Source organism: Flavobacterium sp. CHNK8, from assembly GCF_019774515.1.
Classification (GTDB): Bacteria; Bacteroidota; Bacteroidia; order Flavobacteriales; family Flavobacteriaceae; genus Flavobacterium; species Flavobacterium tiangeerense.
This window is the reverse complement of the sequence record NZ_CP081492.1, coordinates 576,713-634,383: the sequence shown is the minus strand read 5'-3', so window position 1 is coordinate 634,383 and position 57,671 is coordinate 576,713. Positions and strand designations below refer to the sequence as shown.

General features: G+C 35.7%; 47 protein-coding genes and 2 riboswitches (1 of these 49 cut by a window edge). Of the genes, 8 read left to right on the top strand and 39 right to left on the bottom strand.

The genetic code is table 11. From position 1 onward, the window contains the following. The 13 genes from queA to K5V07_RS02555 all read right to left on the bottom strand — a co-directional run. Window positions 1-26 carry the start of a tRNA preQ1(34) S-adenosylmethionine ribosyltransferase-isomerase QueA gene (gene queA / locus K5V07_RS02615; RefSeq protein WP_144891626.1) on the bottom strand. The gene continues 1,024 nt to the left of window position 1, outside the view, so 26 of the gene's 1,050 nt are visible here — the first part of the coding sequence; its start codon is at window positions 24-26; its stop codon lies off the left edge, out of view. Between the two features lie 141 nt (window positions 27-167). Continuing rightward, window positions 168-1,409 carry a 3-phosphoshikimate 1-carboxyvinyltransferase gene (locus K5V07_RS02610; protein ID WP_221916279.1) on the bottom strand — a complete coding sequence of 414 codons (1,242 nt, stop codon included), beginning with the start codon at window positions 1,407-1,409 and terminating at the stop codon, window positions 168-170. A 100-nt stretch (window positions 1,410-1,509) separates the two neighbouring features. After that, window positions 1,510-1,836, bottom strand: coding sequence for a nucleotide pyrophosphohydrolase (locus K5V07_RS02605; protein ID WP_221916278.1), 327 nt, complete (start codon window positions 1,834-1,836; stop codon window positions 1,510-1,512). A 3-nt stretch (window positions 1,837-1,839) separates the two neighbouring features. Next, a complete protein-coding gene (locus K5V07_RS02600) occupies window positions 1,840-3,828 on the bottom strand; it encodes a DUF3857 domain-containing protein (RefSeq protein WP_221916277.1) in 1,989 nt (662 codons plus the stop codon). Beyond that, complete coding sequence (locus K5V07_RS02595; RefSeq protein ID WP_221916275.1) at window positions 3,829-5,841, bottom strand: DUF3857 domain-containing protein; 2,013 nt, start codon at window positions 5,839-5,841, stop codon at window positions 3,829-3,831. 6 nt (window positions 5,842-5,847) lie between these two features. Then, complete coding sequence (locus K5V07_RS02590; protein ID WP_221916274.1) at window positions 5,848-7,755, bottom strand: DUF3857 domain-containing protein; 1,908 nt, start codon at window positions 7,753-7,755, stop codon at window positions 5,848-5,850. 134 nt (window positions 7,756-7,889) lie between these two features. Then, window positions 7,890-8,342: a D-aminoacyl-tRNA deacylase gene (dtd, locus tag K5V07_RS02585; protein WP_221916272.1), complete on the bottom strand. Its 453-nt coding sequence runs from the start codon at window positions 8,340-8,342 to the stop codon at window positions 7,890-7,892. A gap of 81 nt (window positions 8,343-8,423) precedes the next feature. Then, complete coding sequence (gene rsgA, locus K5V07_RS02580) at window positions 8,424-9,401, bottom strand: ribosome small subunit-dependent GTPase A (protein WP_221916270.1); 978 nt, start codon at window positions 9,399-9,401, stop codon at window positions 8,424-8,426. Between the two features lie 139 nt (window positions 9,402-9,540). Next, window positions 9,541-10,623 carry a bifunctional 3-deoxy-7-phosphoheptulonate synthase/chorismate mutase type II gene (locus tag K5V07_RS02575; RefSeq protein ID WP_221916269.1) on the bottom strand — a complete coding sequence of 361 codons (1,083 nt, stop codon included), beginning with the start codon at window positions 10,621-10,623 and terminating at the stop codon, window positions 9,541-9,543. A 76-nt stretch (window positions 10,624-10,699) separates the two neighbouring features. After that, window positions 10,700-11,557: a prephenate dehydrogenase gene (locus K5V07_RS02570; RefSeq protein WP_221916268.1), complete on the bottom strand. Its 858-nt coding sequence runs from the start codon at window positions 11,555-11,557 to the stop codon at window positions 10,700-10,702. A 188-nt stretch (window positions 11,558-11,745) separates the two neighbouring features. After that, window positions 11,746-12,891: an aminotransferase class I/II-fold pyridoxal phosphate-dependent enzyme gene (locus K5V07_RS02565; protein WP_221916267.1), complete on the bottom strand. Its 1,146-nt coding sequence runs from the start codon at window positions 12,889-12,891 to the stop codon at window positions 11,746-11,748. Between the two features lie 43 nt (window positions 12,892-12,934). Beyond that, a complete protein-coding gene (locus K5V07_RS02560) occupies window positions 12,935-13,762 on the bottom strand; it encodes a prephenate dehydratase (protein ID WP_221916265.1) in 828 nt (275 codons plus the stop codon). A 389-nt stretch (window positions 13,763-14,151) separates the two neighbouring features. Further along, window positions 14,152-15,399: a dicarboxylate/amino acid:cation symporter gene (locus tag K5V07_RS02555; protein ID WP_221916263.1), complete on the bottom strand. Its 1,248-nt coding sequence runs from the start codon at window positions 15,397-15,399 to the stop codon at window positions 14,152-14,154. Window positions 15,400-15,587: 188 nt separating this feature from the next. Between K5V07_RS02555 and gldA the strand changes: the two genes are divergently transcribed. Continuing rightward, entirely contained in the window at window positions 15,588-16,484 is an 897-nt protein-coding gene (gene gldA / locus K5V07_RS02550) for a gliding motility-associated ABC transporter ATP-binding subunit GldA (protein WP_166136147.1), read from the top strand. Between the two features lie 124 nt (window positions 16,485-16,608). Here the strand turns inward: gldA and metF are convergent, their stop codons facing one another. The 19 genes from metF to K5V07_RS02455 all read right to left on the bottom strand — a co-directional run bounded on the left by metF (window position 16,609) and on the right by K5V07_RS02455 (window position 38,354). Further along, on the bottom strand, window positions 16,609-17,565 hold the full coding sequence (metF, locus tag K5V07_RS02545) for a methylenetetrahydrofolate reductase [NAD(P)H] (RefSeq protein ID WP_221916262.1): 957 nt from the start codon (window positions 17,563-17,565) through the stop codon (window positions 16,609-16,611). 80 nt (window positions 17,566-17,645) lie between these two features. Beyond that, window positions 17,646-20,321 (bottom strand): methionine synthase, encoded by a 2,676-nt coding sequence (gene metH / locus K5V07_RS02540; RefSeq protein WP_221916259.1) that lies wholly within the window; start codon window positions 20,319-20,321, stop codon window positions 17,646-17,648. A gap of 419 nt (window positions 20,322-20,740) precedes the next feature. After that, window positions 20,741-21,181, bottom strand: coding sequence for a hypothetical protein (locus K5V07_RS02535; protein WP_221916257.1), 441 nt, complete (start codon window positions 21,179-21,181; stop codon window positions 20,741-20,743). A gap of 27 nt (window positions 21,182-21,208) precedes the next feature. Beyond that, window positions 21,209-22,210, bottom strand: a complete 1,002-nt coding sequence (locus K5V07_RS02530; protein WP_221916256.1) for a homocysteine S-methyltransferase family protein — start codon at window positions 22,208-22,210, stop codon at window positions 21,209-21,211. A gap of 249 nt (window positions 22,211-22,459) precedes the next feature. Further along, window positions 22,460-22,572: riboswitch (SAM riboswitch) on the bottom strand. Between the two features lie 173 nt (window positions 22,573-22,745). Next, window positions 22,746-23,798 (bottom strand): NAD(P)/FAD-dependent oxidoreductase, encoded by a 1,053-nt coding sequence (locus K5V07_RS02525; RefSeq protein ID WP_210790813.1) that lies wholly within the window; start codon window positions 23,796-23,798, stop codon window positions 22,746-22,748. A 230-nt stretch (window positions 23,799-24,028) separates the two neighbouring features. Then, window positions 24,029-24,607, bottom strand: coding sequence for a bifunctional precorrin-2 dehydrogenase/sirohydrochlorin ferrochelatase (locus K5V07_RS02520; RefSeq protein WP_144891592.1), 579 nt, complete (start codon window positions 24,605-24,607; stop codon window positions 24,029-24,031). A gap of 2 nt (window positions 24,608-24,609) precedes the next feature. After that, window positions 24,610-25,383, bottom strand: coding sequence for a uroporphyrinogen-III C-methyltransferase (gene cobA, locus K5V07_RS02515; RefSeq protein WP_144891590.1), 774 nt, complete (start codon window positions 25,381-25,383; stop codon window positions 24,610-24,612). Continuing rightward, window positions 25,376-27,466 carry a nitrite reductase gene (locus K5V07_RS02510; RefSeq protein ID WP_221916255.1) on the bottom strand — a complete coding sequence of 697 codons (2,091 nt, stop codon included), beginning with the start codon at window positions 27,464-27,466 and terminating at the stop codon, window positions 25,376-25,378. Before K5V07_RS02510 ends, cobA begins: the two co-directional genes overlap by 8 nt. A 95-nt stretch (window positions 27,467-27,561) precedes the next feature. Next, entirely contained in the window at window positions 27,562-28,806 is a 1,245-nt protein-coding gene (locus K5V07_RS02505; RefSeq protein WP_221916253.1) for a sulfate adenylyltransferase subunit 1, read from the bottom strand. 97 nt (window positions 28,807-28,903) lie between these two features. After that, complete coding sequence (gene cysD, locus K5V07_RS02500; RefSeq protein WP_086453338.1) at window positions 28,904-29,803, bottom strand: sulfate adenylyltransferase subunit CysD; 900 nt, start codon at window positions 29,801-29,803, stop codon at window positions 28,904-28,906. Window positions 29,804-29,884: 81 nt separating this feature from the next. Beyond that, window positions 29,885-30,589, bottom strand: a complete 705-nt coding sequence (locus K5V07_RS02495) for a phosphoadenylyl-sulfate reductase (RefSeq protein WP_255577987.1) — start codon at window positions 30,587-30,589, stop codon at window positions 29,885-29,887. Window positions 30,590-30,600: 11 nt separating this feature from the next. Beyond that, complete coding sequence (locus K5V07_RS02490) at window positions 30,601-31,503, bottom strand: sulfite exporter TauE/SafE family protein (protein WP_166136111.1); 903 nt, start codon at window positions 31,501-31,503, stop codon at window positions 30,601-30,603. Between the two features lie 114 nt (window positions 31,504-31,617). Continuing rightward, entirely contained in the window at window positions 31,618-32,028 is a 411-nt protein-coding gene (locus tag K5V07_RS02485) for an Rrf2 family transcriptional regulator (protein ID WP_144891578.1), read from the bottom strand. 101 nt (window positions 32,029-32,129) lie between these two features. Further along, a complete protein-coding gene (locus K5V07_RS02480; RefSeq protein ID WP_221916251.1) occupies window positions 32,130-33,302 on the bottom strand; it encodes a PLP-dependent aspartate aminotransferase family protein in 1,173 nt (390 codons plus the stop codon). Between the two features lie 83 nt (window positions 33,303-33,385). After that, complete coding sequence (locus tag K5V07_RS02475; protein ID WP_221916249.1) at window positions 33,386-33,835, bottom strand: OsmC family protein; 450 nt, start codon at window positions 33,833-33,835, stop codon at window positions 33,386-33,388. A gap of 83 nt (window positions 33,836-33,918) precedes the next feature. Next, entirely contained in the window at window positions 33,919-34,275 is a 357-nt protein-coding gene (locus tag K5V07_RS02470; RefSeq protein ID WP_221916248.1) for a hypothetical protein, read from the bottom strand. 58 nt (window positions 34,276-34,333) lie between these two features. Then, window positions 34,334-36,748 carry a bifunctional aspartate kinase/homoserine dehydrogenase I gene (thrA, locus tag K5V07_RS02465; protein ID WP_221916245.1) on the bottom strand — a complete coding sequence of 805 codons (2,415 nt, stop codon included), beginning with the start codon at window positions 36,746-36,748 and terminating at the stop codon, window positions 34,334-34,336. Between the two features lie 19 nt (window positions 36,749-36,767). After that, window positions 36,768-37,730, bottom strand: coding sequence for an alpha/beta fold hydrolase (locus K5V07_RS02460; protein ID WP_255577480.1), 963 nt, complete (start codon window positions 37,728-37,730; stop codon window positions 36,768-36,770). A 77-nt stretch (window positions 37,731-37,807) separates the two neighbouring features. Then, window positions 37,808-37,915, bottom strand: a riboswitch (SAM riboswitch). A 226-nt stretch (window positions 37,916-38,141) separates the two neighbouring features. Further along, a complete protein-coding gene (locus K5V07_RS02455; RefSeq protein ID WP_221916242.1) occupies window positions 38,142-38,354 on the bottom strand; it encodes a hypothetical protein in 213 nt (70 codons plus the stop codon). 807 nt (window positions 38,355-39,161) lie between these two features. On the opposite strand from K5V07_RS02455, the gene metK reads away from it, so the two are divergent. Then, complete coding sequence (metK, locus tag K5V07_RS02450) at window positions 39,162-40,412, top strand: methionine adenosyltransferase (protein ID WP_221916241.1); 1,251 nt, start codon at window positions 39,162-39,164, stop codon at window positions 40,410-40,412. A gap of 76 nt (window positions 40,413-40,488) precedes the next feature. Here the strand turns inward: metK and K5V07_RS02445 are convergent, their stop codons facing one another. Next, window positions 40,489-43,239, bottom strand: a complete 2,751-nt coding sequence (locus K5V07_RS02445; RefSeq protein ID WP_221916239.1) for a carboxypeptidase regulatory-like domain-containing protein — start codon at window positions 43,237-43,239, stop codon at window positions 40,489-40,491. Window positions 43,240-43,270: 31 nt separating this feature from the next. Beyond that, window positions 43,271-44,167 (bottom strand): GLPGLI family protein, encoded by an 897-nt coding sequence (locus K5V07_RS02440; RefSeq protein ID WP_221916238.1) that lies wholly within the window; start codon window positions 44,165-44,167, stop codon window positions 43,271-43,273. Window positions 44,168-44,280: 113 nt separating this feature from the next. Here K5V07_RS02440 and K5V07_RS02435 point away from each other — a divergent pair, with 113 nt between their 5' ends. Together K5V07_RS02435 and K5V07_RS02430 are read left to right on the top strand one after the other, a co-directional pair. After that, a complete protein-coding gene (locus tag K5V07_RS02435; RefSeq protein WP_221916237.1) occupies window positions 44,281-45,072 on the top strand; it encodes a hypothetical protein in 792 nt (263 codons plus the stop codon). Next, window positions 45,072-45,686 carry a deoxynucleoside kinase gene (locus tag K5V07_RS02430; RefSeq protein WP_086453323.1) on the top strand — a complete coding sequence of 205 codons (615 nt, stop codon included), beginning with the start codon at window positions 45,072-45,074 and terminating at the stop codon, window positions 45,684-45,686. The genes K5V07_RS02435 and K5V07_RS02430 overlap by 1 nt, the downstream gene beginning before the upstream one ends. An 86-nt stretch (window positions 45,687-45,772) precedes the next feature. Here K5V07_RS02430 and K5V07_RS02425 read toward each other — a convergent pair whose 3' ends face one another. The 5 genes from K5V07_RS02425 to K5V07_RS02405 all read right to left on the bottom strand — a co-directional run bounded on the left by K5V07_RS02425 (window position 45,773) and on the right by K5V07_RS02405 (window position 53,382). Next, entirely contained in the window at window positions 45,773-48,328 is a 2,556-nt protein-coding gene (locus K5V07_RS02425; RefSeq protein WP_221916236.1) for a sodium-translocating pyrophosphatase, read from the bottom strand. 111 nt (window positions 48,329-48,439) lie between these two features. Continuing rightward, complete coding sequence (locus K5V07_RS02420; protein ID WP_144891548.1) at window positions 48,440-48,970, bottom strand: inorganic diphosphatase; 531 nt, start codon at window positions 48,968-48,970, stop codon at window positions 48,440-48,442. A 106-nt stretch (window positions 48,971-49,076) separates the two neighbouring features. Then, window positions 49,077-49,679, bottom strand: a complete 603-nt coding sequence (locus K5V07_RS02415) for a DNA-3-methyladenine glycosylase (protein ID WP_221916235.1) — start codon at window positions 49,677-49,679, stop codon at window positions 49,077-49,079. Window positions 49,680-49,817: 138 nt separating this feature from the next. Continuing rightward, a complete protein-coding gene (locus K5V07_RS02410) occupies window positions 49,818-52,304 on the bottom strand; it encodes a DUF5686 and carboxypeptidase-like regulatory domain-containing protein (protein ID WP_221916233.1) in 2,487 nt (828 codons plus the stop codon). Between the two features lie 100 nt (window positions 52,305-52,404). Then, window positions 52,405-53,382, bottom strand: coding sequence for a pyruvate dehydrogenase complex E1 component subunit beta (locus K5V07_RS02405; protein ID WP_144891543.1), 978 nt, complete (start codon window positions 53,380-53,382; stop codon window positions 52,405-52,407). A gap of 291 nt (window positions 53,383-53,673) precedes the next feature. Here K5V07_RS02405 and K5V07_RS02400 point away from each other — a divergent pair, with 291 nt between their 5' ends. The 4 genes from K5V07_RS02400 (at window position 53,674) to K5V07_RS02385 (ending at window position 57,666) form a co-directional block, all read left to right on the top strand. Further along, a complete protein-coding gene (locus K5V07_RS02400; RefSeq protein ID WP_221916230.1) occupies window positions 53,674-54,420 on the top strand; it encodes an electron transfer flavoprotein subunit beta/FixA family protein in 747 nt (248 codons plus the stop codon). A gap of 101 nt (window positions 54,421-54,521) precedes the next feature. Further along, window positions 54,522-55,487 carry an electron transfer flavoprotein subunit alpha/FixB family protein gene (locus K5V07_RS02395; protein ID WP_221916228.1) on the top strand — a complete coding sequence of 322 codons (966 nt, stop codon included), beginning with the start codon at window positions 54,522-54,524 and terminating at the stop codon, window positions 55,485-55,487. Between the two features lie 149 nt (window positions 55,488-55,636). Further along, complete coding sequence (locus K5V07_RS02390; RefSeq protein WP_144891536.1) at window positions 55,637-56,260, top strand: bifunctional nuclease family protein; 624 nt, start codon at window positions 55,637-55,639, stop codon at window positions 56,258-56,260. 122 nt (window positions 56,261-56,382) lie between these two features. After that, window positions 56,383-57,666 (top strand): amidohydrolase family protein, encoded by a 1,284-nt coding sequence (locus tag K5V07_RS02385; RefSeq protein WP_144891534.1) that lies wholly within the window; start codon window positions 56,383-56,385, stop codon window positions 57,664-57,666. The last annotated feature ends 5 nt before the right edge of the window (window positions 57,667-57,671 follow it).

The window sequence follows — 57,671 nt, the reverse complement described above, 5'->3', positions numbered from 1 at the left end:
TCGAATTGAAAATGTGATAATTTCATTTGAAAAAGTTATATGTTATGATTTATGAAGTACCTATTTAAATGATACTGGATATAAATCGTGTGCAAATATACGATTGTGAGAGAGGCGTTGTCAAGTGTTTTAGGGTTTATTTTTAAAAGTCGTTGTTTAGCGGGCACTTAGAGCGCTATTTCATCTTGACACTGCAACCCAATGGTTCTTAAATCATCCCAAAAATCAGGATATGATTTTGAAACTACTTCGGCATTTTCAATAATTATGGGAACTTTTATGGCAAGCGGTGCAAATGCCATTGCCATGCGGTGATCATTATAAGTGGCTATAGATACATTTGGGATACAATCCTTGGTCGATATAAGCGTTAAACTATCGTGTGTCACTGAAATAGTTGCTCCTAATTTTGTTAATTCAATTCGCAGTGCTTCTAGCCTATCTGTTTCTTTAATTTTTAAAGTATGAAGTCCTGTAAGGTGACAGCCAATTCCTAAACCAAGGCAAGTAACCACAATGGTTTGAGCTATGTCAGGTGTGTTGTTTAATTCAAAACTGATTTGTTCCGGCAGCTTAAAATCAGATTGCTTGCTCAAGGTCATCTGGTCCCCGATAAAATGAGTAACAACCCCAAGTTCTTTGTAAATTTCGACCAAAGCGGAATCGCCCTGAAGACTATCTTGTTTGTAACTTTTTAAGGTTATTGAAGCTTTACTAGAAAGTGCTACTAGACTGAAAAAATACGAAGCCGAACTCCAATCAGACTCCACTGTCATAGACTTTGCAACTACTTCTTTCTTAGGATAAACCGTAATTACATTGCCTTCGAACTTTGTTTTGACTTCTAAATCATATAATAATGCTAATGTCATTTTGATGTAGGGAACGGAGGTAATTTCACCTACCAATGTAATTTCGATTCCGTTCTCTAGTTTTGGCGCCACCAATAACAAAGCAGAAATATACTGACTACTTACATTAGCCGGGATAGACACTTTTGAGGCGGTTATTTTTTGACCACTAATTTTGATGGGCGGATAACCTACTTCTTTCTCGTATGCTATTACGGCTCCTAATTGTTGTAGCGCTTCGACCAAAACTTGTATCGGACGTTCCGTCATGCGTTGAGAACCTGTCAGTATTACCTCATGACCTTCATGCACTGCATAATAAGCAGTCAAGAAACGCATAGCCGTTCCTGCATGATGAATATCAACTATTTCTGCATTGCCTTTCAAGGCTTTTTGCATGACCTCGCTATCATCAGAATTAGAGGTGTTGTTGAGCGTAATAGTAGGAAACAAAGCCTGTAACAATAGCAGGCGATTGGTTTCACTTTTGGAACCTGTTATGTTTAATTGTGCATCGTCAATCGTAAAAGGTGAATTTGCAGTTACTTTTAAATTCATTTTTGTAATTATGAGTTGTGAATTAGGAATTATGAGTGGTATAATTCGAGTTCGCAATTTACCACTCCACATTTATAATTCATAATTAAAGCAACACAAATTATTTCAGTTTCTCGTTGTTTTTGTGACGGTCTTTATCTCTAACGGATTTTAAATCCATCTTTTTATCGAAAGCAGTTTGTAAGTCAATCCCCGTTTGATTGGCTAAACACAAGACTACAAAAACCACATCTGCTAATTCTTCGCCAAGATCTTTATTTTTATCACTTTCTTTTTCAGACTGTTCACCGTACCGGCGGGCAATAATACGGGCTACTTCACCTACTTCCTCGGTAAGTTGAGCCATATTAGTTAATTCGTTAAAGTAACGAACACCATGTTCTTTGATCCAGGTGTCTACTTCGAGTTGTGCGTTTTTTATGTTCATTGTTTATATTTTTTTGAGAACGATTTTTTGTTTTTGAATTTCGATAGTTCTTTGATAAAAGTTTTTTAAATCTTCATAAAAATCCTCCGCCAATAAAACTGTATTCAATTCTTTTGTAACTATTAATTGTATCTTATTTTGTTGCGCTAAAGCGTTAATCGAGAAAACGACGATATTATCATCAAGAACGATTTTTACAGGCTTTGGTAAGGATTCTACTTCATAGCCTTCTGGAACTTCTATGTTTACAATATATTTTTCTTGTAATGGGTAGCCAAAAAATAATGGCATTTGCCTCTTTTCTTGTTTGAATGGATTTTTATCGGTGGTGAAAAACAATAATGGATCAACATAAATTTTACCAGCTATCTTTTCACAATGATTATCGGCACTGAAAGAAAAAATTTCTGTAACAGGTTTCGATAAATCCCCAACCTTATTTTCAATAGTATAATCCTTGATTTGTATACTACCTAGATTATTTTCTAAAAATTCAACATAGTTATCCTTATTACTATTGGCATATTGCTCTCTAAATCTAAATGCCTCATGCATGGATCTTTGCACTATAATTTTACCTGTAATTGTACCTGTATCAGTAATCGTAGACACTACAGAATAATTTAATTTTGATACTGTGGTTGGATCCAAACTAATTTCTTGCGAAGATCCGTCTTCCCTTATGAGCCTTCCTATCCTATTTAATGCTTTTAGCGGTAGTACATTTTGCGAAGTGTACTTGTTTGTTGCATCTAAAAGAATATATTTTCCATCAATTTCTGCACTTGCAATAATATAATTAAACACTATACGATTAGGAAAAATGGGTATACCATTATCAACAGTACTTATTAAAACAGGATTAGCATTTAAACCCGCCAATTTCATCATGGCAATTAGTATAAAATTTATTTCGGCAACATTTCCTGTCTGATCCAAATAAGCTTTTTTTACACCTTTATCCGTGAAGTATCCATTTTCATTATTCCAATTCATTTTACTTTGAACAAATTTAAAAATGATTGCAAGTTTTTCTTCCTCTCCTACTACATTAGCGATTATTCTTTGTACATCTTGTAATACATATTGTCTTTCATTGAGTTCGGGTCCAAAAGACTTATTTTCAAAAATATTTCTTGATACTCCTTCCCATGTAACCGTATACTCTTTTACGGGTTCATCAGGATAGCGGGTACGTTCTAGCTCATTTTGAATGGCAGAAGTATAATTTTTTATATTATCAACATAATCTTCATCCTTAATAGCAGGAATATTTTTGGTCAAGTAAGTACTATTGATTTGTTTATACTTCATATTACTTCTTTGCCCATATACATTATCAAAAGATTGTGACCCGCTATCTAATTTGGAGTCGGAATCTATTTTAGTAGTACCTATTTGAAGTGTTTTGTAAATAAAAAATTCTGGCACTTCAGTATGATATTCTGAATAATTTAATGGTATACTGTATTGATTTTCATATACTGGAAATTTTACAATATTCTCTGATTTAATGGTGTATTTGAATTCTATTACGGAACCAACTTTCACATTTGGCAATGAAATAGAAGCAATGCTCCAATAGGAGTTTACATTTTTCTTAAAGCTTCCCTCACTATTTAGCTTTGTATTAACAATTTTACCGTTTTCAAGATTATAAGTACATGCATTAGAAAACCTAACCGACTCATCGTGTAAATCTTCATACCCTACATAATAAGGCACTTGAAAGTTTGCCCAACTTAACCCTTCTTTTTTATAAACTTTAATTCTAAAAAAGTATTCATGGTTGAGTACAAAACCATCTTTTATGTTGTATTTAAAAAAAGTCCTTCCTTTTTTGGTTAAAATAGCGGCATTTGCTGTAGAATCTAGCGGATGAAACTTCTCTAAAAGCTGGTCAACCGTAACATTTCCCGGCTCTGAGTTTTGAGCATTCATTGTAGAAAAAAACAATACAACCATACCTGCAAAAAAAAGATTAAACTTCATTTACTGTGCCTTTTTAAAAACGATTTTTTCATTTTGCTTTTCAATCATTCGCTGGTAAAAGCCCTTAAGAGCTTCATAATAATCCGTGGTGACAATAGGAGTGTTTATTTGAAATGACACAGCCATCTGAATAGCAATATCTGATTTATTAATCAAAAATTTAAACTGACCTAAATTATCCTCCATATTGAGTACTATTGGGACAGGCATCGTATCTACAATATATCCTTCTGGAATATCAATCGTTATATTATATTTTTCTACTATTGGGAAACCATAGTCAATAGGATAATCTCTAGTTTCCTGTTTGAAAGGATTTTGTTCTAATGTAAAAAAGAGCATTGGGTTGATGTAAATTGACCCATTAATAACTTCGCTAAAATTTCCGCCTGTAAAAGTAATGTTTTCTATTACCGGTGCATTCAGATTTTTATCTATAACTCTTTCATATTCAGAAACTTCTATTTTTTTATTATCATTTTCATATTTCTCCAAATAAACCTCTTCTTTAATGCTCTCCGCACTATTTCTAAAAATCATAGCATTATAATCCGTTCTTTTACGGCTTAATTTTCCTGAAACTGTACCTGTTGATGCAAAAGTGTATTTCATACTTACAGCATCAGTTGATGGTTTTTTTGGCATTAAATCAACTTCAGTTGAACTTCCATCTTTGCGAATCAATCTTCCTTCCCAATTCAAAACACGCAAAGGCAATATATTTGGTGAAGAAAATGGTTCTGTAGCATCTAATAATATCAATCCATCTGCTACTTCTATGGCAGCAATAACATAATTAAATGCTGACCTATTTGGAAAAAAAGAGACGCCATTTGAGCGGGTACTTACTAGTACTGGATTGGCATTTAAGTTAGCATAACGCAACATTGCCGTGAGCATCAAATTGATTTCGGCAACATTTCCGGTTTTATCTTTATATGCTTTTTTTACTCCATCGTTACAAGAATAACCATAATACCCATTCCATTTTACTGATTTTTTAACATGGTTGTACACCGCAACTATCTTTTCTTCGGCCGTGTTAAGTCCATTAATAACACTTTTTAAATCCTCTTCAAAATATCCCGTTTTATTTAGTTCAGGTCCAAAATCATCATAATCATATATTGTTTTAGTAACAGAAGCCCAATCAGTTGATAATGTTTTGAATGGCTGATTAGGAAATTTCACCACTGATAATTCATGGGTTACGCTAGTGGTATAATTTGAAATATTGTTTACATAAGCTTCCTGTTTCATAGCAGGAAGATTTTCTGTTACGTAAGTAGTTCTATTTTCTATGAATTCTAATTTTTCTTGAGTAGTAGATTGAATTGCATTTCCTGCGATAGTAGACGGTCTATAAGAATAGCTTAATGATTTACTCGTGTTTTCTTTTGATATTTTTGGAAAAATAAATCCTTTTAAATTCGGATTATATACAAAATACTCAGGGATAAGAGTTCTAAACTCTGAATAATTCACTGGGATACTGGATTGAAAACTCCACTCTGTTAGCTCGTTAAAACGAGTGGAACTTAAAGTATACTTGTATTCTATTATAGAACCAACTTTTACATTAGGCAATGTGATTTTTTTTTGATTCCAGTATTTATTAACTTTTTCATCAAATTGCCCATCACTTTTAAGTTTTGTTTTTTCAACTTTACCGTCTACCAAATTATAAGTAACAACATCCGAGAAATTCAAAACATCCTTAGAGTTTGACCCAACATAATACCCAACTGCTTTATTGGCCCATTCATACCCTTCCTTTTTATATATTTTAATTCGAGTTGTAACCTCTGTTATCATTTTAAACCCATCATTTTGGGTATATTCAAAATCAACTTTACCTTTTTCGAAAAGTATCGCTGCAGCAGCAGTAGAATCTTTAGGATGTTGCTTCTCTAGAAGTTCCTCAATAGAAACTTTACCTAATTTAAATTCTTGAGCACTAACAATACTTAGTGAAAATACTAAAAATAAAATTGAAAATGTTTTAAAATTCATAATGGTTTAATTGGGAGTTAAAATTATTTTGGCGTTGTCATTTCTTGAAATCTGTTCAATGAACAAACGATATTCATCATACTCTTTATTAGTATACAAACCTTTTTTGATCCATAAAGCGCGTTTATAACTAACCGAATTAGCATCATTCTTAATAAATTGTGTTTTGTATTCACCAAACTTTGAATTGATTTCAAAATCAACAGGTAAATTTTCTATTTTAAAATCAGTTGGCAATTTGATTTCAATTTCGTCTACATCATAATATCCTCTTTGAATTTCAAAAGGATTTTTTCGGTTACGAATCCTTTTTACATTACCTGATGTGGGATTGAAAGCATTAACCACAAAAATTATTTTTTCAGCCACCTTGCTTCCATAATTGGCTACATTTAGTTTCACATACTCCTCAAAACGCACACTTTCTTTATCATTAATAAAACTCACTTTTTCAACTTTAAGCGAATTCAGTGCGCTCCAATACTTTTTATAATGAGCATCTCTATCATCAGGCTGCATGGTTTTTAAGTTAGCCTTTTGATGGTACTGTGAACCTGTAGAATTAATATTTAAATCGCCAGATAAACCTCCATTAGTATCTATACTGTAACTTCCTTTAGAAATCTGACTGTTGTCCTTATCTTGATATTTTTTAGTATGAATGATGTGACCACCATCTGGTTTCATAACTACTACGTCTCTATCATCGGTAAAATTAGCTTGAAAACCAAAAGGATCTGTTTGACTTGTACATTCAAGAAATATATTTTCAGGGCCGTTAGGAATACACAAAATTGCATGATTGCCTTGAATAGAGAAAAAATCTGCTTCAATGTCTCGAATATTACTATCTCCATAAAGTTCAGTATAGTAAGACGGCACTCCAACTACGTCAAGTAAAGCCCTTGTGTAATTTGACAGAGCTTTGCAATCTCCGTATCCTAAACGGTCTACATCATTGGCAGGCATTGGTTTAAACCCACCTATTCCCACTTGAACACTTACATATCTTGATTTTTCTTGAACAAATTTATACACTATTTTTGCCTTTTTAATAGGATCTGTTTCGCTACCTACCAGTGTTTTAATCTTTGCCTTGCTATCGTCATTGAGAATCTCAGTTCCTTTCAAAATATTTTCAGAGAACCATTTCCCATATTCATTCCAGTTTTTTGCAGTTCCATCAACACCTTCTAAGTTAAAATTTTCTAATCCCATCATCACTTTCGGGAATATTTTTGAAATAGGTGTGTAGTCTTCATATTTTTGAGCTAAAACATTCTCAACAGAATAGGTTAACTGTGTGTCAGTATCTTTCTCTTTAATGATCTTGAATTTTTCGAAATTAAATTCTTTCTTTTTAAACCCAAGACCGGCAGGGAACGTTACGTTAAGAATGCTTTTCTCAACACTTACATAAAAATCAGTCAATACTAACCATGACGGAATAAAAGCAGTATTTGATGTCTCTGTTTCACTTTCATAGACTATTGTAAATGGGTATTGAGTAGGCGTATAGTCAATGGTTAGATACCTCCCGTCAGAAAAAAGAGTACCGCCTCCTGATGCGCTTTGATCTTTAAAATCTTTACGTTTTATTTTTTTTATTTCATTTCCAAAAGCATCATAAACAACTGCCTCAATAGCTTTAACCGTTTTTCTTTTATCATAACTTTCAATTGCATTTATTGAGTTCAGTCCATTTTGATTCAAAACTGTAACAACTCTTTTTTCTTTCACAGTCATGCTTTTTTGTGAAGAAATAGTAATGTCTATTTGATTTAAGCGAATCACGGCATTAGCATTTTCTTTTAAGCTATCTGAAATAATGAGGGACACATACTCTCTTTTTTGAGCTGAAACTTGAAATGTTAATGTAATAAATAAAAGACAAACAAATGTTGATATTTTCATTGTAATGAATAAATATTGGGGAAGTGATAAGATGCAATAAACAAGAGACCTTTACAAAAAAAGTCTGCTATTGGTTTTGAAAATAATATTCGTGGTGCTCAAAAATATATTAAATCTAACAAGCAGCAAAGTAATTACTCTTTATTTTTACTGTCTATGATAATAGTTACAGGTCCATCATTTAGTAATTGCACTTTCATATCGGCACCAAAAACTCCGGTTTGTACTTTTTTGCCGAGATCTTGTTCTATTTGGGAGACAAATTGTTCATACAGAGGAACTGCTATTTCTGGCTTTGATGCTTTAATATAAGATGGGCGATTGCCTTTTTTAGTTAAGGCTTGAAGAGTAAATTGAGAGACCACAATAATGTCACCACTGATATCTTTAACAGAAAGATTCATGACGTCATTTTCATCTCCAAAAATACGAAGATTCACAATTTTGGAACTCAGCCAGCTGCTATCTTCATTCGTATCCGCATCCTCGATACCAACCAGCACCAACAATCCTTTTTGAATATTAGCTACAATTTGATTGTCAATTGTGACTGAAGCTTGAGAAACTCTTTGGATTACTACTTTCATTAATCAGTCATAAAGTTACAAAGTCTTAAAGTCGAAAGTAAAAAAATCTATATCTTTCGTTAATTATGACTTTTAAAAATATTACTCTCTAGTTTTATCGCTTATAATTCGATCTTCGTTATGAATGTCAGTTCGGTAATGTTCATCGTCACCTTCTAAAATTTTAAGGTAACTGTTGTAGCGTGACCAAGCAATTTCATCTCGATCTAATGCTTCTTTTATGGCGCACTTAGGCTCTTCTTTATGCAAACAATTATTGAACTTGCATTGCTCTTTCAATTTAAAAAACTCGGGGAAATAACCACTAATTTCAGCCGGCTCCATATCTACCATCCCAAATCCTTTGATTCCGGGCGTATCTATAATGCTGGCGCCAAAAGATAAATCATACATTTCAGCAAAAGTTGTGGTATGCTGTCCTTGTTTACTGGCGTCTGAAATGGTTTTTGTTTTCAAATGCAAAGCAGGCTCCATAGCGTTTACCAATGTAGATTTTCCCACACCTGAATGCCCAGAGAACATGCTTACTTTTCCTATCATCAAGGCTTTTAATTCCTCAATTCCTTTCATTTCGGTTGAGGATGCGCGCAAACAAGTATATCCTATTTGCTGATACACATGCTGCATGTACAATTGTTCGTCTAAGGTCGCTTCGTCAAAAGTGTCGATTTTATTAAACACCAAAACCGTTTCTATTCCGTACGCCTCCGCAGTTACAAGAAATCGATCAATAAAGTTAAATGTTGTTGGCGGATTGTTCACAGTGATCAATAAAAAAACACGATCAATATTTGATGCGATAATATGCATTTGATGCGATAAATTAACCGACTTGCGTACGATGTAATTTTTTCTGTCATGAATATTAAAAATAGTGCCCGTAACCGCATCTGAAGTTTCCTCGAGTTCATAATCTACCACATCGCCTACTGCAATGGGATTGGTACTTTTTATTCCCTTAATCCGAAATTTCCCTTTCATACGGCATTCTATAAAATCTCCTTGTTCAGATTTTACGGTGTACCAACTTCCTGTAGATTTATAAACGATTCCTGTCATAGGGCAAAGGTAAAATTTTGTTTCAAGTTTAAAGTTTAAAGTTTAGAGTTTTTTTGTAGCATACTAAAACAAAAATCCCAAAACGAATGGCTTTGGGATTTTATTACATTATTGCTTACCAATTAAATATTGTCTTTCGTTAAGCATTCAACACCTTATCTTGATGGCTGATACTTTCTTGGTGAATAGCCTTGAATAATTTCAAAACAAACTCTTCTGAAAGTCCTTTGGTTTCTCCATCCAAAATCATTTTACCTAAAATTTCATTCCAACGGTTGTTTTGGAGGACTGCAACGTTAGCCGCTTTTTTAACCAAACCAATTTCATCAGCTACTTTCATACGTTTGCCTAAAAGCTCTAGCAAAGTCGCATCTAAAACGTCAATGTTAGCTCTTAATTTTTTCATTTTCTGTGTAAATTCATCTGATACATCATCCGTTTTTCTCACTTTCAAATCAATAAAAATTTGTTTCAAAGCATCAGGTGTTACTTGCTGAGCTGCATCACTCCAAGCATTATCTGGATCAATGTGCGTTTCAATAATCATTCCGTCGTAATTCAAATCTAAAGCTTCTTGCGTAACCTCAAGAATCATTTTGCGATCACCTGTAATGTGCGAAGGGTCAATAATTAATGGTAAATCAGGAAATTTATTTTGCAATTCAATAGCAATTTGCCATTCCGGAATATTTCGGTATTTGGTTTTCTCATACGTAGAAAATCCTCTGTGAATCACTCCTAATTTCTCAATTCCTGCATTGTACAAACGTTCTACTCCACCTAACCACAAAGATAAATCTGGATTTACAGGATTTTTCACCAAAACAATTTTCTTTGTTCCAGCCAATGCATCAGCAATTTCCTGAACTGCAAATGGGTTTACCGTTGTTCTAGCACCTATCCACAACACATCAATGTCATATTCTAAAGCTAATTTTACGTGAGCAGCATTGGCTACCTCAGTTCCCATTAGCAAACCTGTTTCTTCTTTGGCTTTCTTCAACCATTTCAAACCTATTTCGCCCACGCCTTCAAATCCTCCCGGACGCGTTCTTGGTTTCCAGATTCCTGCTCTAAAAACACTTACATCTGAATCCTTTAACTCATGTGCAATTTTCAATACTTGCTCTTCGGTTTCAGCGCTACATGGCCCTGCTATCACTAATGGGTGAGTCAAATTAAATGCCTCCAACCAATTTCTCATTTCTTTCTTATTTTCCATCTTTTCTAAATTTTATTTTCTGAGTTTTGTTTTTTTATATTTTCTGTAGAACTTGTTCACTGTGACTAAAAACTGCTCACTTCTTAACATTCATCCCATTCAATATTTCTTTTATCTTATTTACGCTTTCCATTTCATTGTAAATCGCCTCGTAATCCTCGTTCTCCAATAGCTCCTTAAATTTAGATAAATTCAAGATATATTCATTCAAAGTTTTCACGACTTGCTTTCTATTTTGTTTAAAAATGGGTGTCCACATCGCGGGCGAACTTTTAGCGAGACGCACAGTACTTTCAAAACCAGAACCTGCCATATCAAAAATATCCTGCTCGTGTTTTTCCTTGTCAATGACTGTTTTCCCTAACATAAAAGCGCTGATGTGGGACAAATGCGATACATACGCAATGTGCTTATCATGTGATTTCGGATCCATATACCGAATGCGCATTCCCATTTCTTGAAACAATGCCAAGGCGCGTTCTTGTAATTTAAAAGTCGTTTTCTCTACCTCACAAATAATATTTGTTTTTCCTTGAAACAACCCTTTTATCGCTGCTGATGGTCCCGAAAATTCCGTTCCAGCAATAGGATGCGTGGCTATAAAATTTCTCCTTTTGGCATGGTTAGCAATACTTTCACAAATAGGTAATTTTGTCGAACCAACCTCAAATACAATCGTTTGGTCACCTATTGCCTCCAAAACTTGGGGCACAACCGCAAGCGCTACATCTACAGGAACCGAAACAATCACAAAATCAGCATGCATTAAGTCTGTAAATGTTGCCATTTCATCAATAACACCCAACTCAATTGCCTGTTCCAAATGCTTCTCGTTCGTATCAATCCCATAAATCGTGGCGTTCGGATACAAATCTTTAATATCCAACACCATCGAACCACCTATCAAGCCTATGCCTATTACAAATACTTTCATTTTTTTATTTTTATCCGAAGCTTATCCTGCTATCCGTTGCAATCTTTCCTGCCGAACCCCGGCAGCAAAGGATTTCCACTACTATCAGGGCTAGGAAAGCTCGTTATACAGAAATTTATTTTTTCATTAAACCAATTTTATAACAATAAATCTCTCTGCTATTTCATTCCCCTTTGGGGGTCAGGGGGCTAAAATCGACTGATTGCATCTCTAATTTTTTCTTCTTCAACACACAAAGCAAACCGAATGTACCCTTCTCCATTACTCCCAAAAATAGTTCCCGGTGTAATAAAAATTGATTTCTCATGCAAAATTCTATCAATAAACGCCTCTGCAGATGTAACTCCATCGGGTAATTTTGCCCAAACAAACAAACCAACACCTTCTTTATACACTTTACAACCCAGTTTTTCAGCGAGTTCCTCTGTTACAATTCGTCTTTTTCTGTAGATTTCATTCATAGCATCAAACCACGCTTTATCACTTTTTAAAGCTTCAACAGCTCCTTTTTGAATTCCGTAAAACATGCCGCTATCCATATTACTTTTTACTTTCAACACCGCATCAATAGCATTGGCGTTTCCTAACACCATTCCTACTCTCCAACCCGCCATGTTAAAAGTTTTACTCAAAGAATTCAATTCTAAAGCCACATCCTTTGCTCCTTCTACTTGCAACAAACTCAACGGATTGTCATTCAAAACAAAGCTATACGGATTATCATTCACCAATAAAATTTCATGTTTTGCAGCAAAAGCGACTAATTTTTCAAACAATTCTAAGCTCCCTCGAGCTCCCGTGGGCATGTGTGGATAACCAATCCACATGATTTTCACTTTGCTTAAATCCAGTTGCTCCAAAGCTTCAAAATCCGGCTCCCACTGATTTCCTTCTTTCAAATCATAATACACTGGCAACGCTCCTACTAAATTGGTCACTGATGTGTACGTAGGATATCCCGGATTCGGAATCAAAACGTGATCTCCTTCATTCAAAAAAGCCAGCGAAATATGCATAATTCCTTCCTTGGAACCCATCAAAGGCAAAATTTCTGTTACAGGGTTGAGTGCTACACCATAATTTTTGGCATAAAAATCAGCCATACCCTCGCGCAACTCTGGTAAACCTTGATAACTCTGATATTGATGCGCGTTTTCATCTTGCATCGCAGCTACAATGGCAGCTACAATTGCAGGCGCCGGTTGTAAATCTGGACTCCCAATTCCCATATTAATGATGGGTTTGCCTTCGGCTGCCAGTTGCCTTACTTCTCTCAATTTGGAGGAGAAATAGTATTCTTCAATGATATGGAGACGATTTGCTGTGGTAATCATGTGTTAATTTTTATATCTGTGTAATTTAGTAACTCGAGGCTCTTTATATTTTAGTATTCTTGTACTCACCCAAGACTTTAAAATATTCGGCCATAATATTCAATAATGATTTTGCTTTTGCATAATCTTCGTATTTCTCAAAAGTGACATCCACAAAAAAGGAATATTTCCATGGCATTTCAATTTTGGGCAAAGATTGAATCTTAGTTAAATTCAATTTACAATCGCTCATTACATTTAAAACTGCTGCTAAACTCCCGCGTTTATGGTCGAGTTCAAATTTTATCGATGCTCTGTTAATTTCACTTTCGGGCACAAATGAATTTTCTTTTTTGATAATCACAAAGCGCGTCATGTTATTCTTGATCGTTTGGATTTCTGGCGCAATAATCTCCAAATCATACATTTCCGAAGCTGTTTTGCTTGCAATTGCCGCTATTCCTTTCAGTTGTTTTTCTTGAATTCTTCGCGCTGTTTCAGCGGTATCTTTGTCTTCAACCAATTTGATATTAGTATATTTTTTCAAAAAATCCATACATTGTAATAATGCCATCGGATGCGAATGTACTTCGAGAATATCTTCAATTTTTTGACCTTTCAACGCCATTAAATTTTGATGAATATTCAAATAATGCTCTCCAATTATGTGTAAATTATTCTTGTCAATTAAGGCATAATTGGGAATAATTGGACCCGCAATAGAGTTTTCGATGGCCATAATTGCTTGCTCTGACTTGCCTGCTAACAAGCTGTCTACCAATTCCTCAAAAGACAAACACTCGTCAAGAACAAATTCATGATTGAAATATTCTTGTGCCACTTGATGATGAAACGAGCCCGTAATGCCTTGTATTCCTATTATTGTATTCATTTTACACACTTTTAAGCAAAAAAAAATCCCGATTTGCATCGGGATTGTATATCTATAGTATTAATTTAATTTTTGAATTAAATAACCATGCAACAATCCCTTTCTACCTTCCAGAAGAAATAATAAGAGTTGCTAAAATAAAATCGGTTACTCAACATGTTGTTGTATTTTTTGTATTTTTTACTTTGCGAATGTATACATAATTTTTTACTGCACCCAAAAAAAAGTTGATTTTATGACACAAAAAAGGGATTCGCTAAAAAGTTGGTTATTAATTATGTAATGTTTAAAAAAAGGCTTTAAAAATACCATTCATACAACCGAAATTCCTGCATTGTAAAGTAAAAACAACCCTCAGTTATACTGCAACACACACTATTGAAAGTGATTTATACTAGTACTTTTTCAGAAAGCCACTTTTTTCCTTCGGCAATTCTTGCCACTAGCATCGCCGAAATCAAATCTCCATTAGCATTTAACAAAGTTGCCATTGGATCAACCAAAGTTCCAATAATCATTGCTGCTGGTAAGGCTTGTTCCATTGGAAAACCATAAACGGTTATCGCCAGGATTTCGCCTATGTAACCACCATTAGGAATACCACCTTCAACAACAGAAACTACTACTGTAATTCCCAAAGCGGTGAGAATCGTAATTGGATCCGTAAAATCCTTACCAAACATCGCAAAAATAACGGCAATCTTAATAATGGATGACATACTCGAACCATCCTTATGCAGAGGTGCACCCAAGGGAATAACGACATTCCTAATGTGAGCAGGAATATTCATTTTTTCGGCACCCTCAAGATTTGCGGGAATGGTTGCAATACTGCTGCATGTACCAATAGCTGTTAACGAAGGTGTTATGTTGTTTTTCCAAAACACTTTAAACCCTAATTTGCCGCCCGCCATATAGGCATATAAACTAAAAAATGCAATGAAGTAAAAAGCACAAACAGCATAATAAAGTCCTAACGGCTTGGCATAAGCACCAAACAGTTGCGGGCCAAAAATACCCACCTGATAAGCAAAATAGGCACCCAAACCTACGGGCGCTGTTTGCATGATAATGTGAAGCAATTGTTTCATTACTTCGTTACCAGATCGTAAAAACCTACTGAAATCATTGCCTTTTTCACCAGATTGCAAGCTGGCAAAACCTACTAAAAAGGAAAAAAGAATGAGTGCTAGCATGTTTTTTCGGGATAACAGTTCATAAAAATCACCCGCAGTAAGCAATTGTGTAATCTGAGAACCGGTGCTGCTTTCGGCTACAATTTCTAACGGAATTTTAGAAATGATAATATCTTGATGGATTGGAAAAATCAAAACTCCCACCACCATAAGGATTGCAGAGACCAAAACCGTAAATAAAAAGACTCCAATTACGATTAAGAATAACTTTCCTAGTTTTTCGGTTTTTTCTAAAGTAGCAATTGATGCCGATATGGTAAAAAACACTAACGGAATGATGGCCGTAAACAACAAATTTAGAAAAATGTCTCCCAAAGGTTTCAAAACCTCCACCTCTTTACCAAAAACCAAACCTAATATACTTCCTGCAAGGATACCACCAAGAAGTAGCATAATGCTTTTATAATTTTTCAAGATACCTCCTGATCCTATGTATTTCATGTGTCTTTTGAACTATTTTTAGTAAATATAGAAATCTAAATGATAGCGGTGCAATTACAATGCTTCTTTTTTATCATTTCGAATAGAAGTGCTCGCAACTATTCGTGAAAAAATTATTCGTGAATTAGTAGGCAATCGAACAACAAATCCATTCATTTTCTGTTTACTTTTGCAACAAATAATTCATCATGTCAATAGCAGTAAATAACATTTCCAAAAGCTACGGTGCTCAAAAAGCATTAGATAACATTTCATTTTCAATTAACAAAGGAGAGATTGTTGGTTTCTTAGGTCCAAATGGAGCTGGAAAATCGACTTTGATGAAAATTTTAACTACCTACATTACCGCTGATGAAGGAACTGCCACGGTAAACGGGCAGGATGTAAACACCAATCCAAAAGCCGTGCAACTTTCTATTGGGTACTTGCCAGAGCACAATCCGTTGTATTTGGATTTGTATGTTCGTGAATATTTAGCCTTTAACGCTGATGTGTACAAAGTTGCCAAATCTCGAATCGAAGAGGTAATTCAACTGACCGGTTTAAGTACCGAAAGCCACAAAAAAATAGGCCAACTCTCTAAAGGGTATCGCCAGCGTGTAGGTTTAGCAAATGCGCTACTGCACAATCCTGATGTTTTAATTTTGGATGAGCCTACAACAGGACTCGATCCGAATCAGTTGATGGAGATTAGAAACGTAATTAAAAACGTCGGAAAAGACAAGACTGTTTTTCTTTCAACACACATTATGCAAGAGGTTGAGGCTATTTGTGATCGCGTTATTATCATCAACAATGGAAAAATTGTTACCGATAAAAAACTGGATAACTTAATTTCTGAAGATAAAGAACAAGTAATTGAAGTGGAATTTGATTTTCAAGTCGAGGAACAATTGATTTCTAAAATTGAAAATCTTGTTTCGTATGTAAATGTTCACGATATGATGTGGGAACTGACTTTTAAATCAGATAAAGACATGCGATCTGTAGTCTTTGATTTTGCTCAAAATAATGGTTTGAAAACCTTACAACTCAATCAAAAGAATAAAAACTTAGAAGCGGTGTTTAGAGAGATTACGAAATAGTTGGCAGTGTTCCGTTTTTAGTGTTCAGCTATGTTTTCGAATAAAAAACAAACTCTTTTTAATCACCTAAAAAAAGCTTCTAGCCTTTGGAAGGCTAGAAGCTTTGGATATAAAGAATAAATTGCTAGAAAAGTTGGCTCGCAATTTGACGGATATTTTCTGATTTACCCATCGAATAATAATGCAAAACAGGAACTCCAGCAGCCTTTAATTCGCGTGATTGCTGAATAGCCCATTCGATTCCCACTTGTTTCACATCTGCATTTGTTTTGCATTTGTCTACCGCATCAATTAAATCTTCTGGCAAATCAATTCGGAATATTTGCGGCAAAATTTGCAAATGTCTTTGTACCGCCAATGGCTTGATGCCAGGAATAATAGGTACTGTAATTCCCATTTCTCTGGCTTTGGCAACAAATTCAAAATATTTGGCATTGTCAAAAAACATTTGTGTCACCACATAATCAGCACCTGCGTCCACTTTTTCTTTTAACCTTTTCAAATCGGACAGTAACGATGGAGATTCCAAATGTTTTTCAGGATATCCAGCCACACCAATACAAAAATCAGCCTTATTATCAATATGCATAACGTCATGCAAATACTTGCCTTCGTTCAACAATTTGACTTGCTGCACTAGATCAATAGCAAAGTGATTTCCACCCGCTTTTGGAACAAAAGATTGCTCGTCCTTCATCGCATCACCACGCAACGCCATCACATTATTGATTCCCAGATAATGACAATCTACTAGTAAGTACTCTGTTTCTTCTTTGGTAAAACCGCCACACAATACATGAGGTACGGTATCTACGTTGTATTTATGCGTTATCGAAGCGCAAATCCCAAGGGTTCCTGGTCGCATTCTGGTTAGTTTTTTATCTAATAAACCATTGCCTTTATCAACATAAATAAACTCCTCACGTGAGGTAGTCACATCAATAAATGGTGGTTTAAACTCCATCAAAGGGTCAATGTTGTCATACAATTCTTGAATACTTTTCCCTTTTTGAGGCGGAATAATTTCAAATGAAAACAAAGTTTCTCCTTTGGCTTTTTCTATATGTTGTGTTACTTTCATATTAAGTCTTAAAGTTTGAAAGTCAAAAGTCGAAAGCCAAGTCTGTTTTAGACTTTATGACTTTTGACTTTATGACTAAATTAGTCTGCTATATTCGGATTCAACCATTTCATGGCTACATCAGTGGAAACATTTCTTCTTTTGGCATAGTCAATTACTTGATCTTCTTTGATCTTTCCAAGTCCGAAATAGTTACTTTCTGGATTCCCAAAGTAATAACCAGATACTGATGAAGCCGGCCACATGGCCATACTTTCGGTTAAGGTTACTCCAATTTCTTCTGCAACATTTAATAATTTCCAAATAGTCGGTTTCTCTAAATGATCTGGACAAGCTGGATATCCTGGCGCTGGTCGAATCCCTTTGTACACCTCATCAATCATATCTTCGGTAGATAAATTCTCATCAGCGGCATAACCCCAAATTTCTTTACGCACTTTCTCGTGCAGATATTCAGCAAAAGCTTCTGCAAAACGATCAGCCAGTGCTTTCACCATAATCGAATTATAATCATCTAAATCCTTTTCGAATTCAGCCGCCCATTCGTCCACACCAAAGCCAGTAGTTACGCAAAAAGCTCCCATATAATCCACTTTTCCACTTTCTTTTGGAGCAATAAAATCAGACAAAGCGATGTTTGGCGCTCCTTTGGTTTTCTGAGATTGTTGGCGCAAAGTCAAAAATGTTTGTAATTGTTTTCCGTTTTCGTCTCTCAATTCAATATCATCATCATTGATTTGATTCGCCGGAAAAATGCCGTAAATGCCTTTGGCAGTTAATTTCTTCTCTTGTAAAATAACTTTTAACATCGCTTGTGCATCTGCAAAAACCGAAGTCGCTTGTTCACCCACTACCTCATCGGTTAAAATCGCTGGATATTTCCCAAACAATTCCCAAGTTCTGAAAAACGGCGTCCAATCGATATAAGGTACCAAAGTTTCTAAATCAACTTCTACGATTTGCTTGCCAATTACTTTAGGTTTCACGGGAGTGAAATTATCCCAATCCAATTGTAATTTATTTTTACGGGCTTGCTCAATAGTCAAGAAGTTCTTGTCGCGGGAACGATTCAAAAACGTTTCTCTAAACGCATCGTATTCGGCACGAATATCACTAGCATATATTTTTCGGTTGTGATCCAATAAATTACCCGCTACCGTTACCGCTCTCGAGGCATCGTTGACGTGAATTACCGTTTGGCTGTATTGAGGCGCAATTTTCACGGCCGTATGCGCACGCGAAGTTGTTGCACCACCAATCATTACTGGAATTTTCAGTCCTCTTTTATCCAATTCCTTAGCGAGATACACCATTTCGTCCAAAGACGGCGTGATCAATCCGCTCAATCCAATAATATCTACTTCATGTTCAATAGCTGCTGCAATAATTTTTTCTGGAGGCACCATTACACCTAAATCGACAATCTCATAATTGTTACAAGCCAATACCACCGAAACTATATTTTTACCAATATCATGAACGTCCCCTTTTACGGTTGCCATCAGGATTTTTCCGTTCCCAGATTTATCCCCAACTTGCTTTGCCGCTTCGATAAAAGGCAAAAGATAAGCTACTGCTTTTTTCATTACACGTGCCGATTTCACCACTTGTGGCAAAAACATTTTACCCGAACCAAACAAATCACCCACGACATTCATTCCCGTCATCAAGTTGATTTCGATTACTTCAATGGGTTTTGTAGCAGCTTGTCGCGCTTCTTCAACATCTTCTTCTATAAACGCATCCACTCCTTTTACTAACGAGTGCGTGATTCTTTCTTGAACCGTTCCAGAACGCCATTCTAAAACTGCCTTTTCATTTGTTTTAGATCCGTCGCCTTTTACATTCTCCGCAAAATCAAGCAAACGTTCTGTCGCATCATCGCGTCTGTCCAGAATCACATCTTCAACATGCTCTAATAAATCTTTCGGAATCTCATCATAAATCGACAACATTTCAGGATTTACAATCCCCATCGTCATTCCGTTTTGAATCGCATGGTACAAGAAAACCGAGTGCATCGCCTCACGAACCGTGTCGTTTCCTCTGAACGAAAACGAAACGTTACTCACCCCACCGCTGATGTGTGCGTGCGGTAAATTTTCACGAACCCACTTGGTTCCTCTAAAGAAATCCAACGCATTCAAGCGGTGCTCTTCCATTCCTGTTGCTACTGGGAAAATATTCAAATCGAAGATAATATCTTGTGGCGGAAATCCAATTCCCACCAAAATATCATACGAACGCTGACAAATTTCAACACGCCTTTCGTAATTATCCGCTTGACCCACTTCGTCAAAAGCCATCACGATTACCGCCGCTCCGTAACGCTTTATCAGTTTAGCATGGTGAACAAAAGCTTCTTCGCCTTCTTTCAACGAAATCGAATTTACAACACATTTCCCTTGTACAACTTTCAATCCGGCCTCAATGATTTCCCATTTTGAGCTGTCAATCATAATCGGCACACGCGAGATATCCGGTTCAGCCGCAATCAAATTCAGGAATTTAGTCATCGCATATGCGCCATCGAGCATTCCCTCATCCATATTAATATCGATGATTTGTGCACCGCCTTCTACTTGCTGGCGCGCAATATCAAGTGCCTCATCGTATTTTTCTTCCTTAATCAATCGAAGAAATTTTCTCGAACCCGTCACATTGGTTCTTTCCCCTACATTCACAAATACACTTTCGGGCGTAATGATTAAGGGTTCCAATCCTGCTAATACTAGGTTTCTTCTTTTTTCTGCCATTTCTTTATTTTGAGTTACTCAATTGCTAACAAAACTAGTCTGAGTTTTTTTTTTTTATTTATTGCAAAGTTTTCGAAACCTTACCATTTTATTTCAATTCATTTTTGGGCGTGTCCCTCCAAAAAAAGTCGGGTCGGGCTATTCGTTACAAGTCCTCAATCAATTCCGTTAACACTCCATTGATCTGCGGGCTTTCCACTACTATCCCTCACGCGGGCATTGTGCTAACAACACACTTCTTTTTTTATTGATTCTTCCGCTTCTTTATTCTTCAATTTTGTCATTCTGAGGAACGAAGAATCTAAACAAGTTGCTCTGCTGCTTGCGCGAGCGTTACGCTCGTGCTTATTCTTTTTAATTAAAAATCTTTTCCTAACTGTATTTTGTGCACGAGCGGGACGCTCGCGCCAGCTATGGGATCACTGCCATTTTGATTTTTCTAGATATCGACTAGTTACATTTCCATCGTATACATAATATTTAGTCCAAGTAAAACCATTTTTAACAAGAGTAAGGGAATCGGGCTTCAATTCTTTATCTAAAAAAATATAATTCCCTTTCGGATTATTTAAGTCATACTTCACTTTGTAAAACTTATTTAAAATTTCATCTCCTCCCATTGTATTTCTCTGAGAGATAAACTTACCATCCACATAAAAGCAATAGATTAATAACCTTTGTCTACCGACCTTTTTAAATTTCGTTGTTAAACCAACTGCTTCGCCCTTAAATGTTTCTTTGTAGGTATTAAACTTTGTTTTTCTCGAGATATCAAATAAAATATATATTGTTGCCAAGGTAAGAGAACATAGCAGTACCCATTTCAAATTCTTAAAATTATCAGTAGTCTTTTCCTCCATTTTTTAATAACCTAAATTATTTTAACATTACATCACCGCAGTCGAAACCCTCGGTTTGTATTCCTTGGCGATATCGGCAATTAACTTGATGTGTGCTGGTGTTGTTCCGCAACAACCCCCTATGATGTTGACCAAATTATCATCGAGATATTCTTTGATAAAAGCTTGCATCTGTTCTGGTGTTTCATCGTATTCTCCAAAGGCATTAGGTAAACCTGCATTTGGATGCGCCGATACGTTGAACGATGTGTTTTGTGACAAAGTTTGCAAATATGGCTTGAGCAAATCGGCACCAAGTGCGCAATTGAATCCTACGCTCAACAAAGGTATGTGTGAAACAGAAATTAAAAAAGCCTCAACCGTTTGTCCCGAAAGTGTTCTTCCAGACGCATCGGTAATCGTTCCTGAAACCATAATAGGAATATCAAGATTGCGTTCGTCTTTTACTTCTTCAATGGCAAAAAGCGCTGCTTTGGCATTTAAGGTATCAAAAATAGTTTCTACCAAAAGTAAATCGCAACCACCATCCATAAGCGCTTCTACTTGTTGCTTGTACGCAATGCGCAAATCATCAAAAGTTACGGCTCTGTAACCGGGATCGTTTACATCTGGAGACATGCTTGCTGTTCTATTTGTTGGTCCAATGGAACCCGCAACAAAACGAGGTTTGTCTGGATTCTTGGCTGTAAATTCATCGGCTACTTCGCGGGCTATTTTTGCCGACTCATAGTTCAATTCATATACATATTCTTCAAGATAGTAATCGGCCATACCGATGGTGGTTCCAGAGAAGGTATTGGTTTCAACAATATCAGCTCCAGCTTCAAAATATGCGGCGTGAACGTCTTTTATAGCTTGTGGCTGAGTGAGCGACAACAAATCGTTGTTTCCTTTTAACGAATGCGGAAAATCTTTGAAACGCTCTCCTCTAAAATCTTCTTCGGAGAAATTGTAACGTTGCAACATGGTTCCCATAGCTCCATCAAGGATGAGGATGTTTTTTTTAATGGCTTCGTGAATGCTTGACATAACTTTTTATTTCTTACAAAACACAATTTGAAATTGTGATTTTTACTTTTGATTAGTATTTCCAAAAGTTCACTATTTTTCTTTTTAGCCCTGATGGTAGCGGCATCCTTTTTATTCGCCTTTTTTCGGCGAATAAAAAGATATAGCGTACAGCAGGAACGATATTGGCTGAAAAGCGCCATTAATCTGCTCTAAAAAATTCGATATGTTGTCAAGAAAAGGTTTGAGAAATACTGTAGAAGTATTCTTGTGTTATCTATCTTTGATACTGGTTGTATAAAGTAGAATGTAGCACCTTCTTTAAAAATAAAGGGTTGCTAAGGTTTCATTGGGTCTTTTCCCTCCGCCTTTCGTGATAACTTTCAATAAATATAGGAACAGTGCAAAGTAACGACATAGCGCTAACAATTGCAAGTATTTTTTTTAAAGATTGTAGCTTAGTTTGTTGCAAAACTTTAAAATAAAAAAGGTTCTGAATTACTAAGCTTTACAATAAACTTAGCAACTCAGAACCTTTGTGACTTAGCAACTTTATTTACACGATTGCTTTTACAACCGCTTTTGGAGCTTCTTTACGAGTTCCGTCAAAACCATCTACACCAGAAACGGTAGTGTATTTTAACACATAACGCTTGCCTGGATTAATGATTTGGTAGGCTGCTTGACACATTAAAGTGGCTTCATGGAATCCGCACAAAATCAATTTTAATTTTCCTGGATAGGTATTTACGTCACCAATGGCGAAAATTCCCGGAATATTGGTTTGGTAATCTAAGGCGTTGTTTACTTTGATGGCGTTTTTTTCGATTTCTAATCCCCAGTCGCCGATAGGACCTAACTTTGGCGTAAGACCAAAAAGCGGAATAAAATAATCGGTTTCGATGGTACGTTGTGCTCCATTTTCCTCGACTACAACAGCCTCAAGATGTTCAGCTCCTTTTAACCCTACTACTTCACCTGGCGTAATCATTTTAATTTTTCCGGCTGATTTAAGCTCTTGAACTTTTTCTACAGAGTCTAAAGCTCCACGAAACTCGTTGCGACGGTGAATCAAGGTCACTTCTGAAGCTACATTTGACAAAAAGATACTCCAATCTAGAGCCGAATCACCACCTCCAGCGATAACCACACGCTTGTCACGAAATTTTTCTGGATTTTTGATGAAGTATTTAATTCCTTTGTCTTCGTAAAATTCGATGTCCTCGATCAATGGTTTTCTTGGTTCAAAACTACCTAATCCACCAGCAATAGCAATAACTGGCGCATGGAATTTTTTACCTTTATTTGAAGTCACAATAAATGTTCCGTCTTCTTGTTTTTCGATAGTTTCGGCACGTTCACCCAAAGTAAACCCTGGTTCGAACTGCTTGATTTGCTCCATTAAATTATCTACTAAATCACCCGCCAATACTTCTGGAAATCCAGGAATATCATAAATAGGCTTTTTAGGATATAACTCTGACAACTGCCCACCCGCTTGTGGCAAAGCATCTAATATATGGCATTTTAATTTTAATAATCCTGCTTCAAAAACTGCAAATAAACCTGTTGGCCCCGCGCCAATAATGAGTATGTCTGTTTTAATCATTTTGATTTAATTTAGTATCCTTTGTGTTGCTTCCAATTATAATTGTAGGCTGTAATGGAAATTGTTAATTGTGTTTCTATATGTTATTGTATTGAACCTAGGAGCTCAATACTTTTATTTTAAATTGAGTACAAATATCACCATTCTGTTTAGTTAAAAAAACAGAAACTGATTATTAAGAACTATTACATCTTAGCTTTTTTCTATGAACTTAAGATTCTGTCTTGTGCTTACTTTGCTTTGAGCGTCTCTGTGATTTCATTCATTTTTTGAACTTTTTCCTCAAAATTTCCTTTCAGCGTTTTTCGGTATTCATTCAAGTTTTCGACCATTTTATTGATATCGTCTGGAATTATTTCTTCAAAAAACTCTCGCAATCGTTTGGCTGTAGTGGGTGATTTCCCGTTGGTTGAAATGGCAATTTTCACATTCCCTTTGGTTACAATTCCGCCCAAATAATAATCACACAAAGGCGGTGTATCAGCAATGTTGCAAATCAAATATCTTTTTCGAGACAAATCATAAATCCTCTTGTTCACCTTCAAATCATCGGTGCAGGCAATCACCATGTGGCGTTTACGGAGCATCCAGCGATTGAATTTTTTATAAGTCAACTTCACTGTTGTATGGCTTGCCGCCAAGGTTTCTAACTCTGGTAAAAACCAAGGTGCCACTACCTCAACATTGGCATTGGGACTGGATTTCAACAGAAACGATAGTTTTTCTAAACCCACATTACCGCCACCCACAATGAGCACGTTGAGGTTGTGTAATTTTAAAAAAATAGGATATAATTCGTTTCTTTCCACAGTTATTTCAATTCTTTGGCTATGAATTCTTCGTAAAAGCCTTTTAATTTATTGCTCTCTTTAACCACCTCACCAATGACGATAATAGCAGGTGAACTTAATTGTTGTTGCGCCACCACTTGCTCAATGGTGTTGATGGTTCCAACCCCAATTTTCTCCTGAGCAGTCGTTCCGTTTTGAATAATCGCAACCGGTGTTTCACCTTTAGATTCCTTTTGGAACAAATCGATAATCTGAGAGAGTTTGCTCATTCCCATCAAAATAACCACCGTTGCTGATGATTGTGCAGCCAAAGCCACATCATTTGACAATTTCCTGTCAGAAGTTGTACCCGTAATTACCCAAAAACTCTCAGAAACACCTCTTTTGGTCAATGAAATCCCTTGATAAGCCGGAACAGCAATCGAGGATGAAATTCCAGGCACCACCGATGTCGGTATGCCAAAACTTTCTATAAAGTCAATTTCTTCACTTCCACGTCCAAAAATAAATGGATCACCTCCTTTTAAGCGAACTACATGCCCGTACGTTAAGGCATTGTCTACAATCAATTGGTTGATTTGATCTTGCGAATATTCATGACAGCCTTTGCGTTTGCCTACAAAAATCTTAATGGATTTTTTGGGAGCATATGTCAAAATCTCCTCGTTGGCCAAGGCGTCATACAATACCACATCCGCTTCTGCTAATGCTTTGGCTCCTTTGATCGTCAGTAAATCCGGATCTCCAGGACCCGCACCAACTAATGTTACGATGGGTTGTTTCTTTTTAAGCATCAGCTAAGTCTTTATTTCTATACGCTTCGATGGCATCAAAAAATACAATGGCATCTTGAATGTACTTTTTAGCAAATTCAGCAGAAGGTTCATTTTGGTTAATTTGATATACCAATTCTCGTAAAGAAGATTGCAATTGAATTGTATTTGTAGCCACAAAAACGGTATCAAACAAATCGATTATTCCCGCTTGATGGTTTGTTTTTTGGTTTTCAGCCAGTAATAATGCCTTGGCTCCATTGACAAATCCGGCGTACGCCAAATAAATTGCATCCGACCATTTTGCATCTTCAAAAGCTTCTTGTGCAAAAGTCAATTTTTCTTTCGCTTCAAATAATAAAGTAGCTACCAAGTCAATTACAACTCCAGCACATTCTCCTACTCCAACTGCTTTTACATAATTATCTGCATTTCCCCAGTCAACAAAATCCGCTTCGGTTAGATTGGTTACATCAGCTAATGGTTTCAAAAATTCGTAGAAATATTTTTCGCCTTGAGCGTCATAATAATTCAAGAACGATTGTCCGTTGGCATTGGATTCGAAATCATTTAAAATCAATCGCAAAGCATCTGGTCCTCTTCGGCTCGGGATTTTGATTACTTTATCAGAGAATCTTCCGTTTCCATTTCCTAAATTTCCTCCTCCTAATAAAACTTGCAAGGCTGGGGCTACTAATTTTCCCGCATTGATTGACATTCCTTGAAATCCAATTTCGGCCATATTGTGTTGCCCGCAAGCGTTCATACAACCACTAATTTTAATAGTAATTTCGCGGTTGTTACTGTACTGCGGATATTCAGTAGTTAAAACACGTTCTAACTCTACCGCGATTCCGGTACTGCTCGCAATTCCTAAGTTACACGTATCCGTACCCGGACAAGCTGTAATATCAGCAATCGTGTTGTAGCCTGTGGTTACAAAATCTAATTTGGCTAATTCTTGGTAAAAGAAAGGAAGGTTTTCCTCTTTTACATGGCGAATTAAAATATCTTGACGCAACGTTAAACGCAATTCGTTTGCTGCATAATTTTTGATCAAATGCGCTAATGCTCTAGCTTTATCAGTATAAAAATCACCTAATTGTACTTTGATTCCGATGGCCACATAACCCGCTTGTTTTTGCGTAATTACATTTGTTTTTTTCCACGCTTCAAAAGCTGCTGTATCTTCAATTTCGACTTTTGGCACTTCTAATAATGGCGCTGCAATAGGGCCCTCAAAAGCAGTCGTATCAATTTCAACAGTTTGGTGAGACAAGGCTTTTTTCTCTTCGTCTACCAATCGTAAAAATTCGTCTTTCCCTATTTCTTTCAACAAAAATTTCAAACGTGCTTTTAAACGTTTGGCTCTTTCACCGTAGCGGTCAAAAATTCTTAAAATTCCTTCGGTAGTTGGAATGATTTGATTGGCCGGAATAAACTCTGTCAGCAATTCAGCATGACTCGGTTGTGAACCTAAACCTCCACCTAACATTACTTTGAAACCTTTTACACCGTCTACAATTTTTGGAATAAATCCTAAATCGTGTAAATAACTCAAACCGGTATCTTTATCTGATGACGAAAACGACATTTTGAATTTACGTCCCATTTCTTGACAAACCGGATTTCTCAAGAAAAATTGAAACATCGCATGCGCATACGGAGACACATCAAAAGGTTCCTCTGGATCAATTCCTGCTGTTTCGCTAGCGGTAATATTTCGAACTGTGTTTCCACAAGCTTCTCTCAGGGTAACATCGTCTTTTTCTAACTCAGCCCAAAGTTGCGGTGTTCTATCTAAACTCACATAATGAATTTGGATATCTTGACGCGTCGTAATGTGCAAACGCCCTGTTGAATACTCATCAGAAACTTTTGTGATGCGCACGAGTTGCTCGCTAGTTACTTTACCAAAAGGCAATTTGATACGAATCATCTGTACGCCTTCTTGACGCTGCCCGTAAACACCACGTGCTAAACGCAGACTACGAAAACGTTCGTCGTCAATTTTTCCGTCACGGAATAAAGCAATTTTTCTTTCTAAATCGATTATGTCTTTTTGAACAATCGGATCTTCAATTTCGGTTCTAAAACTTTCCATTTGTTATAAGCTATTCGCTATTAGCTTTGGGCTGTTAGCTGTTTATGAAATTCATTTTACATCTTTGCTGAAGGCTTAAAGCCAATAGCTAAATGTTATTTTATAAATCCTACTCCTGCTGTTGTGTTGGTTGTAGCATCAATTAAGATGAAAGCCCCGTTTGATTTATTATCGTTGTACGCATCAAAATAAATGGCTTTGCTTAACTTGATGTTCACTTCGCCAATTTCGTTGATGGCTAGTTGAGAGGCTTCTGTAGTTCCTGAGAAATCAGTTGCAATCACATTTTTCACACTGTCAATCTTAGCCAAAACTCTGTTGGTATTGTGTTGAACATAATACTTAGCACCAGGTACTAACTTTTTACTGTCCATCCAGCATACGGTGGTGTTAATGTCTTTCTCTACTTTTGGCAATTCAGATGATTTTACAATCATGTCGCCTCTAGTTACATTGATATCATTTTCTAATTCGATGGTAATCGAAGAGCCCACAGCTGCTTCCTCAAATTGCTTGTCAAAAAAGTGAATATTTGTCACCACTGATTCTGTTAAAGAAGGCAGCACCGTTACTGCATCACCCACTTTAATATTATTCCCATACAATTTTCCGGCATAACCTCTAAAATCGTGGTATTCTTCTGTTTTTGGTCGGATAACGGTTTGAACAGGGAAACGCGCTTTTCCTTTTTCGTACACATCAGCTGGTTCTAACGCTTCTAGATGCTCCAGAATGGTTTGTCCTTGGTACCAAGGCATTCCTCCTAATGAATCTACTACATTATCTCCTGTCAAAGCACTTAACGGAATGTAACTTACGTTTTGTTCTTTAAACGTGCTTTTAGCATTTAAAGCTTCAAAATCCGCTTTGATTTTATTAAAAACTTCTTCCGAATAATCTACCAAATCCATTTTGTTGATCGCCACAATGACCTCTTTTACTCTCAATAAATTATTGATAAAAAAGTGGCGGTAGGTTTGCTCAATTACGCCTTTACGAGCATCAATTAAAATAATTGAAACTTGCGAGGTCGAAGCTCCGGTAACCATGTTACGCGTATATTCTACGTGACCAGGCGTATCTGCAATGATGTAACTTTTTTTGGCTGTCGAAAAATAAATATGCGCCACATCAATGGTAATTCCTTGTTCTCTTTCGGCCACTAAACCGTCCGTAGCCAAAGAAAAATCTAAATAATCATATCCTTTTTGCTTGCTGCTTTTTTCTATTGCTTCTAATTTATCTGTTGTCAACGATTGCGTATCATACAATAATCTCCCAATTAAGGTACTCTTACCGTCATCTACACTTCCTGCTGTTGCTATTTTTAAAACTTCCATTCTAATATTTTTGTTTCAGGTTTAAAGTTTCAAGTTTTAAAAACTCCTTACTTTAAATCTTTTAATTTTTAAATCCTTAAATCTTTCAATTGGTATTCTAAAAATATCCCTGTTGTTTTCTTTTTTCCATCGCTGCTTCTGAACGTTTGTCGTCAATTCTAGCGCCTCTTTCTGAAATTGTTGAAGATCTAATTTCACCCACTACTTCAGAAATTGTTGCAGCGTATGAATCAACTGCTGCCGTACAACTCATGTCACCTACCGTTCTGAAACGAACAATACGTTCTACAATTTCTTCATTTTCTTCTTGGTACACAAATGGAGAGTGGGACCAAATCATTCCATCTCGTAAGAACACTTTACGCTTGTGCGAAAAATAAATCGATGGAATTTCAATTTGCTCTTGTTCGATGTAACTCCATACATCTAGCTCGGTCCAGTTCGAAATTGGAAAAACACGTACGTTTTGACCGTTCTCTATTTTTCCGTTCAACAAATCGAACAATTCAGGACGCTGATTTTTTTCGTCCCATTGACCAAAATCATCACGCACCGAAAATATACGCTCTTTGGCTCTGGCTTTTTCCTCGTCACGACGTGCTCCACCAATACACGCATCAAATTTGAATTCTTCGATAGCATCTAAAAGTGTTGTGGTTTGCAAGCTATTTCTGCTGGAATATTTTCCGGTTTCTTCAACCACTTTTCCTTGATCAATGGCGTCTTGTACATTGCGCACAATTAGTTCTAATCCTAGCTCAGCAACCAATTTATCTCTGAACTCAATGGTTTCCGGAAAATTATGACCTGTGTCTACGTGCAACAATGGAAACGGAATTTTAGCTGGAAAAAAAGCTTTTTGCGCCAAGCGAACTAACGTAATCGAATCTTTTCCGCCAGAAAAAAGCAATACAGGTTTGTCAAACTGAGAAATTACCTCTCTGAAAATGTATATCGCTTCGCTTTCTAAAGCGTTTGTTTTTAATACTGAACTCATATTTTTATTGTAAAGATTTAAATGATTGAAAAATTCAAAGATTCCAACAATCATTTATAATTTATAATTCATAATTTAAAATTACTTCTGGTGCAATCCGCATTCTTTATGACTGGATTCCCACCACCATCGTCCAGCTCTGATGTCTTCATCTGGAGTGATGGCTCTCGTACAAGGCGCACAACCTATACTTACAAATCCTTTTTTGTGCAATGCACTTTGTGGTACATTATTTTTTTCTAAATACTCTTCTACTTCTTGCAAGGTCCATTTTAACAGAGGATTGAACTTAATAATTTCAAAATGTGCATCGTATTCAAAAAGTGCCAAATCATTTCTGTTTTCGGATTGCTCTGCTCTCAAACCAGTTATCCATATTGAATTTCCTTTTAATGCTTTTTTTAAAGGCACTACTTTTCGAATGGAGCAACATTCTTTTCTATTCTCAACTGATTCGTAGAAACTATTAGGTCCTTTAGTTTCCAATAAATTTTCTACTGCTGCTGCCTCAGGAAAAAATACTCTAATATTTTGATTGTATTTTTTTTGGGTTTTATGAAAAACGTCATACGTTTCTTGAAACAATCGACCTGTATCTAATGTGAAAATTTGAACCCCAGCACCGCTATTGGCAATCATTGCTGTAATTACTTGGTCTTCTTGACCAAAAGAAGTTGAAAAAACCACTTTATCTTTATATTCTGCAGCTAAATAAACAAACGTTTCCTCTAAACTAAGGTTTTTTGTATGCTCTGCTAATGCCGCTACTAATTCTTTACTCATAATCTTATTTCGTTTTACAGCAGTTTTGATAAGGTTTTTAAACTCAAAAGAATAATTAAAACACCTACTAATATCATCATTGATTTCCTTGGAATTTTATTCACTAAAAATGCGGCTAATGGAGCTGCCATTACGCCTCCTAAAATCAATCCAATTATTACTTGCCATCCTTGAATACCTCCAAAAAGCATAAATGTTACTCCACTTGAAAAAGCTACTGCAAACTCTGCTGCGTTCACTGAGCCAATTGTATATCTGGGATTTCGTCCATTTCCTAATAAAGTAGAAGTCACTATCGGTCCCCATCCTCCGCCTCCTACAGCATCCATAAAACCTCCAAAAGTTGCCAGAATACCTAGTTTTTTAGTTTTCTTTTTTACCAGATTCTTTTTTAATGCTTTTCTAATAATGATGACTGCCAACCCGATCATGTACAAAGCGATAAATGGTTTTATCACTTCTCCATCAATCACATCCGACAACAAATAGGCTCCAGTAATAGAACCCAAAACACCTGGAATTAACAAATGTCTTACTAGTTTTTTGTTGATGTTTCCAAAACGATGATGCGAAATTGCCGACGCTCCTGTTGTAAACATTTCAGCCACGTGAACACCTGTACTACTGATGGCAGGCGGAATTCCGTACGCTAATAAAAATGAAGTTGAAGTTGCTCCGTAACCCATTCCTAACGTTCCATCTACTAATTGTGCAAATACGCCAATACAGAAAAAAATTAAAAACTCTTGATCAAAGCCAGCTATCAAGCCATCCACTGAAAATTCATCATGGTGGTTGTACACTAATGTTGCCAATAATCCTATCAACAAAATTGCAGGAACGAGCACCCATAAACGCTCTACAAAACTTGTTGCAGGGCTTTCGGTATTATTATTCACTTTTAATTCTTTATTCATTCCTTTCAATTCAACAAAATTTAATTTAAAAACTTTTACCCTATCGGGTTACTAGATTATTGTGCAAAAATAATATATTTACTTTAATTACGAAACATTATTTCTAATTAAAACTTAAAATGCAATATCAGCTAAACTATTATTTTCCAAAACCATAAGCGTATTATCACGCACTTCCGTCATTAATTTACGAACAGCACAAGTGGCTTCATCTGTACAATCGTCACAAGGCTCATAAAAATTATGACTGGCACAAGGCAATAAGGCGATAGGCCCTTCCAAAATACGATACACTTTCGCCATGCTAATGTCTTTCGGTTCTTTAATCAAATAATAACCGCCGCCTTTTCCTTTTTTGGCTCCCAAAAAACCAGAATGACGCAACAACAATAAAATACTCTCTAAAAATTTGAGTGAGATATTTTCAGATTTGGCAATATCCGCAATCGCAACAGGCGTTTGGTCCTCTCGGCGCGCCAAAAAGGTCAATGCTTTTATACCGTATTTTGTTTTTTTTGAGAGCATTTTAATGTTTTAGAATTGTATTAAAAAGATTCGCAATTATGAAACATTGCATTGTTTGAACCAAAACTACAATCTAAAATCGTTAATCCCAAATCTATCAGTTACGAAAGCGCCTGCTCCAAATCGGCAATTACATCAATTACGGTTTCCAAACCTACAGAAACACGCACCAAACCATCTGTAATACTCACCGCCAAACGTTCTTCGACAGATAATTTACTGTGCGTTGTAGAGGCTGGATGCGTAACAATAGTTCTGGTGTCTCCTAAATTTGGCGAAAGCGAACACAATTTAATTTTATCTAAAAAAGCTCTTCCAGCTTCTAATCCTCCTTTTATTTCAAAAGCAACAATATTTCCGCCCAGCTTCATCTGCTTTTGTGCGATTTCATATTGAGGATGCGATTTCAAAAATGGATATTTCACTTTATTCACCTGAGGATGATTCTCTAAAAACTCCGCTACTTTCAAGGCGTTTTCACAATGTCTATCTAATCGAATGGCTAATGTTTCTAAACTTTTAGACAATACCCACGCATTAAAAGGCGATAAAGCTGGACCTGTAAGTCGGGAAAACAAATAGATTTTCTGAATCAAATCAGCATCACCAACAGTTATTCCACCCAAAACGCGACCTTGACCATCCATTAATTTTGTAGCCGAATGCACCACTAAATGTGCGCCCCATTTTATTGGTTGCTGCAAATAAGGCGTTGCAAAACAATTATCGATAATTAAAATTAAATTGTGCTTTTTAGCAATATTTCCTAGCAATTCCAAATCAATAATATCAACCGCAGGATTGGTTGGTGACTCTGCGAAAAGAATTTTTGTATCAGGCGTAATCAAACCTTCAATAGTCTCGGGTTGATTGATGTCAAAATACGAGGTTTGAATGTTCCATTTCGGAAAATAATTAATAAACAACGAATGCGTGGCACCAAAAACACTACTCGAAGAAACAATGTGATCTCCTGAACTTAATAGAGCAGCCATAGTAGAATACACCGCAGCCATACCAGATGAAAAGGCAAAACCAGCTGCAGCACCTTCCATAGCGCATACTTTGCTAATAAATTCGTTGTTATTGGGGTTGCTGTAACGGCTATAAATATTCCTGTCTTTTTCCTCTGCAAATGAGGCACGCATGTCTTCAGCATCTTCAAATACAAAACTAGACGTGAGGTACAACGGCACCGAATGCTCTAAATATTGTGTTCTTTCTAACTGATTGCGTATGGCCTGGGTTTCGAAACCAAAATTATCATTTTTCATAAATAAGCCCCCTAACCCCCAAAGGGGGAATTGTGTTGGGGTTGATTTGTTTGTTACTAAATTTAATATTTATCCAACAACTATTAGTTGCTAGTTCCCCCTTCGGGGGTTAGGGGGCTTCCATTCAAAACTACTTTGTAATGTATGGTTGCTGTTGGCTCTATTGTTTTGGAAACCGAACAGTATTTTTCAAAAGAAAGTTGGGCGGCTTTTGCGGCTTTGTCTTCCTTGATATCACCTTCTAGATAAAACACCACATGGATGTTTTTAAATGGTTTTGCTTCTCCAACTTGTACGCGTTCGCCCTCAACCTCAGCTTTGAAAGACGTGATTTCTTGACGTTGTTTTTTCAAAATTGAAATCATATCAATTGCGCTACAGCCTGCAACTCCCATCAATACTAATTCCATCGGACTGGCGCCCATATCGTTTCCTCCATATTCAGGACGGCTATCTACGTTTACCAAATGCCCTCTTTCGTTTTTTAATTCGAAATGGAAATTGTCGTTTACTCTGTTTAATGTTATTTTCATAATATTCTCCTCCCAACCCTTTCGCCACAGCGAAGAGGTAGCCACGACTGGAGGCTGTCCATTTTTTAATAATTTATATTTTATTACAACACGAATAGAAAAAGTAATATTGAAATTATCCAGAATATACTATTGAACCAACCGTCTAAAAATAATCCTCTATCCATTGTCCAAAAAGTATCAACAGTGTTTCTTTTTTGTTTTAAGTAAAATAAATTGCTTAAAATATAATAGACAACCTGTGCAAGCAGTGGTACAAATAATGCATCAATAGCGGTATTCTTTCCCAAACCAAGCAATAGACTTATCGAAGCAATTAAAAACAATATTACATTTAAAATTAATAGTTTAAGAAACCATTCCTTGCTATCTAATTTACTTTTATCAAACAAGAATATCAATGAAACATTCATTCCAAGTAGAATAATAATTATATCCATATTAAATGCTTTTTCTTCTGATCACTGTTTACTAAAAACTATTCACTTTTCACTTCAATTACCCCTTATCAGACAACCTTAAAATATCACCAAACACACCTCTTGCTGTTACTGCTGATCCTGCGCCAGCGCCTTGAATTACAATTGGTCGGTCACCGTACGATTCAGTGTAAATTTCGAAGAAAGAATCTGAACCTTTCAATCCGCCCAATGCTGTTTCTGATGGCACCGAAACTAATTTTACTTCGAGATTTCCTTTGTCATTTTGCAAATCACCTGACAATTCGCCTATGTAACGCAACACGTGATTCGGTTTTTGATCGGCTTTTATTTTTGCATAAATAGGATCAAACTCCGTCAATTTATTCAAAAACTCTCCTACATCTCCACTTCGTAAATGTTCTGGAATTAAATTTTGAATCGAAATTTCTTCAAACTCATTTTGCAAGTCTAGTTCTCTAGCCAAAATCAATAATTTTCGTCCTACATCATTTCCACATAAATCCTCTCTTGGATCTGGCTCGGTATATCCATTATCGATGGCTTCTTTTAAAATCTCGCTAAACGGCACGTCTTTGGCCGAAAAATTATTGAACAAATAACTCAATGTTCCCGAGAAAACCCCTTTAATCTTTGTGATATTTTCGCCAGAAAGGTGCAACAATTTAATGGTATCTATCAAAGGTAATCCTGCTCCAACATTGGTTTCATAAAGATACGTCTTTTGGTTTTCTACCAGAACTTTTCTCAATTTTTTATAAAAACTATAACTCAACGTATTGGCTACTTTGTTTGACGAAATCAAATCGAAACTATTTTCTACTAACGAAATGTAATTCTTGACAAAATCAGCACTTGCGGTATTATCAATGGCAATTAAATTCTCTAAATGATGCTCATTTGCATAGGCAATAACATCATCAATAGTATATGAGAATCCGTTGGTTTGAATCTCGTTTTTCCAGTTAGGTGTCACTCCGTTTTTATTCAAGAGCACATTCTTAGAATTGGCAATCGCAAAGACATTCAATTTGATGTCTTTTCTTTTTTCAATGGCTGCTGCCGATTCTAAAATTTGATTAATCAAGGTACCACCCACCAAACCATGACCAAAAACAGCGATATTTATTTTCTTGGCTACGCCAAAAATCTCTCCGTGAATCACATTCAAAGCTTTGTGCAACTGTGATTTTTTAACAACCAAACTCACATTCTTACCCGTCACGGTATTGTTGAACAGAATCGGAACAATTTTATTCTTGATTAAAGCCGTGTAAGGTTTGTGAAACGTACTTAAATCCTGACCAATAATGGAGATGACAGCTACATCATCAGCAACAGTTATTTTATTGACATCCTTTGAATAGAAATCATTTTCGAATTCTTTTTCCAATTCAATCATGGCCGTAGTAGCTTTGTCGGCAGCCACAACCAAACCTATTCCACGCTCTGATGAACCTTGGGAAATGATACTCACACTGATATTATTGTCGCCCATTACTCTAAAAATTCGAGCATCGACACCAGTTTTCCCCAGCAGACCTCTACCTTCAAGATTGACCAAAGCCACATTTTCAAGAACCGAAAGCGTTTTAATTCCTTCCTTATTAGAATTGGAAGTAATTAAAGTTCCTTTATTTTCATGATTGAAAGTATTTAAAATTCGAAGCGGAATGTTTTTTTCTAATAACGGAATGATAGTTTTGGCATGCAAAATAGTTGCTCCAAAATTAGCAATCTCATTCGCCTCATTAAATGATAGATGGTCAATTTTTTTAGCATCAACAACTAAATCAGGATTGGCAGTATAAATTCCGTCAACATGTGTGTAATTTTGTAATTCGTCGGCATTTAAATAATTCGCAATCAACGAAGCGGTGTAATTACTCCCGTTTCTTCCCAAAGTTGTAGTATCATTATTGGTCGTAGAACCTATAAAACCTGTGATTATATTAACTGTATTTTCAGTGTTTTGTTTAAAAAAAGCAACCACATTTTTCTTCGAAAGTTGTTCTAAGGGTTGTGCATCACCAAATTTAGCATCGGTTTTTATCAATTCACGCGTATCTGTAAAACGAGCATGAATTCCTTTTTCTATCAAGATCGCCGTTAGTAATTTTGCCGAAAGCAATTCGCCTTTAGACAAAATTTGGTCTTTGATTTTTTTGCTGTAATCGCCAATCAGACTTACACCTTCAAACAATTTTTCTAAAATAGTAAACTCCTCAGACAAATCAACAGCATCATAAACGTCTTGCTGGTATTTTTTAAAATCTTCAAAAAGTGGCTTGTAATCTCCGTTTTGAGAAGCAAGAGTTAAAATTTGTTCCAACTCATCAGTTGCATTGCCACGCGCCGAAACTACAATTGCAATTTTCTCTCCCTGATTTACTTTGTCTGTTATTATGGCAACCACCTTATTTAATCCGTCACCATTTGATAACGATTTACCTCCAAATTTTAATATTTTCATTGTGTTGTGTGTTTGTAGCTTAGAATAAATCTTGAAGCAAATTGTGTAATTGTTTGTATTCTATCAAAAAAGCATCGTGTCCGTGAATGGAAACTATTTCTTGATAACTGACTTTTTTGTTTAATATTTGTATTTGCTCAAAAGTGGTTTTGTTTTCACTGGCCGTAAAAAACAAATCCGAATTGATGGCAATGATGTGAATTTCTGCCGTTACAGCTTCGATTGTATTTTCAAACGAGGACCTATTGCGAGTAATATCAATGGTTTTCAATAATTGATTCATCATTTTGTAGGATGCCAATTGAAAACGCTGCTGTAATTTTTCGCCGTGATGCAACAACCAACTTTCCACATTAAAAATGGCTAACTGCTCATTAATTGTTCGCTGAAATTTTGCCGCAAATGATTCTGGAGTTCTATAACACAACATGGCGTGTGCGCGGGCATCCTGAATGGGTTTAGATGAATTATTAAGAATTTGTTCTTGCAAAAAACAATTGGCAATAAGCCAGTCTGTCGCTTTCCAATCGGTCGCAATAGGAATTAATTTTTGGGTTATTGTTGGTTCTAGTGCAACCATTTCCCAAGCAATTCCACCACCTACAGAACCTCCAATAATAGCGTAGAGTTTTGCAACATCGAGCAACTTAATGCCTTTTATAAAAATTTTAGCGATGTCTCTTGCTGTAAAATCAAGATAATTTTCAATTACAGCTCCATCAAATCCATTTCCAGGAACGTTAAAAGCAAGTACGGTATATTTTGTAGTATCGATAGTTTTGTTGGCGCCAATTAGTTCATTCCACCAACCGTTATCACCCACAACCTGTGAATTTCCGGTTAGCGCATGATTGACCAAAACAATAGGAGCTGCATGTAATGGTAAGCCAAAAACTTGATAACTTAAGTTTAGGGTAGCATAAATTGCACCTGCCTCCGTGGTGAAATTGTGTAATGTAATTGTTGTTGGTTTATTTTCCAATTTCAAATCTGTTATAATTAGGACTTGTGTTTGGAAATATTAGAAAGAAAGCTAGGTGTTATCTAGACAAATTCTTAGTGTTATCTTTCCACGATGGGCGTGGTAGAATGCAGCACCTTCTCCGATAAATCGAAGGGTTGCTAAGGCTTCATCGGGTCTAATCCCTCTGCCTTTCTTTATAACATTTCAATACTGTTGTGAACTTTGTGAGTGCAAATAAAGCACTAATTTTTATTCTGAGCAAATTTTTATGCAAAGTTTAGTCTGAATTACTTTTGCAGTATTCGCAAAAGTATGCAAAAAGCAAGCTGTTTTAACAAAGAAATATGTCGTTTTAGACCAAAACTCCGTTAAAACAGCAATCCTAATTTAAAATGTATTTTCTCGCTGATTAAAATACATTTGGAATCCCTAAATAAAAAGGACATCATTTTCTTTGGAATACATTAAAAAAAGTAATGAATTAGGCACTGTCTTTAGTGCTGTAACATCATTGGTAGCCATCTCAAATCTAGGATGAACTAGCTCATTTACCACTGGAGCAGTAGTGTTACTTTTTTTTGACCCCCATAATCCTTGCCTTATTAAAAGGATTGCTTTACTAAAATAATTGTTGTTTTTCATTGTTGTTCATTTTAAGTTATTAATTGTGTAATGATTATTTTTCCTTTTTAGTATCAACTTCAATACCAGTTTTTACTATGATTTAATTTTTATTGTATTTTTTTATCCTTTTTTGTTCCTAATCTTGAAAAAAACTTTCATCAAATGCTATTTTTTTTATTCTCTAAAAATTGCAGTAGTGCTAAAAGCAACAAACCCCTTTTAGATACGAATCCAAAAGGGGTTTAGTTTTATCAACCTGTCCTTTCGGGGTCACGATATATCAAATAGTACAACAGCACAAATAGGCGCTATTGCATACATTTTTTGTTGGCATTTTAGTGTATTCATAAATTTTTATTCTTAGTGGTATTTCAAAAAAAAAAGCTTCCCAAATACTGGGAAGCTTTACTATATAATTTAGTTCAAATTATGCAATAAGCAACCCTCAGGAATTTCCCTGTGCGACCTTTAACATATTGCAAATAAATGATTTCATGATTACTTATTTTGATTATCAAATATCGCAAATGTTTTTTAAAGTACAAAATTTTTATGTCGCTAATTTTGTTTTTGATTTAAAAAATATTTCCGAAAGATAAAACAGTAAAAAAAAGTTAAGATTAATATGCAATTCAAAATGGTTTCATACCTTTGCACCCAAATACAAGAGGAAAAATTTGAACTGATTGCAACCTCTTCATAATGAAATCAATTCATTGTGAATACTGAATAATTTTCAGTAAAAAAATGCTAAAGCAGGAACTCTCCTTTAGACCTTTTCAGCAATTATTTTTTCTCGCTTAATTTTATAAAATAATAAAACTTATGGCCTATTTATTTACGTCAGAATCTGTGAGCGAAGGACATCCAGATAAAATTGCAGATCAAATTTCAGACGCATTAATTGATAACTTTCTAGCATTTGATGCTGAATCAAAAGTAGCTTGTGAAACTTTAGTAACTACCGGTCAAGTTATTTTGGCTGGTGAGGTTAAATCAAATACATACTTAGATGTGCAAAATATTGCACGTGAAGTGATTCGAAAAATTGGTTATACCAAAAGTGAATACATGTTTGAAGCCAATTCATGCGGTATTCTTTCGGCTATTCACGAACAATCTGCTGATATCAATCAAGGTGTTGACAGAGCAAGCAAAGAAGAGCAAGGCGCTGGTGACCAAGGAATGATGTTTGGTTATGCAACCAATGAAACGGAGAATTACATGCCATTGGCACTTGATTTGTCTCACAAATTATTGCAAGAACTAGCTGTTTTAAGACGTGAAAACAATGAAATTACGTATTTGCGTCCTGATGCTAAATCACAAGTAACTTTAGAATACAGCGACGATAACAAACCAACTCGTATTGATGCGATTGTTATCTCTACACAACACGATGATTTTGACGAAGAAGCTACTATGCTTGCTAAAATCAAAAAAGACATTATTGAGATATTGATCCCAAGAATTATTACTAAAAATCCTGAGCATGCTCATTTATTTAATGATGCAATTCAATACCATATTAACCCAACAGGAAAATTCGTAATTGGAGGACCTCACGGAGATACTGGACTTACAGGAAGAAAAATCATTGTAGATACTTACGGCGGAAAAGGAGCTCACGGTGGTGGTGCTTTCTCTGGAAAAGACCCAAGTAAAGTAGACCGTTCTGCTGCTTATGCAACACGTCATATTGCTAAAAACTTAGTTGCAGCTGGTGTTGCCGATGAGATTTTGGTTCAAGTTTCGTACGCTATTGGTGTGGCTAAGCCAATGGGTATTTTTATTGATACTTATGGAACTGCGAAAGTGAATTTGACCAATGGTGAAATCGCTAAAAAAGTAGAAGCTATTTTTGATATGCGTCCGTACTTCATCGAACAACGATTGAAATTAAGAAACCCAATTTATAGTGAAACTGCTGCTTACGGGCACATGGGACGTACTCCTGAAACCGTAACGAAGACTTTCTCTGCTCCAGGTGGATTAACAAAAACAGTTGAAGTAGAATTGTTTACTTGGGAAAAATTAGATTTTGTAGATCAAGTAAAAACTGCTTTTGGATTGTAAAAAATCAAAACAAAGTATATAAAAAAGGGGATTTAGATACAACTAAATCCCCTTTGCTTTTTAAGCTAAATGAAGCTTACAAATTGTACTTTACTATGAAAGTTACAAAGCGAGGCAGAATTCTACTTTCATTCGCATTAAATCCATTCACACTAAAAGAGTTATTCAATCTAGATCTGGTGTTTAATAAATTGTTTGCTTGAATTCGATATTCAAATTTCGAGTCTTTTTTGATGTAATTCAAACTTGCCGTCATGATTTTGAAATCGTTTGTAATGCCATTGGTTTCATTTTTAAAACGATTAAATGCATAATCCCAGTTGACATTTAAACCATTCAAGAAATAATAATTTAATTTTACTGTAGGAGTTTGAGTTGTAAACCGATTGGCAGCTTGCTCCGAAAAATTAATACGATAACCCAAATCTACATTAGGATATTTTTTAAACTGTGTTGCAAAAGCTAGGTTGTATCCGTGATTTACATTTTCTATCCCTTGAATAAATTCCTGAGTTGCTCCGCTAGTAATCCTTCTGTTCAAAACAAAATTCTTACTCCAACTTGCATTAACTCCTGCCGTTAACTTATAGTACTTTTGAAAACTTTTAGAGTAAAATACATTTCCGTTCAAGTTTTCATTTTCAGCGTCCAAATTCAAACGGTCTGATGTAGAATAAATACTTTGAAAAGAAACTCCATTGACTACTGGATCTTTGGTCGTTGTATAACTGATGTTTGCAAAAATCGTAGTAAAATTATACAAGTTATACTTAGAATAATTCAATCGATGGCTGGTAATAAGTGAGTTTTCTAATTTTGCATTTCCTCGTGATAAACTGTTAAAATTGGTAAAGATAAAACCTTCAACCAAGGCATTTACATCGTTAAAACCGTTTCGAACATTGAAGTTATAGGTCAAATTTTCAGATTTTTTTAAATCCCAACGGGCAAACATATCTGGTAATACTCTAGTGAAATTAAGCTTGAAAGGGTTTTCAAATTGCTCATTAGAAGTATTGTATTGATGCACAGAAAATCCAGGATTAAAGGTAAACTTACCTCTAATAAACTTATAATGCAACCCTAAAAAAACATCGTTAAAATGATAACGCACATCATTATTATAGGCCGCTTGCTCTACCGGATTTACTGAATTATCTTGAAGAATTTGCAAGATACTCGAATTATACGATTGAAAAGCATTCGTATTTCCCGCTGTTACATTCAATATACTTTTGTTCGAAATTTGATAAAAATAATCGATTTTAGCATCTAGTTTATTGGTTTTAACAAAACGAGATTGCTCGATATTCAGCGCATTTTCATTTACAAAAACAGCACTTGGATCGTTCGGATTTGTTGAATTTGCATTTTGATACGGATTTACCGAAAGTTGCGGATTGTAAAATGGATCTTCATCCTCGTACTGATGTTGCATTTCTAACACCCAAGTCGATTTTGGATTTTGGGTATAAAACATATTCAAACTCTGGTTGAAAGAGGCTGGTGCTTGTTTTTGAAAAGCAATCACCGTATTATTATTAGTTATTGTATTTCCGTTTGAAGTAGAAGTAAAATTAGTTTGACTGTTGTCTACATCTTGCTGGTCATTTTTTCTAAAGAACGCGTCATAATCCAATTGAAAATTATCATTGGCCTTGTACTTCGAACCAAATTTGGCAATGAAAGCATTGTTTTTGGAATCTGTTCTGTTTTTTCTGTTTTCTAAAGTAGCAATGTTGGTCGTGTTCGGTTCAAAAATACCACGTTCTGAATTCGTAATAGACTGATTAAACGTAGAAGAATAGGCTGCAAAACTAGATAGAGTCCATTTTTTTGAAACGGAGTGATTCAAATTTAACGCCCCAAATTTGTCACTCGCCTTGGCTACATTATCACCACCAGAAAGTCCAAAGAAATTTCGGTTTAAGGTAAGAGAAGTTCCACTTCGACCAATCGTATTTCGGGCGCCACCTGTTATCCTGAAAAAATCAGCAGAAGTCAATGATACCTCACCAATATTATTCAAATTCACAATGGCGTTGATACTTGTTTTTGGGGAGTAGTAAAATACTTTTGGATTAAAGAGATATCCTTTATCATTAGCCAGTCCTCCGCTCACGTCACCAAACCAAAACTTATCTTTTCCTTTTTTAAGTTTGATGTTCAGTGCAATATCATCGTTGTTGTTTTCAAGTCCTTTCATTTGCGATACTTCGTTGAAATTACGCAGTACTTGTACTTTATCAACCGCATCAGACGGAATATTTTTAGAACCTAGTTTCGTATCTCCTTCCATAAAAGGCTTGCCATTTACAAACAACTTAGCCACTTTTTTCCCCTCAACTTGTACTTGTCCATCAGCCATTACTTCAAAGCCCGGTAGCTTTTTGAATACGTCCTCTAACTTACGTTCTTCACCTGTTTTAAACGAATCTGTATTATAAACAATCGTATCCCCTTTGATGGAAACTGGCATTTCGCGTACAATTTCAACACCGTCTAATTCAATACCACCTGTTTCCATGGTAATATTTTGAACCATATTTTCGGCGAGTGTTGTTACAATGACTTCTTTATTTTGCATTCCCAAATAACTTAGTTTGATTACATAAGTTGTATTGGATTTAAGATTTAAGGTGTACTTTCCTTTATCCGTAGTTATGGCGTACGCATCCATGGCTTTGGTCGTTTGGTTCACCGCCATCACATTGGCCATTTCCAACGGTAGTTTTGTTTTGTCCTGAACCAATCCTTCCAAACGAATATTTTGTGCAAAAGAAATTGAGACCGTCATGAAGGCGATCAGTAATAAAATTTTTCTCATTTTAATTGGGTATATAACTACTGAGTTGGTATTAATTTCCAAAACGCATTTGCATGCCGCCATTTCCTCCACGGCCTTGATTCATCTCTCTCCACTCTTCCATTTTTTTCATCACGGCTTCGTCATATTCTTTCTGCGAAACTACTTTTCCTTTTGCAACCGCTTTAATCTCAACTTTATCTTTTGGGTTTAAAACTACTTTTGAACACAAAATAGTGGTGCGTCCATCATTTACTTCCAAAATTAATCCAGGCAAACCCCAATAGCCTTCAGGTCCTTGACTCACTGGGATTTCGGGAGTATACCAAGCAGTGATTACGATTTCTTTTGGCACCTCAACAGCATCCAAAAAATTGGTTTTTTTCTCCTCAGTAGGTTTTACTCCTTCTTTCTTTTCAGCATCATCTTTACGAGGACGCATATTTCTAAAATCGGTAGCACTTGGTTTCTTGATAGCGGTTGCTTTGTAACAAGTATAGCCACCAATCACACGAGTTTCTGCTTCCATTTTCCAATTCAAACTAGTTAAGAAATCTTTTACCATAAATTCTTTTCCCATAAACTCTTTGTCGTTGCTGTATTGCTTGTCTTTTACGTTTTTATAATACGTTCCGCCACCTCCTGCTAAGCTTGACATCATTCGGAATCCGCCACCTGCTTGATTTGAAGCCTCTAATTTTTCTTCTTCTTTATAAATGGAAGCCGTTTTGTTAAAGTTGAGAATAAATGTTTTTTCGAACATTTTTTTCATTCGTTCTTCAATCATTTTTTGCATGTCAGGCGTCATGTTTTTGTTGCCTTCCATTCTGGATTTAAAATCAGAAGTACTCGTTTTACTTTCATAAACAGCCATTCCTTGAAATTCCTGCGCTTGTAACCCTAAAAAGGAAACTACTGCGATTACCAATGTTAAAATTAATCTTTGCATCTTGATGGTTTTTAATAAATAAGAGTAGATATTAGTATTTTTGTTACAACGATACTGTTAAATAAATACTAAGACAATCAATTACGCTTTTGGTTTAATTGTACTTTTACTTTATGAAAAAATTAGTTTTTTTGACCCTATTTTACTGTTCAGCAATAGGTTTTTGTCAAAATCAGAAACCAACTGTTACAAGATTGAACACGATTGCTGTTGATGCTGATGATTTTTTAGGATACGACTCCTTTGGTTTTTATTACACCCTTAAAAATGATGTTTTTTCAAAAATTAATGGGAGCGAAAGATTGGATTACAAAAACATTTCTTTGGGGAAAATCACAAAAGTCGATCTACAAAACCCTCTCAAATTAGTTTTATTTTACGAGAATTTTAATACGGTTATTACTTTAGATAATCAATTGAATGAGACACAAAAAATAAATTTTTCAGAAAGTCCAATACCAATAGTGGCAACAGCAGTAGGTATAGCTTCTCAAAACCAGATTTGGGTTTATAACAGCATGAATCAACAAATAGGCTTGTACGATTATTTGAATCAAAATTACAAAACACTTGCGACACCCTTAAGTGAAAACATTATATTTTACAGTACTGATTTCAATTTGTTCCAATGGATTGATGCGACAAACAACTGGTACGCGTGTGATATTTTTGGAAAAATAAAAAAAATACATAGCACACCTGATTTTGATTGTATTGCCCTTTTATATGACACCCAATACATTTATTCTAAAAGCGGAGAATTATACTTTGTTGATGTAGCAAAAGAACAAAAAATACAATTGGTAATTTCCGAAAAAACGTTTGTCAAATTTCATTACAAAGACCAAATTTTATCTATTTTTACAACCTCAGGAATTAGCAATTATAAAATCACAATACCGTAATGCACATAGCAATAGCAGGAAACATAGGTTCAGGAAAAACAACTTTAACCCGATTATTAGCGAAACAGTTTAAGTGGGAACCGCATTTTGAAGATGTAGTTGACAATCCTTATCTAGATGATTTTTATCATCAAATGGAACGTTGGTCCTTTAATTTACAAATTTATTTCTTGAACAGTCGTTTTCGTCAAGTGATGCAAATTCGCGAAAGCGGGAAAAAAATCATACAGGACAGAACCATTTATGAGGATGCGCACATTTTTGCTCCCAACTTATATGCGATGGGTTTAATGACCAATCGTGATTTTCAAAATTATTCTTCTTTATTTGAATTGATGGAGTCAACCGTTAAAGCACCCGATCTACTGATTTATTTAAGAAGTTCTATTCCTAATTTAGTGGGACAAATACACAAGCGTGGCCGCGAATACGAAAACTCCATATCAATTGAGTACTTAAGCCGTTTGAACGAGCGATACGAAGGCTGGATACAAACCTATGACAAAGGAAAATTATTGATCATTGATGTAGACAATATCAACTTTGTGGACAATCCAGAGGATTTAGGAAACATTTTTAACCGTATTGATGCCGAATTGAATGGGTTGTTTTAGAATAACAAAAAAAGATAACCTAATATTATAAAACATAAATGCCTCGCAAAATTGCAAGGCATTTTTTTATTATATAATATGCTGTTTTACTTCACAACATCGATTTTGGCTTTTACTTCAGCTTCTGTACCTTCAAAAACCTCTGTTGTTGTTTTTCCGTTTACTATTTTTGTTACTTTCCCAACAGTCTTTCCATCTGTAGAAGAGATACTTACGTTCACGGTTTTTTTCTCGTATTTACTGGTATCAAAACAATGTGTTTTTTGATATTTATATTTACCATTGGCATCAAAATTTGCCAAACATTTTGCTGTTTGTTCAGGTGTACATCCGTTTTCTTTACACATCGCTTCACATTCTGTTTTAGTCATGTTAGCCATTTTTGAAGGGTCACATTTGCCCATACTGTAAACCATTTCTGTTTTTGAATGAGCAGCGCAACAGGACTTAACTGTAGCTACATCTGAGTTACCATTTCCTAAAATGGGAGCAATAACCAAACCTATTAAACAAGTCAATTTGATCAAAATATTCATAGAAGGTCCTGAAGTATCTTTGAAAGGATCACCAACTGTATCTCCAGTAACCGCTGCTTTGTGCGCATCAGATCCTTTATAGGTCATTTCACCATTAATCATTACTCCTGCTTCAAAAGACTTTTTGGCATTGTCCCAAGCACCACCAGCATTGTTTTGGAAAACAGCCCACAAAACACCCGAAACTGTAACTCCAGCCATATAACCACCAAGCATTTCTGCTATTAATTGGTTGTTATCTGAATACACTAACTTGCCTAAAAGTACAATGGCAATTGGAAAACCAATAGTCAAAACACCTGGTAACATCATTTCGCGCAAAGCGGCTTTGGTAGAAATATCAACGCATTTAGCATATTCAGGTTTTCCAGTACCTTCCATAATTCCTGGAATTTCTCTAAACTGGCGGCGTACCTCGTACACCATATCCATAGCTGCTTTTCCAACTGAATTCATGGCTAGGGCAGAGAAAACTACCGGAATCATTCCACCTACAAATAGCATGGCTAAAACTGGCGCTTTGAAAATATTGATTCCGTCTATTCCTGTAAAAGTTACATACGCAGCGAATAAGGCTAGTGATGTCAATGCTGCCGAAGCAATAGCAAATCCTTTTCCTGTTGCTGCTGTTGTATTCCCTACCGAATCTAAAATATCGGTTCTGGTGCGTACTTCTTTAGGCAATTCGCTCATTTCTGCAATTCCGCCCGCATTATCAGATATAGGTCCAAAAGCATCGATTGCTAATTGCATCGCTGTGGTTGCCATCATTGCTGATGCCGCCAAAGCCACTCCATAAAATCCTGCAAACGCATATGAAGACCAAATCGCTGCTGCAAATAATAAAACCGTTGGGAAAGTTGAAATCATTCCGGTTGCTAATCCAGCAATTACGTTGGTACCCGCTCCCGTACTTGATTTTTGTACAATAGCCATAACCGGTTTTGTACCTAAGCCCGTATAATATTCAGTAACCGATGAAATAACCGCACCTACAACCAAACCTACAATTGTGGCGTAAAAAACACGCATAGATGAAATTTCTTTAGTTCCTTCTCCAAAGAAATCCATTTTCATGGTTTCTGGTAACATGTATTGCACTAGAAAGTAACAAGATACTAAAGTCAAACCTATCGAAACCCAATTACCAATATTCAAAGCCTTTTGTACTTGCGCTTCTTTGGCATTGTCATCTGTTATTTTAACCAACATGGTTCCGATAATTGAAAATAAAATTCCAAAACCGGCAATTGCCATTGGTAATAAAATGGGTCCAATACCACCAAAAGCATCTGGAATACTTCCACCCATATCTTTGATCACATAATTCCCTAGCACCATAGCTGCCAAAACCGTGGCTACATAAGAGCCAAATAAATCGGCTCCCATTCCGGCAACGTCACCCACATTATCACCAACATTATCTGCAATTGTAGCGGGATTACGAGGATCATCTTCTGGGATTCCTGCTTCTACTTTACCTACTAAATCAGCACCTACATCGGCGGCTTTAGTGTAAATACCGCCACCAACTCTTGCAAATAATGCTATTGATTCCGCTCCAAGTGAAAAACCTGCTAATGTTTCAAGAACAATGGTCATGTCTTCTGTTGAAGTCCAGACACCATTCATAAAAAAATGAAAGAAAAATATAAAGAAAGTAGTCAAACCTAATACCGCTAAACCTGCAACACCAAGCCCCATTACGGTTCCACCACCAAAAGAAACTTTTAAAGCTTGCGGCAAACTCGTGCGAGCAGCCTGTGTAGTTCTAACATTTGTTTTGGTGGCTATTTTCATTCCCATATTTCCTGCCAAAGCAGAGAAGAATGCACCAAAAATAAAAGCTACTACTATTAATATATGTGTTGTGGGAACAATAAACGAAATACCAGCCAATGCAATACTGGCTCCAATAACAAAGAAAGTCAATAATCGATATTCTGCTTTGAGGAAAGCCAAAGCGCCTTCGTAAATGTAATCTGAAATCTCTTTCATCTTACCGTCACCTGGATCTTGTTTTAAAACCCATGCTCGTTTTGTAAACATAAATGCCAGTCCAATGAATGCCATGGCGATTGGCAAATAAATCATAATTGTATTCATAATTTTGGTTTGGTTTATAGTTAATACTTATTGTGTAACCAAACGAATTTAAGCAAAAAAGCAATACTCCAAACGGAATATTGCTTTTTTTACAATTATTATGCTAAATTATTACTTAATGCTAAATAAACCTTCTGGTTTGTTTTCGATAGCATTAAAGCGTTCTGTACATTCTTTGATGATTGCGTATGCTTCATTTACATCTCCCCAACCTTCAACATCTACTTTTTTGTTCTCAAGATCTTTGTACACTTGAAAGAAGTGCTCAATTTCTTTTAATAAGTGAGGGTTAATGTCTGAAAGGTTTTCTAATGAATTCCAGATTGGATCAGAAACAGGTACACAGATCACTTTTTCATCTGGTCCTTTATCGTCTGCCATGTGAAATACACCAATAGGTTTTACTTCCATTACGCAACCAGGAAAAGTTGGCTCGTTTACCAAAACTAATACATCTAATGGATCTCCATCTAATGCTAAAGTTTCAGGGATAAATCCATAATCAGCTGGATACATCATTGAAGAGAATAACATTCTATCAAAACGCATTCTTTTTATTTCGAAATCATATTCGTATTTATTTCTACTTCCTCTTGGTATTTCGATTAAGACATCGAAAGTTGTTAATTTGTCTGCAGTCATTTTAGTTTTTCTTATCTATAATTATCCTGCAAAAGTAATCAAACGATACGTTTTTGCAATGAAAATTAAAGGTTATCTCTTCAATAAATTTTAAAAAAACCTACTTTTAATACGTAATGGTTCTATTTCGTTTCTTCAAGTAATGATGCCACAATAAATAAGTCGCATAGGACCTATATGGACTCCATTGCTGTGCGTGTGCATACATGAGTTCTTTGTCATGAATGTCCAGTAATTCTTTTAAGGTATTGACAACTGCTATATCACCAAGTGGCAACACATCTGGTGCCTGCAAGCAAAACATTAAATAAATATCTATTGTCCAGTTCCCAATGCCTTTGATTTTGATGAGTTCTTCCCGAACTTCCTGAGCGGTTTTAGCTGGCAAACTTTCTAGATCAAGTTCTTTATTTAATAGCGCTGTCGCCAAAGCTTTTATATAAGACGTTTTTTGTCGGCTTACGCCAAGATTCCTAAAATCGGCATCAGATACATCAAGAAGAATTTCGGGTGCCATCGTTTTTAGAGTAGTTTTTATTTTCAAAAAAGTGGCTTTCGCTGAATCAATAGAAACTTGCTGTTCCAAAATTAACAATACCAAAGTCTCAAAACCTTGTGGTCTTTTGGGAACAGTTGGCAATCCATAATTTTCAATAATTGACTTGAAAATGGCATCTTTTTCTAAAAGGTAGTCAATGGCTTCTTGCATAATTTGATTTTTTAGCCCGGATTACTTCACTTAACATCTATTTTTAATAGGAGTTCAGTGAACTTCGTTTGAAGTGAAAATCCTTTTATCTCGTTTTTTAACGAGATAAAAGATTGTAACGAATAGCCGGAATAGCTCCTAGAAATTAAATCCAAAAGAGCCTTTTACCGTAAAATTATTGGCCCCTGGCGTGTTGAGATAATTACCTCTCCAAGCAAAATCAATACGGAATACTTTAAAAATATTTCCAATACCGGCGCTGTATTCCCAGTAACCTCTTTCTGGCGCATTGTAAACCAAGCCGGATGCATTTATTGCTCTATTACCATCAGTAACAGAACCGTATACTCCACGCACTGCTATAATTTCTCTCCAATTGAGCTTGCGCATAAACGGAATTCTAGAAAAAATACGGCCATTAAAGTTGTGATTCCATTGTAAGGTTATGTACTCATCTGAAACGAACTCGTAGAAATTAAGATTGCTAAAAGTGTTTTCGATAGTAAAATACGTTTGATTTCCTGGAATTACGCTCAACAAACCAAGCGGAATTTCTCCAAAAGTCTTCCCTACCTCCATGATTAAATTTGTTCTTCCTAGTGGACCAATAATGATAGGCTGCTTGTAATACAATTGCAACTTATCATATTTAAAATCACTATCCAAAAGTCCCTTAAAACCATGGCTATAATTGACAAAGAAGCGGCTATATGGACTATCAACAATACTACGCTCTACGCCAAAACCAATTGTTTTACGTTTTGGAGAAAACTCAATTTGAAGGTTGGCTTCAGATTGCTTTACATCACTTTTGGTCACCTGATTTGCACTATCTGTAAAATAATCCAAACTAAAAGTAGAAGATGCCGACTCAAGAGTACGATATGAAACCCCAGCTTGAATCACTACGTTTTTAATAGGTTCTATCTCTAGTGCAATATTAGTTAAGTTAATGTTAGTCAGCTTCCCATTACTTCCTGATGAAAAAACCGCTGACGAAGCAAAACTACGTCCCAAAACATCATTGGTTGTGGTTAAGCTCGCGCCTATTTGCTCAATGTCACGCCTGTTTCCTCCCGAAATAATGATTCGGTTTTTCTTATCGACCATCCATTTTCCCGAAACGCCGTATTTAAATTTATTATCATCAAAACCGTAAGCAGTATAAGCTTGAAGTCGCCAAGGATCATTAGGTCCAAAATACGTTCTACCACCTGCACGCAATCGTATTCCTTCAACTTCATTGAATCCAAAGGATGAAAAAACAGGACCAAAATCAAAATTTTTAAATTCGACGTAGCCGCTACCAAGTATAGAAACTAGGTTGTACAAGCGTTTGAATTTATTAACTGTTTGTAGGGTATCTAACATTTTATACACCCCTAACTCGTCTTTACTTAAATTCTCAAATCGGTTATCGTCCCAATATTCTTCTGATTTGTTATAGACTTCATCATCCATATAATTGACTTCGTCTTTGTAAAAAGATGCCGGCAAGGGTTTGTTGAATTGATGATTTCTAAAATAAGTAGTTCGTTTTCCATAGACTCCTTTTGAATCTTCTTTTTTATTCAAAGCAAAGTCAGACATTAAATAATCCTTTGTCAATAAAAAAACGGAGTCGCTAACTACCTCAAATTCTTGTTCGATATAAATGTCTTTTACCCAGTTAATATTAGCACTTTTAGTCACTGCCATATTAATTTTCTTGATAGCATAAGTAGAATCGTTTACCCAAAAATCACCTTTAAAAGTCAACTCGTTTTTTCTTCTTGGATAAAAAACAATATTATAACACCATTTTTTATCAATATAAGCGCTATCACGAAGTACATAATTATACACATCAATACCTGTTTTAGACAATGGACTCGTAAAACTTTTGTCAAAAAAAGTTAAGTGATTGTTGTAAATGTTATAATCCGAATATAAATCTTTAACAAAAGCTAATATTTGCTGATTGCCATTAAATCCTGATGTTTTGCTGGCTTTTATTTTATCTTTTACTTTCTTTAAAACATTATCTCCATAAACATCATTAAGAGATTCATTAATAAAAATAGGCAAGTACGTTTTACCAGTAACTCTTGAAGTATCCATTTGATTGAAGATAAACTCCATGCCCTTGAAAATTTTATTTTTCATGAAAGCACTATCAATGGAGTTCATGTCAAATTCTATTTTCTCGTACTTTTCCATTTGGTATTGATCAAACTGGTACAAACCGTTTTTACGTTTTCGTTCCCAAATTTTTCTCAAAATATCCAGCGCAGGATTGTTTTTCTTTGAAGTCTTACCAGCAAAAACCACAACTTCATTTAAACTTTCGGCCTCATTAAGAGTGATTTTAAAATTATAGTTAACTGCTTTTTCTAAGGTAATTTCTCTTTCCGAAAAACCTACTGAGGAAACTAACACAACGGTATACGTCTTTTGGGATTCCAAATAAAAATTCCCGTCTTCATTTGTAACGATTCCTTCACTTGATCCTTTAAAAACTACATTGGCAAACGGAATCGGCTGATTTTGTTTGTCCACCACAATACCGCTTATTTTGGTTTGCGCCAAGACATTATGGAATACACCACAAAAAAACAAAGTCAAAATTAAAAGATACTTTTTCATAACAAATAAAAAAAACTTCACCAATAGAAACCATTGATGAAGTTATTAAGGTTAAAAATTATAAATACCAACTCCATCAACAAGAGTTGTACATTACATTTTATTTATACATTACTTTCTTTACCGCTTTCACAACGTCACCAGCATTAGGCAACCATTCTTTCAATAAAACCGGAGAGTAAGGCGCAGGAGTATCAGCCGTTGTGATACGTTGAATTGGTGCGTCTAAGAAATCAAAAGCACGCTCTTGAACAATATACGTAATCTCAGAAGCCACACTTGCAAAAGGCCAAGCCTCTTCAAGAACTACCAAACGATTTGTTTTTTTAACCGAAGTCAAAATCGTTTCATAATCCATCGGACGTACTGTTCTTAAATCAATAATTTCACAAGAAATTCCTTCTTTTGCTAATTCGTCAGCAGCAATATGAGCCTCTTTGATAATTTTACCAAAAGAAACAATTGTTACATCAGTACCTTCTCTTTTAATATCAGCAACTCCAAGCGGAATAACATATTCTCCATCTGGCACTTCACCTTTGTCACCATACATTTGCTCAGATTCCATGAAAATCACAGGATCGTTATCACGAATAGCCGCTTTTAATAATCCCTTTGCATCATAAACTGTAGATGGAACTACAACTTTAAGACCTGGAGTGTTTGCAAACCAGTTTTCTAAAGCTTGAGAGTGTGTTGCTCCTAATTGCCCAGCAGAAGCTGTTGGCCCACGAAAAACAATAGGCACATTAAATTGCCCACCACTCATTTGACGCATTTTGGCAGCGTTATTAATAATTTGATCAACCCCAACCAAGCAAAAGTTGAAAGTCATATATTCTACAATTGGTCTACAACCATTCATTGCTGATCCCACTGCAATACCTGAAAAACCAAGCTCTGCAATAGGAGTATCAATCACTCTTTTTTCACCAAATTCTGCAAGCATCCCTTTTGACGCCTTGTAAGCACCATTGTATTCAGCAACCTCTTCACCCATTAAGTATATGGACTCATCGCGACGCATTTCTTCACTCATCGCTTCGCAAATAGCCTCTCTAAATTGTATCGTTCTCATATTATATGTTGTATGTATCTAATTTTCGAAAAGCAAAAATAAATATTTTAAATCACTTAAAAGCATAAAACATACTAAATTAATTCAGGATTTACACGGATGATTTTTAGGAGCTTTTTCCGGCTCTACGCTGTATCTTCCTGTGGCTAAAGGAGCCACAAGAAGGATGCCGCTACTATCCGGGCTACGAAAACGTTGTAATTTTAAAAAAATATTATGCACGCATAGTATATTATTCAAATTAATATTTTAAATTTGTAAAAGAAATTAAGATTAATAAAAAATATAGGTATGAAAATATTAGTTTGCATCAGTCACGTTCCTGATACTACATCAAAAATTAACTTTGTCAATGGAGATTCTGAATTTGACACAAACGGTGTTCAATATGTAATTAACCCAAATGACGAGTTTGGTCTAACACGTGCTATCTGGTTTCAAGAGCAACAAGGTGCTACTGTTACTGTTGTAAATGTTGGAGGTCCTGATACTGAACCTACTTTAAGAAAAGCTTTAGCAATTGGTGCTAACCAAGCTATTCGTGTTAACGCAACGCCTACTGACGGATTTTTTGTGGCTAAACAATTAGCCGAAGTAATCAAAAACGGAGGATACGATATTGTTATCGCTGGAAAAGAATCATTAGACTATAACGGCGGAATGGTACCTGGAATGATCGCTGGAATTTTAGGTTATAATTTCCTAAACTCTTGTACTAACTTAACAGTTGATGGAACTGCTGTAAAAGCAGTACGTGAAATTGATGGTGGAAAAGAAACTGTTGCCACTACATTACCATTAATTATTGGTGGACAAAAAGGACTTGTAGAAGAAAAAGACTTGCGTATCCCAAACATGAGAGGAATTATGACTGCAAGAACAAAAGCTTTGACTATCCTAGAACCAGTAGACGCTACTGTAAACACAAAAGCAGTTAAGTTTGAAAAACCTGCTCCTAAATCAGCTGTGAAACTGGTATCTGCAGATAATTTAGATGAGTTAATTAACTTATTACACAACGAAGCAAAAGTAATCTAACTGTCATAAAGTCGAATGTCGAAAGTCGAAAGGAAAGAAAGTAACAATAACTTCCCTTTATGACTTTAGACTTTAAAACTTTAAGACTAAAATAAAAAATTATGTCAATATTAATATACGCGGAGTACGCAGAAGGAAAATTTAAAAAAGTAGCATTCGAACTAGCTTCTTATGCGAAAAAAGTAGCTGAAACTTTAGGCACAACGGTTACTGCTGTTACTGTTAATGCAAGTGATGTATCTGAATTAGCAAAATACGGTGTAGACAAAGTTCTTAAAGTAAACAATGATAAATTATCTGGTTTTACTGCAAAAGCTTATGCTGACGTTATTAAGCAAGCTGCACAACAAGAAGGTTCAAAACTAGTTTTATTATCTAGCACTACAGACAGTATTTACTTATCATCACTAGTTGCAGTTGCACTTGAGGCTGGATTTGCTTCAAACGTGGTAGGTTTACCAGTTTCTACAACCCCTTTTCAAGTAAAAAGAACGGCTTTTTCAAACAAAGCTTTCAATTTCACACAAATTGATACCGATGTTAAGATCTTAGGCTTAGCTAAGAATTCGTATGGTATTTTTGAAAGTCCAGTCGCAGCAACCGAAGTAGACTTTAATCCAACAATCGGTGAAAATGATTTTGGGGTTAAAGTAGAATCTGTTGAAAAAGGTTCTGGAAAAGTTTCTATAGCTGATGCTGACATTGTAGTTTCAGCAGGACGTGGACTTAAAGGTCCAGAGAACTGGGGAATGATCGAAGAACTAGCAACAACGTTAGGAGCAGCAACAGCTTGTTCTAAACCAGTTTCTGATTTAGGATGGAGACCTCACGGAGAGCACGTAGGACAAACAGGAAAACCGGTAGCCACTAACTTATATATTGCTATTGGAATTTCAGGTGCCATACAACATATTGCTGGAATTAACTCTTCTAAAGTTAAGGTAGTGATCAATAGCGATCCTGAAGCACCTTTCTTTAAAGTTGCTGATTACGGAATTGTAGGTGATGCATTTGAAATTGTACCTCAATTAATTGAAAAATTCAAAGCCTTTAAAGCACAAAACTAATAAGGAAAAAGAAATCATTACAACATTTTAAATGCTACTTAAATCAAGATATTTGTATCTTTGCTTTTAAGTAGCATTTCTTTTTACGGGAAACGCTAGTTACTTTTAATTAAAAAAAAAGTACTTTGTACTTTTCCATCAACACAATTATGAGCTTAGTTAAACTATCTATAAAAGGAATTTCATACAGTCAAACTCAAAACGGAGCCTACGCTTTAATCTTGAACGAGGTTGACGGCGAAAGAAAACTACCCATTGTAATTGGTGCTTTTGAAGCCCAATCCATTGCCATTGCATTAGAAAAAGAAATAAAACCACCACGTCCTTTGACCCATGATTTATTCAAAAATTTTGCAGAACGCTTTGATATTGTAGTAAAACAAGTAATCATTCACAAACTTGTAGATGGTGTTTTCTACTCTAGTATTATTTGTGAAAGAGACAAAATTGAGGAGATAATTGACGCTCGAACTTCTGATGCTATAGCTTTGGCGCTGCGTTTTAAAGCTCCTATTTTTACTTATAAAAATATTTTAGACAAAGCCGGTATTTTCTTAAAAACAAATCCACTTGATCCCAACAAAGACAATCAAGACCTAGACGATGTATTATCAAATCCAGACACTTTTGGTCATGAGGACGAATCTAATCAAGCCGGAGATACCTATTCTAAACATACTTTGCCAGAGCTTCATGATTTACTAGATCAAGCTGTAACAAATGAAGATTACGAAAAAGCGGCAAAAATACGTGATGAAATTTCAAAACGATAAAACAAGAAATCCATAAAGGATCCTAATTTTTTAGAATTGGCAATACTAAAACTGTGAAACATTTATTTGAAAACTGCTTTGTTAAATCCTATATTTGATTGCAATTACCTATAAATCAAACTATGAAAACAAAACTTGCCTTACTCCTACTTGTATTAGGATGCAGTACTGATGCTTTTTGCCAAGACATCTATTTGCATTGTGGAAAAATATTAAACACCTTAACTGGAAAAGAACTGGTAAACCACACCGTAATTGTTTCAAAAAATAAGATTATAAAGATTCAGGAAGGTTTTGTATCGAAATCTCAACCAAATGATATCGAAATAGACCTTAAGAAAAAGTACGTTTTACCAGGATTAATTGATCTTCACGTTCATATTGAGGGCGAACACGACACTAAAAGCTATATGTCTAAGTATCTAGAAAACGAAGCAGACATTGCTTTTCAAGCTGTTCGTTGTGCCGAAGTAACCTTACTTTCAGGGTTTACAACAGTACGAGACTTAGGCGGTACAGGTGTAAATATTTCTATTAGAAACGCGATTAATAAAGGCATTGTAAAAGGGCCACGTATTTTTACAGCAGGAAAATCTATAGCTACTACAGGCGGTCATGCCGACCCAACAAACGGTAGTAATCGTAAACTAGTAGGTGATCCAGGACCACATGAAGGAGTAATAAACTCACCCGAAGAGGCTGTAAAAGCAGTGAGAGAGCGCTATAAAGAAGGTGCCGATGTGATTAAAATAACTGCAACTGGCGGAGTGTTAAGCGTTGCAAAAAGCGGCAAAAATCCTCAATTCACTTTAGAAGAAATAAAAGCAATCACCTCAACAGCTAAGGATTATAACATGCTAACTGCTGCACATGCTCATGGTGACGAAGGTATGCAAAGAGCAATCATTGGCGGAATTAAAACCATTGAACATGGTACTTTTATGAGTGAGGAAACGATGGAGTTGATGAAAAAATACGACGCTTATCTTGTTCCTACTTTAACTGCGGGAAAAGAAGTAGAGAAAAATGCTGAAATAAATGGATACTATCCTGAAATTGTAGTCCCAAAAGCAAGAGAAGTAGGTCCACAACTGAAAGCAACTTTTGCAAAAGCATATAAAAAGGGCGTAAAAATTGCCTTTGGCACTGATGCAGGTGTTTTTACACACGGAAACAATGCAAAAGAATTTGGTTATATGGTAGAAGCCGGAATGCCCGCGCTAGAAACAATACAAGCCGCCACAATTACAAATGCATCCTTATTAGGAATAGCTGATACTGTAGGTCAAATAAAAGAAAATTTTCTTGCAGATATCATTGCTGTTGATGAAAGCCCTATTACAACAATAAAAACACTTGAAAAAATAGTTTTTGTAATGAAAGACGGTAAAATTTACAAAAACTAACGTTT

What these genes read in the sequence shown, in the direction of transcription:
- K5V07_RS02610 (WP_221916279.1), bottom strand. Translation starts at nt 1,409, where the DNA reads ATGAATTTAAAAGTAACTGCAAATTCACCTTTTACGATTGACGATGCA.
- K5V07_RS02605 (WP_221916278.1), bottom strand. Translation starts at nt 1,836, where the DNA reads ATGAACATAAAAAACGCACAACTCGAAGTAGACACCTGGATCAAAGAA.
- K5V07_RS02600 (WP_221916277.1), bottom strand. Translation starts at nt 3,828, where the DNA reads ATGAAGTTTAATCTTTTTTTTGCAGGTATGGTTGTATTGTTTTTTTCT.
- K5V07_RS02595 (WP_221916275.1), bottom strand. Translation starts at nt 5,841, where the DNA reads ATGAATTTTAAAACATTTTCAATTTTATTTTTAGTATTTTCACTAAGT.
- K5V07_RS02590 (WP_221916274.1), bottom strand. Translation starts at nt 7,755, where the DNA reads ATGAAAATATCAACATTTGTTTGTCTTTTATTTATTACATTAACATTT.
- dtd (WP_221916272.1), bottom strand. Translation starts at nt 8,342, where the DNA reads ATGAAAGTAGTAATCCAAAGAGTTTCTCAAGCTTCAGTCACAATTGAC.
- rsgA (WP_221916270.1), bottom strand. Translation starts at nt 9,401, where the DNA reads ATGACAGGAATCGTTTATAAATCTACAGGAAGTTGGTACACCGTAAAA.
- K5V07_RS02575 (WP_221916269.1), bottom strand. Translation starts at nt 10,623, where the DNA reads ATGGAAAATAAGAAAGAAATGAGAAATTGGTTGGAGGCATTTAATTTG.
- K5V07_RS02570 (WP_221916268.1), bottom strand. Translation starts at nt 11,557, where the DNA reads ATGAAAGTATTTGTAATAGGCATAGGCTTGATAGGTGGTTCGATGGTG.
- K5V07_RS02565 (WP_221916267.1), bottom strand. Translation starts at nt 12,891, where the DNA reads ATGATTACCACAGCAAATCGTCTCCATATCATTGAAGAATACTATTTC.
- K5V07_RS02560 (WP_221916265.1), bottom strand. Translation starts at nt 13,762, where the DNA reads ATGAATACAATAATAGGAATACAAGGCATTACGGGCTCGTTTCATCAT.
- K5V07_RS02555 (WP_221916263.1), bottom strand. Translation starts at nt 15,399, where the DNA reads ATGAAATACATAGGATCAGGAGGTATCTTGAAAAATTATAAAAGCATT.
- gldA (WP_166136147.1), top strand. Translation starts at nt 15,588, where the DNA reads ATGTCAATAGCAGTAAATAACATTTCCAAAAGCTACGGTGCTCAAAAA.
- metF (WP_221916262.1), bottom strand. Translation starts at nt 17,565, where the DNA reads ATGAAAGTAACACAACATATAGAAAAAGCCAAAGGAGAAACTTTGTTT.
- metH (WP_221916259.1), bottom strand. Translation starts at nt 20,321, where the DNA reads ATGGCAGAAAAAAGAAGAAACCTAGTATTAGCAGGATTGGAACCCTTA.
- K5V07_RS02535 (WP_221916257.1), bottom strand. Translation starts at nt 21,181, where the DNA reads ATGGAGGAAAAGACTACTGATAATTTTAAGAATTTGAAATGGGTACTG.
- K5V07_RS02530 (WP_221916256.1), bottom strand. Translation starts at nt 22,210, where the DNA reads ATGTCAAGCATTCACGAAGCCATTAAAAAAAACATCCTCATCCTTGAT.
- K5V07_RS02525 (WP_210790813.1), bottom strand. Translation starts at nt 23,798, where the DNA reads ATGATTAAAACAGACATACTCATTATTGGCGCGGGGCCAACAGGTTTA.
- cobA (WP_144891590.1), bottom strand. Translation starts at nt 25,383, where the DNA reads ATGCTTAAAAAGAAACAACCCATCGTAACATTAGTTGGTGCGGGTCCT.
- K5V07_RS02510 (WP_221916255.1), bottom strand. Translation starts at nt 27,466, where the DNA reads ATGGAAAGTTTTAGAACCGAAATTGAAGATCCGATTGTTCAAAAAGAC.
- K5V07_RS02505 (WP_221916253.1), bottom strand. Translation starts at nt 28,806, where the DNA reads ATGGAAGTTTTAAAAATAGCAACAGCAGGAAGTGTAGATGACGGTAAG.
- cysD (WP_086453338.1), bottom strand. Translation starts at nt 29,803, where the DNA reads ATGAGTTCAGTATTAAAAACAAACGCTTTAGAAAGCGAAGCGATATAC.
- K5V07_RS02490 (WP_166136111.1), bottom strand. Translation starts at nt 31,503, where the DNA reads ATGAATAAAGAATTAAAAGTGAATAATAATACCGAAAGCCCTGCAACA.
- K5V07_RS02485 (WP_144891578.1), bottom strand. Translation starts at nt 32,028, where the DNA reads ATGCTCTCAAAAAAAACAAAATACGGTATAAAAGCATTGACCTTTTTG.
- K5V07_RS02480 (WP_221916251.1), bottom strand. Translation starts at nt 33,302, where the DNA reads ATGAAAAATGATAATTTTGGTTTCGAAACCCAGGCCATACGCAATCAG.
- K5V07_RS02475 (WP_221916249.1), bottom strand. Translation starts at nt 33,835, where the DNA reads ATGAAAATAACATTAAACAGAGTAAACGACAATTTCCATTTCGAATTA.
- K5V07_RS02470 (WP_221916248.1), bottom strand. Translation starts at nt 34,275, where the DNA reads ATGGATATAATTATTATTCTACTTGGAATGAATGTTTCATTGATATTC.
- thrA (WP_221916245.1), bottom strand. Translation starts at nt 36,748, where the DNA reads ATGAAAATATTAAAATTTGGAGGTAAATCGTTATCAAATGGTGACGGA.
- K5V07_RS02455 (WP_221916242.1), bottom strand. Translation starts at nt 38,354, where the DNA reads ATGAAAAACAACAATTATTTTAGTAAAGCAATCCTTTTAATAAGGCAA.
- metK (WP_221916241.1), top strand. Translation starts at nt 39,162, where the DNA reads ATGGCCTATTTATTTACGTCAGAATCTGTGAGCGAAGGACATCCAGAT.
- K5V07_RS02445 (WP_221916239.1), bottom strand. Translation starts at nt 43,239, where the DNA reads ATGAGAAAAATTTTATTACTGATCGCCTTCATGACGGTCTCAATTTCT.
- K5V07_RS02440 (WP_221916238.1), bottom strand. Translation starts at nt 44,167, where the DNA reads ATGCAAAGATTAATTTTAACATTGGTAATCGCAGTAGTTTCCTTTTTA.
- K5V07_RS02435 (WP_221916237.1), top strand. Translation starts at nt 44,281, where the DNA reads ATGAAAAAATTAGTTTTTTTGACCCTATTTTACTGTTCAGCAATAGGT.
- K5V07_RS02430 (WP_086453323.1), top strand. Translation starts at nt 45,072, where the DNA reads ATGCACATAGCAATAGCAGGAAACATAGGTTCAGGAAAAACAACTTTA.
- K5V07_RS02425 (WP_221916236.1), bottom strand. Translation starts at nt 48,328, where the DNA reads ATGAATACAATTATGATTTATTTGCCAATCGCCATGGCATTCATTGGA.
- K5V07_RS02420 (WP_144891548.1), bottom strand. Translation starts at nt 48,970, where the DNA reads ATGACTGCAGACAAATTAACAACTTTCGATGTCTTAATCGAAATACCA.
- K5V07_RS02415 (WP_221916235.1), bottom strand. Translation starts at nt 49,679, where the DNA reads ATGCAAGAAGCCATTGACTACCTTTTAGAAAAAGATGCCATTTTCAAG.
- K5V07_RS02410 (WP_221916233.1), bottom strand. Translation starts at nt 52,304, where the DNA reads ATGAAAAAGTATCTTTTAATTTTGACTTTGTTTTTTTGTGGTGTATTC.
- K5V07_RS02405 (WP_144891543.1), bottom strand. Translation starts at nt 53,382, where the DNA reads ATGAGAACGATACAATTTAGAGAGGCTATTTGCGAAGCGATGAGTGAA.
- K5V07_RS02400 (WP_221916230.1), top strand. Translation starts at nt 53,674, where the DNA reads ATGAAAATATTAGTTTGCATCAGTCACGTTCCTGATACTACATCAAAA.
- K5V07_RS02395 (WP_221916228.1), top strand. Translation starts at nt 54,522, where the DNA reads ATGTCAATATTAATATACGCGGAGTACGCAGAAGGAAAATTTAAAAAA.
- K5V07_RS02390 (WP_144891536.1), top strand. Translation starts at nt 55,637, where the DNA reads ATGAGCTTAGTTAAACTATCTATAAAAGGAATTTCATACAGTCAAACT.
- K5V07_RS02385 (WP_144891534.1), top strand. Translation starts at nt 56,383, where the DNA reads ATGAAAACAAAACTTGCCTTACTCCTACTTGTATTAGGATGCAGTACT.